Annotated in this window: 48 protein-coding genes and 2 pseudogenes (1 of these 50 cut by a window edge); 25 read left to right on the plus strand and 25 right to left on the minus strand. The window is 70.6% G+C overall.

The window, feature by feature from the left end; all coding sequences use genetic code 11:
* Nucleotides 1-92: 92 nt before the first annotated feature.
* The 6 genes from narI to ACIBAG_RS18680 form a co-directional block, all read right to left on the minus strand.
* Nucleotides 93-815 (minus strand): respiratory nitrate reductase subunit gamma, encoded by a 723-nt coding sequence (narI, locus tag ACIBAG_RS18655; protein ID WP_399106353.1) that lies wholly within the window; start codon nt 813-815, stop codon nt 93-95.
* Complete coding sequence (gene narJ, locus ACIBAG_RS18660) at nt 812-1,306, minus strand: nitrate reductase molybdenum cofactor assembly chaperone (RefSeq protein ID WP_399106355.1); 495 nt, start codon at nt 1,304-1,306, stop codon at nt 812-814. Before narJ ends, narI begins: the two co-directional genes overlap by 4 nt.
* Nucleotides 1,306-2,952 (minus strand): nitrate reductase subunit beta, encoded by a 1,647-nt coding sequence (gene narH / locus ACIBAG_RS18665; RefSeq protein ID WP_399106357.1) that lies wholly within the window; start codon nt 2,950-2,952, stop codon nt 1,306-1,308. The genes narJ and narH overlap by 1 nt, the downstream gene beginning before the upstream one ends.
* On the minus strand, nt 2,952-6,644 hold the full coding sequence (locus ACIBAG_RS18670; protein ID WP_399106359.1) for a nitrate reductase subunit alpha: 3,693 nt from the start codon (nt 6,642-6,644) through the stop codon (nt 2,952-2,954). The genes narH and ACIBAG_RS18670 overlap by 1 nt, the downstream gene beginning before the upstream one ends.
* Nucleotides 6,645-6,747: 103 nt before the next feature.
* Nucleotides 6,748-7,563, minus strand: a complete 816-nt coding sequence (locus ACIBAG_RS18675; RefSeq protein WP_399106361.1) for an SAM-dependent methyltransferase — start codon at nt 7,561-7,563, stop codon at nt 6,748-6,750.
* Between the two features lie 120 nt (nt 7,564-7,683).
* Nucleotides 7,684-8,547 carry a helix-turn-helix domain-containing protein gene (locus tag ACIBAG_RS18680; RefSeq protein WP_399106363.1) on the minus strand — a complete coding sequence of 288 codons (864 nt, stop codon included), beginning with the start codon at nt 8,545-8,547 and terminating at the stop codon, nt 7,684-7,686.
* A 224-nt stretch (nt 8,548-8,771) separates the two neighbouring features.
* Between ACIBAG_RS18680 and ACIBAG_RS18685 the strand changes: the two genes are divergently transcribed.
* Together ACIBAG_RS18685 and ACIBAG_RS18690 are read left to right on the plus strand one after the other, a co-directional pair.
* The gene (locus ACIBAG_RS18685) at nt 8,772-8,990 is read left to right on the plus strand and encodes a hypothetical protein (protein ID WP_399106365.1); all 219 of its coding nucleotides are present in this window, start codon (nt 8,772-8,774) and stop codon (nt 8,988-8,990) included.
* A 201-nt stretch (nt 8,991-9,191) separates the two neighbouring features.
* Nucleotides 9,192-9,617 (plus strand): hypothetical protein, encoded by a 426-nt coding sequence (locus ACIBAG_RS18690; RefSeq protein ID WP_399106367.1) that lies wholly within the window; start codon nt 9,192-9,194, stop codon nt 9,615-9,617.
* Here the strand turns inward: ACIBAG_RS18690 and ACIBAG_RS18695 are convergent.
* Nucleotides 9,599-10,432 carry a helix-turn-helix domain-containing protein gene (locus ACIBAG_RS18695; RefSeq protein WP_399106369.1) on the minus strand — a complete coding sequence of 278 codons (834 nt, stop codon included), beginning with the start codon at nt 10,430-10,432 and terminating at the stop codon, nt 9,599-9,601. The genes ACIBAG_RS18690 and ACIBAG_RS18695 overlap by 19 nt on opposite strands.
* A 41-nt stretch (nt 10,433-10,473) precedes the next feature.
* Here ACIBAG_RS18695 and ACIBAG_RS18700 point away from each other — a divergent pair.
* From ACIBAG_RS18700 to ACIBAG_RS18710, 3 genes and pseudogenes are all read left to right on the plus strand, one after another.
* Nucleotides 10,474-11,519, plus strand: a pseudogene (locus ACIBAG_RS18700) (ADP-ribosylglycohydrolase family protein).
* A gap of 98 nt (nt 11,520-11,617) precedes the next feature.
* Nucleotides 11,618-11,920, plus strand: a complete 303-nt coding sequence (locus ACIBAG_RS18705; protein ID WP_399106371.1) for a 4a-hydroxytetrahydrobiopterin dehydratase — start codon at nt 11,618-11,620, stop codon at nt 11,918-11,920.
* Between the two features lie 5 nt (nt 11,921-11,925).
* Nucleotides 11,926-12,669, plus strand: a complete 744-nt coding sequence (locus ACIBAG_RS18710) for a class I SAM-dependent methyltransferase (RefSeq protein WP_399106373.1) — start codon at nt 11,926-11,928, stop codon at nt 12,667-12,669.
* Here the strand turns inward: ACIBAG_RS18710 and ACIBAG_RS18715 are convergent.
* Nucleotides 12,638-13,114, minus strand: a complete 477-nt coding sequence (locus ACIBAG_RS18715; RefSeq protein WP_399106375.1) for a hypothetical protein — start codon at nt 13,112-13,114, stop codon at nt 12,638-12,640. The two genes, ACIBAG_RS18710 and ACIBAG_RS18715, sit on opposite strands and share 32 nt — an antisense overlap.
* On the minus strand, nt 13,111-13,590 hold the full coding sequence (locus ACIBAG_RS18720) for a hypothetical protein (protein WP_399106377.1): 480 nt from the start codon (nt 13,588-13,590) through the stop codon (nt 13,111-13,113). Before ACIBAG_RS18720 ends, ACIBAG_RS18715 begins: the two co-directional genes overlap by 4 nt.
* A 39-nt stretch (nt 13,591-13,629) precedes the next feature.
* Between ACIBAG_RS18720 and ACIBAG_RS18725 the strand changes: the two genes are divergently transcribed.
* From ACIBAG_RS18725 to ACIBAG_RS18740, 4 genes and pseudogenes are all read left to right on the plus strand, one after another.
* Nucleotides 13,630-14,598 (plus strand): helix-turn-helix transcriptional regulator, encoded by a 969-nt coding sequence (locus tag ACIBAG_RS18725; protein ID WP_399106379.1) that lies wholly within the window; start codon nt 13,630-13,632, stop codon nt 14,596-14,598.
* A 57-nt stretch (nt 14,599-14,655) separates the two neighbouring features.
* A pseudogene (locus ACIBAG_RS18730) lies at nt 14,656-14,889 on the plus strand (rhamnogalacturonan lyase); the annotation flags it as partial.
* 184 nt (nt 14,890-15,073) lie between these two features.
* A complete protein-coding gene (locus ACIBAG_RS18735; protein ID WP_399106381.1) occupies nt 15,074-15,745 on the plus strand; it encodes a DUF6313 family protein in 672 nt (223 codons plus the stop codon).
* 1 nt (nt 15,746) lies between these two features.
* The gene (locus ACIBAG_RS18740) at nt 15,747-16,118 is read left to right on the plus strand and encodes a hypothetical protein (RefSeq protein WP_399106383.1); all 372 of its coding nucleotides are present in this window, start codon (nt 15,747-15,749) and stop codon (nt 16,116-16,118) included.
* A 19-nt stretch (nt 16,119-16,137) separates the two neighbouring features.
* Here the strand turns inward: ACIBAG_RS18740 and ACIBAG_RS18745 are convergent, their stop codons facing one another.
* Together ACIBAG_RS18745 and ACIBAG_RS18750 are read right to left on the minus strand one after the other, a co-directional pair.
* Entirely contained in the window at nt 16,138-18,789 is a 2,652-nt protein-coding gene (locus ACIBAG_RS18745; RefSeq protein ID WP_399106385.1) for a cellulose binding domain-containing protein, read from the minus strand.
* Nucleotides 18,790-19,077: 288 nt separating this feature from the next.
* Nucleotides 19,078-21,993: a glycoside hydrolase family 48 protein gene (locus tag ACIBAG_RS18750; RefSeq protein WP_399106387.1), complete on the minus strand. Its 2,916-nt coding sequence runs from the start codon at nt 21,991-21,993 to the stop codon at nt 19,078-19,080.
* A gap of 366 nt (nt 21,994-22,359) precedes the next feature.
* On the opposite strand from ACIBAG_RS18750, the gene ACIBAG_RS18755 reads away from it, so the two are divergent.
* The gene (locus tag ACIBAG_RS18755) at nt 22,360-24,075 is read left to right on the plus strand and encodes a glycoside hydrolase family 6 protein (RefSeq protein WP_399106389.1); all 1,716 of its coding nucleotides are present in this window, start codon (nt 22,360-22,362) and stop codon (nt 24,073-24,075) included.
* A 112-nt stretch (nt 24,076-24,187) separates the two neighbouring features.
* Here the strand turns inward: ACIBAG_RS18755 and ACIBAG_RS18760 are convergent, their stop codons facing one another.
* On the minus strand, nt 24,188-24,958 hold the full coding sequence (locus ACIBAG_RS18760) for a phytanoyl-CoA dioxygenase family protein (protein WP_399106391.1): 771 nt from the start codon (nt 24,956-24,958) through the stop codon (nt 24,188-24,190).
* Nucleotides 24,959-25,152: 194 nt separating this feature from the next.
* Here ACIBAG_RS18760 and ACIBAG_RS18765 point away from each other — a divergent pair, with 194 nt between their 5' ends.
* Complete coding sequence (locus tag ACIBAG_RS18765; protein ID WP_399106393.1) at nt 25,153-26,049, plus strand: class I SAM-dependent methyltransferase; 897 nt, start codon at nt 25,153-25,155, stop codon at nt 26,047-26,049.
* 119 nt (nt 26,050-26,168) lie between these two features.
* Nucleotides 26,169-26,870: an SDR family oxidoreductase gene (locus ACIBAG_RS18770; RefSeq protein ID WP_399106395.1), complete on the plus strand. Its 702-nt coding sequence runs from the start codon at nt 26,169-26,171 to the stop codon at nt 26,868-26,870.
* Between the two features lie 13 nt (nt 26,871-26,883).
* Here ACIBAG_RS18770 and ACIBAG_RS18775 read toward each other — a convergent pair whose 3' ends face one another.
* A complete protein-coding gene (locus tag ACIBAG_RS18775) occupies nt 26,884-27,576 on the minus strand; it encodes a glycoside hydrolase family 75 protein (RefSeq protein WP_399106397.1) in 693 nt (230 codons plus the stop codon).
* Between the two features lie 137 nt (nt 27,577-27,713).
* Here ACIBAG_RS18775 and ACIBAG_RS18780 point away from each other — a divergent pair, with 137 nt between their 5' ends.
* Nucleotides 27,714-28,325: a hypothetical protein gene (locus ACIBAG_RS18780; protein ID WP_399106399.1), complete on the plus strand. Its 612-nt coding sequence runs from the start codon at nt 27,714-27,716 to the stop codon at nt 28,323-28,325.
* Nucleotides 28,326-28,445: 120 nt separating this feature from the next.
* On the opposite strand, the gene ACIBAG_RS18785 is transcribed toward ACIBAG_RS18780, so the two are convergent.
* The 3 genes from ACIBAG_RS18785 to ACIBAG_RS18795 all read right to left on the minus strand — a co-directional run bounded on the left by ACIBAG_RS18785 (nt 28,446) and on the right by ACIBAG_RS18795 (nt 32,401).
* Nucleotides 28,446-29,282: an aldo/keto reductase gene (locus ACIBAG_RS18785; protein WP_399106401.1), complete on the minus strand. Its 837-nt coding sequence runs from the start codon at nt 29,280-29,282 to the stop codon at nt 28,446-28,448.
* Between the two features lie 100 nt (nt 29,283-29,382).
* On the minus strand, nt 29,383-31,209 hold the full coding sequence (locus tag ACIBAG_RS18790) for an AMP-dependent synthetase/ligase (protein WP_399106403.1): 1,827 nt from the start codon (nt 31,207-31,209) through the stop codon (nt 29,383-29,385).
* Between the two features lie 328 nt (nt 31,210-31,537).
* Nucleotides 31,538-32,401, minus strand: a complete 864-nt coding sequence (locus ACIBAG_RS18795) for a LysR substrate-binding domain-containing protein (protein WP_399106405.1) — start codon at nt 32,399-32,401, stop codon at nt 31,538-31,540.
* A gap of 192 nt (nt 32,402-32,593) precedes the next feature.
* Here ACIBAG_RS18795 and ACIBAG_RS18800 point away from each other — a divergent pair, with 192 nt between their 5' ends.
* Nucleotides 32,594-33,670: a bile acid:sodium symporter family protein gene (locus tag ACIBAG_RS18800; RefSeq protein WP_399106407.1), complete on the plus strand. Its 1,077-nt coding sequence runs from the start codon at nt 32,594-32,596 to the stop codon at nt 33,668-33,670.
* On the opposite strand, the gene ACIBAG_RS18805 is transcribed toward ACIBAG_RS18800, so the two are convergent.
* The 3 genes from ACIBAG_RS18805 to ACIBAG_RS18815 all read right to left on the minus strand — a co-directional run bounded on the left by ACIBAG_RS18805 (nt 33,606) and on the right by ACIBAG_RS18815 (nt 37,833).
* On the minus strand, nt 33,606-34,847 hold the full coding sequence (locus ACIBAG_RS18805) for a DUF4185 domain-containing protein (protein ID WP_399106409.1): 1,242 nt from the start codon (nt 34,845-34,847) through the stop codon (nt 33,606-33,608). The two genes, ACIBAG_RS18800 and ACIBAG_RS18805, sit on opposite strands and share 65 nt — an antisense overlap.
* Nucleotides 34,848-34,857: 10 nt before the next feature.
* On the minus strand, nt 34,858-36,783 hold the full coding sequence (locus tag ACIBAG_RS18810) for an exo-alpha-sialidase (RefSeq protein WP_399106411.1): 1,926 nt from the start codon (nt 36,781-36,783) through the stop codon (nt 34,858-34,860).
* Nucleotides 36,784-36,915: 132 nt separating this feature from the next.
* Complete coding sequence (locus tag ACIBAG_RS18815) at nt 36,916-37,833, minus strand: zinc-binding alcohol dehydrogenase family protein (RefSeq protein ID WP_399106954.1); 918 nt, start codon at nt 37,831-37,833, stop codon at nt 36,916-36,918.
* A 143-nt stretch (nt 37,834-37,976) separates the two neighbouring features.
* Between ACIBAG_RS18815 and ACIBAG_RS18820 the strand changes: the two genes are divergently transcribed.
* Together ACIBAG_RS18820 and ACIBAG_RS18825 are read left to right on the plus strand one after the other, a co-directional pair.
* Nucleotides 37,977-38,414, plus strand: coding sequence for a MarR family winged helix-turn-helix transcriptional regulator (locus ACIBAG_RS18820; protein WP_399106413.1), 438 nt, complete (start codon nt 37,977-37,979; stop codon nt 38,412-38,414).
* A gap of 19 nt (nt 38,415-38,433) precedes the next feature.
* The gene (locus ACIBAG_RS18825; RefSeq protein WP_399106415.1) at nt 38,434-38,961 is read left to right on the plus strand and encodes an isochorismatase family protein; all 528 of its coding nucleotides are present in this window, start codon (nt 38,434-38,436) and stop codon (nt 38,959-38,961) included.
* Nucleotides 38,962-39,303: 342 nt separating this feature from the next.
* On the opposite strand, the gene fdhD is transcribed toward ACIBAG_RS18825, so the two are convergent.
* The 5 genes from fdhD to ACIBAG_RS18850 all read right to left on the minus strand — a co-directional run bounded on the left by fdhD (nt 39,304) and on the right by ACIBAG_RS18850 (nt 45,812).
* Nucleotides 39,304-40,158, minus strand: a complete 855-nt coding sequence (fdhD, locus tag ACIBAG_RS18830; RefSeq protein WP_399106417.1) for a formate dehydrogenase accessory sulfurtransferase FdhD — start codon at nt 40,156-40,158, stop codon at nt 39,304-39,306.
* A gap of 71 nt (nt 40,159-40,229) precedes the next feature.
* Nucleotides 40,230-41,090 carry a 2Fe-2S iron-sulfur cluster-binding protein gene (locus tag ACIBAG_RS18835; protein WP_399106419.1) on the minus strand — a complete coding sequence of 287 codons (861 nt, stop codon included), beginning with the start codon at nt 41,088-41,090 and terminating at the stop codon, nt 40,230-40,232.
* On the minus strand, nt 41,087-42,910 hold the full coding sequence (locus ACIBAG_RS18840; RefSeq protein WP_399106955.1) for an NAD(P)H-dependent oxidoreductase subunit E: 1,824 nt from the start codon (nt 42,908-42,910) through the stop codon (nt 41,087-41,089). Before ACIBAG_RS18840 ends, ACIBAG_RS18835 begins: the two co-directional genes overlap by 4 nt.
* Nucleotides 42,911-42,915: 5 nt before the next feature.
* Nucleotides 42,916-44,844: a molybdopterin oxidoreductase family protein gene (locus ACIBAG_RS18845; protein WP_399106421.1), complete on the minus strand. Its 1,929-nt coding sequence runs from the start codon at nt 44,842-44,844 to the stop codon at nt 42,916-42,918.
* Entirely contained in the window at nt 44,841-45,812 is a 972-nt protein-coding gene (locus tag ACIBAG_RS18850) for a 2-dehydropantoate 2-reductase (protein ID WP_399106423.1), read from the minus strand. The genes ACIBAG_RS18845 and ACIBAG_RS18850 overlap by 4 nt, the downstream gene beginning before the upstream one ends.
* Nucleotides 45,813-46,060: 248 nt before the next feature.
* Between ACIBAG_RS18850 and ACIBAG_RS18855 the strand changes: the two genes are divergently transcribed.
* The 4 genes from ACIBAG_RS18855 (at nt 46,061) to ACIBAG_RS18870 (ending at nt 49,456) form a co-directional block, all read left to right on the plus strand.
* A complete protein-coding gene (locus ACIBAG_RS18855) occupies nt 46,061-47,401 on the plus strand; it encodes an OFA family MFS transporter (protein ID WP_399106425.1) in 1,341 nt (446 codons plus the stop codon).
* Nucleotides 47,382-47,516, plus strand: coding sequence for a hypothetical protein (locus tag ACIBAG_RS18860; protein ID WP_399106427.1), 135 nt, complete (start codon nt 47,382-47,384; stop codon nt 47,514-47,516). Before ACIBAG_RS18855 ends, ACIBAG_RS18860 begins: the two co-directional genes overlap by 20 nt.
* Before the next feature lie 149 nt (nt 47,517-47,665).
* Complete coding sequence (locus ACIBAG_RS18865; RefSeq protein WP_399106429.1) at nt 47,666-48,604, plus strand: beta-ketoacyl-ACP synthase III; 939 nt, start codon at nt 47,666-47,668, stop codon at nt 48,602-48,604.
* 174 nt (nt 48,605-48,778) lie between these two features.
* Nucleotides 48,779-49,456 (plus strand): GntR family transcriptional regulator, encoded by a 678-nt coding sequence (locus tag ACIBAG_RS18870; protein ID WP_399106431.1) that lies wholly within the window; start codon nt 48,779-48,781, stop codon nt 49,454-49,456.
* A 14-nt stretch (nt 49,457-49,470) separates the two neighbouring features.
* Here ACIBAG_RS18870 and ACIBAG_RS18875 read toward each other — a convergent pair whose 3' ends face one another.
* The gene (locus tag ACIBAG_RS18875) at nt 49,471-50,298 is read right to left on the minus strand and encodes an NAD(P)H-binding protein (RefSeq protein WP_399106433.1); all 828 of its coding nucleotides are present in this window, start codon (nt 50,296-50,298) and stop codon (nt 49,471-49,473) included.
* A 274-nt stretch (nt 50,299-50,572) separates the two neighbouring features.
* Between ACIBAG_RS18875 and ACIBAG_RS18880 the strand changes: the two genes are divergently transcribed.
* The 5 genes from ACIBAG_RS18880 to ACIBAG_RS18900 form a co-directional block, all read left to right on the plus strand.
* The gene (locus tag ACIBAG_RS18880) at nt 50,573-51,754 is read left to right on the plus strand and encodes an ROK family protein (protein WP_399106435.1); all 1,182 of its coding nucleotides are present in this window, start codon (nt 50,573-50,575) and stop codon (nt 51,752-51,754) included.
* Nucleotides 51,755-51,889: 135 nt separating this feature from the next.
* Nucleotides 51,890-53,410, plus strand: coding sequence for a sugar ABC transporter ATP-binding protein (locus tag ACIBAG_RS18885; protein ID WP_399106437.1), 1,521 nt, complete (start codon nt 51,890-51,892; stop codon nt 53,408-53,410).
* On the plus strand, nt 53,407-54,426 hold the full coding sequence (locus tag ACIBAG_RS18890) for an ABC transporter permease (RefSeq protein WP_399106439.1): 1,020 nt from the start codon (nt 53,407-53,409) through the stop codon (nt 54,424-54,426). Before ACIBAG_RS18885 ends, ACIBAG_RS18890 begins: the two co-directional genes overlap by 4 nt.
* A 17-nt stretch (nt 54,427-54,443) precedes the next feature.
* The gene (locus ACIBAG_RS18895) at nt 54,444-55,493 is read left to right on the plus strand and encodes a substrate-binding domain-containing protein (RefSeq protein ID WP_399106441.1); all 1,050 of its coding nucleotides are present in this window, start codon (nt 54,444-54,446) and stop codon (nt 55,491-55,493) included.
* Between the two features lie 377 nt (nt 55,494-55,870).
* A protein-coding gene (locus ACIBAG_RS18900) for a Gfo/Idh/MocA family protein (protein ID WP_399106443.1) crosses the window boundary here: on the plus strand, nt 55,871-56,383 show its start. 717 nt of this gene lie beyond the right edge of the window; the window shows 513 of its 1,230 coding nt (coding positions 1-513); it begins with the start codon at nt 55,871-55,873; its stop codon lies off the right edge, out of view.

Consider the following 56,383-nt stretch of genomic DNA (forward strand, 5'->3'; position numbering starts at 1 on the left):
AGCCCTCGTACTGGTTGTACGTGGGCTTTCGCCCGGTGCGGCGAGAGTGCGTGCCAGGCGTCGCGGGGCAGGCGGGACTTTGCGGACACGACCTAGGACCCGGCCTTCTCCCAGCCCCGCCGCTCCGGCCGCGGCCCCAGCTGTTCGAGGTCGCGGCTGCGGTACACCACGTACGGCCGGAACAGATACTGCACGGGCGCGCTGAACATGTGCCCCAGCCGGGTGTACGGCACGAGCGCGATCAGCACCATGCCGATCACCGCGTGGATCCCGTACAGCACCGGCACGCCCGCCATCAGGTCGATGTCGGGTCGCAGGGTGAACAGGCTGCGGGCCCAGGGAGCGATCGACCGGCGGTAGTCGTAGCCGTCGCCGGAGGTGTGGGCCAGCTTGGCGGCCATGCCCATCACGATCGCCGCGAGCAGGACGACGTACATGATCTTGTCGTTGACGGTCGTCGCGCGGAACACCGGGGCGTTGGTGCGGCGACGGTAGACCAGCAGCGCGATTCCGGCGACCGTGAGCAGCCCCGCCGCCGTACCGCCGTAGAGGGAGAACAGGTGGTAGGTGTGCTCGCTCACGCCGACCGCGTCCGTCCACGACTCGGGCACGAAGAGGCCGACGACATGGCCGGCCAGCACGAACAGGATGCCGTAGTGGAAGGCGGGCGAGGCAATGTTGAGGAGTCTCGACTCGTGGACCTGCGACGAGCGCGTGGTCCAGCCGAACCTGTCGTAGCGGTGGCGCCAGAAGAGACCGACGACGAGCAGGGCGAACGTGACGTACGGCAGGACGCCCCAGAGCAGTGTGGTCATGAGCGCACCCCCGGGTGTGCGGTCGGCAGCGTGACGCATACGGCGTCCAGGACGGACGCGTAAGGAGTTCCGAAGTCGGTGAGCCGGGAGCGCAGTCGCTCCAGGGTGTCCCGGTGTTCCAGCAGCAGGTCGGTGTTGCCGGTGCGGGCCGCGAACTCCAGGACCGCGGGCAGGAAGTCGGGCAGCTCGTCGCCGGTGAACTCCAGGCCGTGCGCGCGGTAGAGCTCCTTGAAGCGGACCAGCGACATCCCGCGCCGCCGGGTGTCCCCGTCGTGCCACCAGCTCAGGTACAGGCTGTGGCGGTCCTCGAAGTCGAAGACCTCGACGTAGTGCGCGGCCAGCTCACGCGGGGGTGTGACCGCGGCGTGGTCGGTGAACGCCCTCAGCTGCGGGGCGGCTTCGCGCAGGAGCGGCAGGCGCGCGCGGAAGTCGTCGTCCGGGTAGGTCAGGCAGAGCGCGGCCGCCTGGTAGAGCACCTCGAAGGACGGCATCACGCCTCCTCGGCGTCGGATGTGTGGGTCACGGCGGCCGGGTCGCCGTCGTCGGCGGGCTGCCGTCCGCGCAGGATGTGGAAGTTCTCCACCGGCACCAGCGGCAGCAGCTTGCGGCCCGAGTCCTGCCCGAAGGGGCCGTCGTGGCCGAAGGGGCCGTCCCCGCCCATCCCGGGCCCGCCGTCGAAGTCGAGGCTGCACCCCTGCGGCAGCGCCGACTCCTCAAGGCGCCGGGCGTCGCCGATGGCGGCCGTCGGAATCACATACCGGTCCTCGTACTTGGCGATCGCCAGCAGCCGGTACATCTGCTCGATCTCGTAGGTGCCCATGCCGACGGCGGCCGGCACCGAGGGGTCCGGCTCCTCCCCGAGGTTGAGCGCCCGCATGTGGGAGCGCATCGCCGCGAGCTTCTCCAGCGCTGACCGGACCGGGCCGAGGTCGCCTGCCGTGAACAGCTCCGCCAGGTACTCCAGCGGAATGCGCAGGCTGTCGATGGCGCCGAACAGGTTCCCCGCGTCCTCACCGTCGTGGCCGGTCTCCGTCAGCGCGTCCACCACCGGGGAGAGCGGCGGGATGTACCAGACCATCGGCATCGTCCGGTACTCCGGATGCAGCGGCAGCGCCACCCGGTACCTGCTGATCAGCGCCTGCACGGGGGAGCGGCGGGCCGCCTCCAGCCAGTCGTACGGGATTCCCGCCTCCTCGCAGGCCACCCGCACCCGGGAGTCCTCGGGGTCCAGGAAGACGTCCAACTGCGCCTCGTACAGCGCTCGTTCGTCCCGCACGGAGGCGGCCGCCGCCACCTTGTCGGCGTCGTACAGCATCACCCCGAGGTAGCGCAGCCGCCCCACGCACGTCTCCGAGCAGACCGTCGGCAGTCCGACCTCGATCCGCGGATAGCACATCGTGCACTTCTCGGCCTTGCCGGTGTGATGGTTGAAGTACACCTTCTTGTACGGGCATCCCGTCACGCACATCCGCCAGCCCCGGCACCGGTCCTGGTCGACGAGGACGATGCCGTCCTCCGCCCGCTTGTACATCGCCCCGGACGGGCAGGAGGCCACGCAGGACGGGTTGAGGCAGTGCTCGCAGATGCGCGGCAGATAGAACATGAAGGACTGCTCGAACTCGAACCGCACCTTGTCCGAGGCCTGCTGGCGAGCACGCTCGACCATCGGGTCCGAGTCACCGTGGGCGGGGGCACCGGCGAGGTTGTCGTCCCAGTTCGCCGACCACTCGATCTTCATCGGTTTGCCGTCGAGCTGCGATATCGGCTCCGCGACCGGGAAGTCGTCACCGAGGGGTGCGTCGGTGAGGTTCTTGTAGTCGTACGTCCAGGGCTCGTAGTAGTCCTTGATCTGCGGGAGTTCGGGGTTGGAGAAGATCCCGGCGAGCTTGCGCAGCCGCCCGCCCGCCTTCAGCTTCAGCGCGCCGCGCCGGTTGAGCTCCCAGCCGCCGCGCCACCGCTCCTGGTCCTCGTAGCGGCGCGGATAGCCCTGGCCTGGGCGGGTCTCGACGTTGTTGAACCAGACGTACTCCATGCCGCGCCGGTTGGTCCACGCCTGCTTGCAGGTGACCGAGCAGGTGTGGCAGCCGATGCACTTGTCGAGGTTCATCACCATCGCGATCTGGGCCATCGGACGCATCAGTACTCGACCTCCTGGCTGCGGCGGCGGATCACCGTGACCTCGTCGCGCTGGTTGCCCGTCGGGCCCAGGTAGTTGAACGCCCAGGACAACTGGGCGTAGCCGCCGACGAGATGGGACGGCTTGAGGATCAGCCGGGTCAGCGAGTTGTGGATGCCGCCGCGCCGGCCGGTGGTCTCCGCCTTGGGGACGGCGACCGTGCGTTCCTGCGCGTGGTGCAGGTAGACCGTGCCCTGCGGCATACGGTGCGAGACGACGGCCCGGGCGACGACCACGCCGTTGCGGTTGACCGCCTCCACCCAGTCGTTGTCGACCACGCCGATCACATCCGCGTCCTGCGGGGACATCCAGATGTTCTGGCCGCCTCGGGAGAGGGCCAGCATGAACAGGTTGTCCTGGTACTCGGAGTGGATGGACCACTTGTTGTGCGGGGTGAGGCAACGGACCGTCACCTCCCGCTGCCCGTCCGGTCCGAGGCGCGGTTCGCCGAAGAGCTTGTGCATGTCCAGCGGCGGCCGGTAGACGGGGAGTGCCTCGCCCAGCTCATGGATCCAGTCGTGGTCCAGGAAGAAGTGCTGACGGCCGGTGAGGGTGTGCCAGGGCTTGAGGTGCTCGGTGTTGAGGGTGAAGGCGGTGTAGCGCCGCCCGCCCGACTCGCTGCCCGACCACTCCGGCGAGGTGATCACCGGCACGGGTGCGGCCTGCGTGTCCGCGTACGTGATCCGCTTGCCCTCGTGCTCGGCCGCCAGGTGCGCCATCTCCTGCCCGGTGCGGGCCTGAAGCGTGCGGAAGCCCTGGGTGGCGAGGCGCCCGTTGGTGGTTCCGGAGAGGGCGAGGATGGTGTTCGCCGCCTTCACGGCCGTGTCGAGGCAGGGCCGGCCGTCGGGCGTCACGCCGTTCAGATGCCGAAGATCCTCGACCTCCTCCTCGGGCCTCAGGGTGATGCCCTTGGCGGGCAGCCCGAGTTCCTCCACCAGCGGCCCGAGCGAGGCGAACCGGGCGCCGATCGCCGTGTAGTCCCGCTCCACGACGGTCAGGTTCGGCATGGTCCTGCCGGGCACCGGATCGCACTGCCCGCGCCTCCAGTCCAGTACGACGCCGCCCGGCTGGGCCGTCTCGTCCGGGGTGTCGTGCTGGAGCGGAGTCGCCACCAGGTCCTTGCGTACGCCGAGGTGGTCGACGGCGAGTTCGCTGAGCCGCTCGGCCAGCGCCTTGAACGTGTCGAAGTCGGTGCGCGCCTGCCACGGCGGATCGACGGCCGGGGTGAAGGAGTGCACGTAGGGGTGCATGTCCGTGCTGGACAGGTCGTGCTTCTCGTACCAGGTCGCGGCGGGCAGCACGACGTCCGACAGCAGCGTGGACGACGTCTGCCGGAAGTCCAGCGACAGCAGCAGGTCGAGCTTGCCCTCGGGGGCTTCCTCGCGCCAGGTCACCTCGCGTGGCCGTACGCCCTCGGGGGCTTCCTCGGCTCGCAGGGACGAGTGCGTGCCCAGCAGATGACGCGTGAAGTACTCGGCGCCCTTCGCCGAAGAGCCCAGCAGGTTGGCCCGCCACAGCGTCAGCACCCGCGGCCAGTTCTCCGGCGCGTCCGGGTCCTCGCAGGCGAACTTCAAGGTGCCCGCGCGCAGTTCGGCCACCACCCGCGCCACCGGATCGCCGAAGGTGTCGCCGAGCTCCAGCGGATTGCGGTCGAAGGTCGGGTACGACGGCATCCACCCGAGACGCGCCGACAGCGCGAGGCAGTCCGCGCCCGTCATCCCCCGGAACCGCCCCGCACCGAGCGGCGAGGCGAGCACGTCGGCCGTGAAGCGGTCGTAACGCCACTGGTCGGTGTTGAGGAACCAGTACGCCGTGCCGATCATCTGGCGCGACGGCCGCGACCAGTCCGACGCGGCCGCCAGCGTCGCCCAGCCGGTCACCGGACGGCACTTCTCCTGACCCACGTAGTGCGCCCAGCCGCCGCCGTTGCGGCCCTGGCAGCCGGTGAGCTGGAGCAGGGCGAGGAAGGCGCGGTAGATCGTCTCGGAGTGGAACCAGTGGTTGGTGCCGGCGCCCATCAGGATCATGCAGCGGCCCTTCGACCGCTCCGCCGTCCGCGCGAACTCCCGGGCGATCCGTACGCACTTGGCCGCCGGGACGGAGGTGTGCGCCTCCTGCCAGGCCGGCGTGCCGGGCGCGTCGGCGTCGTCGTACGACACCGGCCAGCGGCCCGGCAGCCCCGGACGTGCCACCCCGTACTGCGCGAGCAGCAGATCGAAGACCGTCGTCACCAGCGGCCCGCGCGCACCGCCCAGTTTCGTCGCCGGCACACCCCGCCGTACGACGTCCCCGCGCCCCTGCCCGTGCGCCCCGCCCTCGGTGTCGAAGCGCGGCAGCAGTACCTCGACACCGGCGGCGACCTCACTGCCGTACAGGCTCAACCGGGGGCGTATGTCGCCGAGTTCGAGATTCCAGCGGCCCTTGCCCGACTCGGTCCAGCGAAAGCCCAGCGAGCCGTTCGGGGCGACCGCGCGTCCCGAGGCCTCGTCCAGCACGACCGTCTTCCACCGGGCGGCCTCGCCCTGCTGCCCCAGGTCCGAGGCGCGCAGGAACTTCGCGGGGACATGGGCGCCGTCCCGCTCCTCCAGAGTGACCAGGAAGGGCAGGTCCGTGAACTGCCGTACGTAGTCGGCGAAGAACGGTGTCTCACGGTCGACGAAGAACTCCTTGAGGATGACGTGCCCCATCGCCAGGGCCAGCGCGCCGTCCGTGCCGGGGTGCGGGTGGAGCCACTCGTCGGCGAACTTGGCGTTGTCGGCGTGGTCGGGGGCGACGACCACCACCTTCTGGCCCCGGTAGCGTGCCTCCGCCATCCCGTGCGCGTCGGGCGTGCGGGTCACCGGGACGTTCGAGCCCCACATCATCAGATACGCCGCGTCCCACCAGTCGCCCGACTCCGGCACGTCGGTCTGGTCGCCGAAGACCTGCGGGGAGGCCACGGGCAGGTCGGCGTACCAGTCGTAGAACGACAGCATCGGGGCGCCGATCAGGGAGTGGAAGCGGGCGCCCGCCGCGTGCGACACCATCGACATCGCCGGGATGGGCGAGAAACCGGCGATGCGGTCGGGGCCGTACGTCTTGATGGTGTGGACATGGGCCGCCGCGACCAGCTCGACCGCCTCGTCCCAACTCGCCCGCACCAGACCGCCCTTGCCGCGCGCCCGCTGGTAGCGCCGGCGCCGCTCGGGGTCGTCCTGGATGTCCGCCCAGGCCAGGACGGGGTCGCGCAGACGGTCCTTCGCCTCCCGGTACATGTCCAGCAGGACGCCGCGGACGTACGGGTGGCGGACCCGGGTGGGGGAGTAGGTGTACCAGGAGAAGGCCGCGCCGCGCGGGCAGCCGCGGGGCTCGTACTCGGGGCGGTCGGGGCCGACCGACGGGTAGTCCGTCGCCTGCGACTCCCAGGTGATGATGCCGTCCTTGACGTACACCTTCCAGCGGCACGAGCCCGTGCAGTTCACGCCGTGGGTGGAGTTCACGACCTTGTCGTGGCTCCAGCGGTCCCGGTGGAAGACGTCCGCGTCCCGCCCGCCGGTCAGCTCGACGCTGTGCAGATCGGGCGCGGGCGTACCCGGCCGGAAGAACCTCCCGGCCTTGAGCAGCGCCGCGCCCGGCTCGGCGGGCGGGGCGGGCGGTATCTCCGTGTCGGTCACAGGCGCTCCCTAGGCTTGCCCTGACCACGAACCTAGGGCGGCGCGCGGGAGCGCACCCGTTCACGGCGCCCGTACGGGTCACCTCGGCACCGACCCGTACGGGTCAGGGCTTGCGGGCGACCCCCGCGTACACCGGCACGATGCCCTCCGCCTGGGCTGCCACGTCCACCTGCTCCGGGCGCCAGCCGTAGACGGGGATGACGCCGGGGCCGAGCAGTTCGAGGCCGTCGAAGAAGCGGGAGAACCCGGCCAGCGAGCGGGGGTGGAAGGGCGTGCCGCTGCGCCGGAACTGGTTCGCCGCGTTCTCGATGGCCTCCGGGCTGAGATCCGCGGTGACCTGGGAAAGGATCAGATAGCTGCCCGGGGCGAGCGCGGCGACGTACTTCTTCAGCAGGCCGTACACGTCGTCGCCGTCGGGGTCGTCGCCCAGGTAGTGGGTCAGCGCGACCAGCGACAGCGCGACGGGTTCGGAGAGGTCCAGGGACTCGGCGGCCCGGCCCAGCAGGGTGTCGATGTCACGGACGTCGGCGTGCACGTAGGTGGTGCTGCCCTCGGCGGATCCGTGCAGCAGCGCCTCGGCGTGCCGCAGCACGATCGGGTCGTTGTCCGCGTACACGACCTTGGACTCGGGGGCGACGCCCTGCGCGACCTGGTGCAGGTTGGGCTCGGTGGGGATGCCCGTGCCGATGTCGAGGAACTGGCGGATCCCGGCCTCGGCGACCGTGCGGACGGCCCGGTGCATGAACCGGCGGTTGGCGCGCGCCCCGCGCAGGACCGTGCCGTCCACGGCGAGGATCCGCCGGGCCAGCTCCTCGTCCACCGGGTAGTTGTCCTTGCCGCCCAGCCACCAGTCGTAGACGCGGGCCGGGTGCGGCCGGCTGGTGTCGACGCGGGTGGGCGCGGCCTCGGATCCGGTCATGCGGTGCGTTCTCCTCGGGGCTCGTGGGGCTTGGTCGGGGCTCGACACGGTCGGGCCGGGGCTCGTCCGCCGTCGTGGACAGGTCGTCCCCGGTGGCCGGGAAGGTTGCCGCACACCGGATCAGAAACCGTCGCGGTGCTCCCGCAGGATCTTCTTGGTGCGCTCGGCCGAAGCGGCGGCCGTCGACATGTGGTCCAGCACCTCCAGGTGCGCGGCGACCTCCTTGCGGGAGTCCAGATACAGGGCGCCGGTGAGGTACTCGGTGTAGACCATGTCGGGCAGCTCCGGCTCGGCGAAGCGGAACAGGGAGAAGGGGGCGTACGTGCCCGGGTGCGGTCCGGAGGCGAACTCGGCGATCTGGAGGGTGACCCGGTCGCGCTCGGCGAGTTCCAGCAGTTTGTCCAACTGGTCGCGCATCACCTGGCCGTGGCCGCTCACCGGGCGCCGCAGTACCGTTTCGTCCATGATCACCCACAGGTGGGGCGGGTCGGGGCGTTCCAGCAGGCGCTGCCGTTCCATGCGCAGGGACACATGCCGCTCGATGGTCTCCGGCCCCGTCTGCCCGATCGTCCCGGCCTCCATCACGGCACGCGCGTAGTCCTCGGTCTGCAGCAGACCGGGCACGAAGTGCGGCTCGTAGGAGCGGATGATGCGGGCGGCGCCCTCCAGGCTCACATACAGGCTGAACCAGTCCGGCAGCACGTCGTGGAACCGCTGCCACCAACCCGGCTGGTTGGCCTCCTCGGCGAGGGCGACGAAGGCGGCCGCCTCGTTCTCCGGGACGCCGTACGTCTCCAGCAGCACCTGCACATACGGGATCTTCAGCGCGACTTCGGCCGTCTCCATACGGCGCACGGTCGCCGCAGCGACCCGCAGCACGCGTGCGGCCTCGTCGCGCCCCAGTCCGGCCGCTTCCCGCAGCTCCTGCAGACGCTTTCCGAGCACCACCTGGCCCACGGTGGGAGCGGGCCGCCGCTCACTCACGCCACGCCTCCCCTACGCGCCGAAAGTACGGGGTGCAGTGTGCCATGTGCCGGGAGTGGGCACACGGGGGCGGCGTTAAGGACCTGTTACGCGGTTCCGTGGGGGTGGTCGCCGCGCAGCCGCTCAGGCTCTGTCGCCCGGGCCGGGGTGGCTGCCAGGCTGGCGAGAAGTCTGAGGCGCTCTTCGCAGGTGCTGCCCGGTTCGGCCGTGTAGAGGGTCAGGTCGTGAACGGCCCGGTGGGACAGGGGCAGGTCCAGAACATCCGCCTCGCCGGAGGCCCCGCCGCCGTGCGCGCCTGCATCGAGGAACTGATGCCCGACATCCTCGACGGCAGGATCGAACCCGGGAAGGTCTTCGACGCCACCACCGACCTCGACGGCGTCCCGGCCGGCTACCAGGACATGGCCGACCGCAAGACCCTCAAGGTCCTCGTCAACCCCTGACGCCACTACGCGGGTCCGTCACCCTCAGTGATCACGCCGGGTGTGGCAGGTCGGGGTTCAGAGCCTGGCCATTACCCGGCAGGTAATCGACTGCCCCTCCCGTCCACGAGACCGTGGAGGCACCGGATCCCGGGCCGGCGCACTCCGTCCCGGGAGCCGGGTCCGCCATCGCAACCCGACCTCGACGGAGGGTGATTCACCATGTCCGCCACCGCTCTCGGCGCGCTCGCCCGGACCTCCGACCCGCACACCGTGCTGCGCCGCTTCCTGGCCCTGGACGCGGTGGTGACCGGTGCCAACGGGCTCGCCTATCTCGTCGTGTCCGGCCCGCTGGGCCGCCTCCTCGGCGTCGACTCGGGCCTGCTGCTCGTGCTCGGCGCGTTCCTCACGGCGTACGCGGCCGGCGTCGGTCTGCTCGCCTCCCGGGCCCGCCCCGCCGCGCTGCCGGTGCGTGCCGTCATCGAGGCCAACCTCGCCTGGGCCATGCTGAGTCTGGTCGCCCTCGCGGTGTGGCTGTCGCCGACCGCGGCCGGCGCCGTGTGGACCGTGCTGCAGGCGCTCACCGTCGCCGGGTTCGCCGGGCTGCAGTACGCCGCGCTGAAGTCCCGTCAGGGCATCAGGGACTGAAGGTACTTGACCGTCGCGGGGTCGGCCGGCAGGAGCGTCTCGATGGCCAGCTCGGCGACGGTCACGTCCATGGGCGTGTTGAACGTGGAGATGGAGGAGATGAAGGACAGCACGCGGCCCCCGTGCTCGATCCGCATCGGCAGCGCGAAGTAGGGGACGGGTTCGGCAGGTTCCCCGGCGCCGGGCGGCTCCTCCGGTACCGGATACGCGGCCACCTCCTCGTACAGCGCGCGCAGCGGTTCGGAGCGGCGCAGCGCGATCTGGCGGTCCATCTGGGCGAGCAGATGCCCGCGCCACTCGCGCAGGTTGCGGATGCGCGGCGCGAGGCCCTCCGGGTGCAGGGTCAGGCGCATCGCGTTGAGCGGGGGTTCGAGGAGGTGCTCGGGGAGGTCGTCCAGGAGCATCAGGACGCCCCGGTTGGCCGCGTGCACGTTGTACAGGGCGTCCACCACGAGCGCCGGATACGGCTCGTAGCCCTGGATGAGCTGCTCCATGCCCGCGCGCAGCGCGTCCAGCGCCGGATCGTCCAGCGGGGTCTCCGGGTAGCGGGGGGCGTAGCCGGCGGCCAGCAGCAGCGCGTTGCGCTCCCGCACCGGCACGTCCAGGTGCTCGGCCAGCCGCAGCACCATCTCCTCGCTGGGGCGGGAACGGCCCGTCTCGATGAAGCTGATGTGCCGCGCCGAGGAGTCCGCCCGCAGCGCCAACTCCAGCTGGCTGACCCGCCGTTGCTCGCGCCAGGCCCGCAGCAGGGGGCCGATGCCCTGGTCGGCGGGGGTGGCGGCAGGCAGGGCGGCGCCCGGCGGGACAATGGTCATGATGACGACCGTAGTCGAGGAGCGCGTGAAGTGAACGAGCCGTGGATGTCGTCCTTCGCGGCCGAGGCCGTGTACCGCGCCCGGGTGCGCGGCGCGGCATCACGGGGCTCCTCTTCGCCGGCGACAGCGAGGTGGCCCGGATCAGTGACGACACGCAGATGACGCTCTTCACCGCCGAGGCGCTCATCCAGGCCCACCGCCGGGAGCGGCTCAAGGGCATCGGCGGTGGCTGGGCCCTCCTGGTGCGCTGGGCATACGAGCGCTGGCTGGAGACACAGCGCCACCCGGGCCCGGAGCACGCCGCACCGCCCAACAGCGGCGCTCCCGCGGGCGGACTCATCACGCAGCCCTGGCTGTACTCCCCCAGAGGGGGGCACCCCCAGCCGCGCCCCCGGCAACGCCTGCGTGTCCGGGATCGCGCAGATGTACGCCCCCGATCCGCAGCTCGCCCTCGACGGCAGACCCGGCGAGGTCAACCCCGACTCCAAGGGCTGCGGAGCGGTGATGCGCTCGGCGCCCTTCGGCCTGGTGAACTCCGCCGACGCCGCGTTCGCCATGGCCGCCCGCGCCGCCCAGATCACCCACGGTCACCCGACCGGTTACTACGCGGCGGGCGCGATGGCCGCGATCGTGGCGCACCTCGTCGCCGGTGACTCCCTGCAGGGCGCGGTCCTGCGCACACTGCGGCTGCTGCGACGCCACCCCGGGCACGAAGAGACCTCGGCCGCGCTCACCGAGGCCGTCGACCTCGCCGAACCGGGCTCGCCCACCGCGGAGAAGGTCGAGTCCCTGGGGGAGGGCTGGGTCGCCGAGCAGGCGCTCGCCATCGGCGTGTACTGCGCGCTCGTCACCCCCGGTGTGCGCGACGCCCTGCTGCTGGCCGTCAACCACTCGGGTGACAGCGACTCCACCGGCTCCGTCTGCGGCAACCTGCTGGGCGCCCTCCCCCACTCTCGGCTTCGCTCGAGCGGGAGGTGCCCCCATCGGCGACCACGGCCTTCCGCACGAGTGGCTGGAACGCGTCGAGGGCCGGGCTCCGATCGCCGCGCTCGCCGACGACCTGGCGGCCGAAGGCGTGCGGCGCTGAGCATCGGGGAACCCGTCTGACCAGGGCCGCCGCACTCCGGCTGTGGCAGGCTGAGGACGAAACCTCCCGTAACCCTCCGTGCAGGAAGGAGCGAGGCCATGCCCCTCGAACCGCTGTCGCAGAAGGAGATCGAGGACCGGCTCGCGGAGCTGCCGGGCTGGTCGCTGGAGGGCGACCGCATCGCCCGCTCCTACCGGCTGCCCTCGCACTTCGCGGCCACGGCGATGGTCGTGCACATCGCGCAGGTCCAGGAGGAGCTCGACCACCACTCCGACCTCACCCTCGGCTACAACACGGTCTCCCTCACCGTGAACACCCACACCGTGGGCGCCGTGACCGAGCGGGACTTCGCGCTCGCGACCAGGATCGAGGAACTCGCCCCTGGTCACGGGGCACACTGACGCGCGTGCTGGACTACGACAAGGAAGCGGAGCGGTACGACGCCTCGCGCGGCGGCGAGCCCAGGGCGGCGGCCGCCGCGGAGGCGTTGCTGGGCCTCCTGCCCGACGGGACCCGGCGCCTGCTCGACGTCGCCTGCGGCACCGGCATCGTGACGCGACGGCTCGCGGCAGGACGGGACGGCCTGTGCGTGACCGGCGTCGACCTCGCCCTCGCCATGGCCCGCCAGGCCGCCGCCCGCCTGCCCGGCGCCGTCGTGCTCGCCGACAGCCGCCGGCTGCCGTTCCCGGCCGGCCGGTTCGACGCCGTCAGCACCGTGTGGCTGCTGCACCTGGCCCGCACGGACGACGACGTGCGGACCACCGTCGGCGAGTGCGCGCGCGTGCTGCGGCCCGGCGGGGTCTACGTCACCACCGTCGACAAGGCCGCCGCCCACAACGTGGGCAGTGACATCGACGCCGTCATGGCCTCCCGCCCGCGCCGCCCGGCCCTGGACCAGGCGGCGTGCGTCGAGTCGTACGCCCTGGAACACGGCCTGGTCCCGGCGGGGCAGACCAGTTTCACGGGCCGCGGTCAGGGCCGCAGCCCCCGGCGCACGATCGCGGACCTGCGCCGGGGCTGGTTCGTCACCCTGCCGCCCGGTGACCCGCGCGCCGACGGGTTCGCCGCCCGGCTGGCGCGGCTCCCGGACCAGGACCGCCCCCGCCCGGACCCGGTGTTCACGCTCCGGGCGTTCCGGAAGCCCGGGTGAACTCCATGACCCAGTTGGGCACCCAGGTCTCCCCGCCGTCCACGGAGAACGCCTGCTCCCAGCGGGCGGAGCCGGCCGTGATGCCCGACCAGACGAACCGCACGCGTACGTCCTTGCCGTCGTGGGTGTCCTCGCCGTAGAACTCCCCGCGGTCCCCGTCGAAGTGCCCGGTCACCGGCGGGAACAGCTTGCCGCTGCGGCTGGAGGACCAGTTCAGCGACCACTGCTCGGTCTCGCGGTCGAACAACCGCAGCGTCAGCCCCTTCGAGCCCAGGTGCGGCATGTCGATCTCGTCGATGTTGGCGGCCCCGTCGAACAGGGGCCGGCAGCGGCTGGTCGACGGGAACTCCTCCCAGGCGCTGTCCGGGTCGAGGAAGTCGGTGCTGCGGCGGTGGACGACGTCCCACTCGCCGTGGAAGAAGTCGAAGTCGTGCGGGCTGCTCATGTGCGGTCTCCGGTGGTTCCTGCGGACAGGGAATCGGCCAAGTAGGCATCGAGGTCCGGGACTTCGGGCGTGAGCAGGTGCCGCACCCATGCGTCCCGTTCGTGCTGGATCGGCGGGAGTTCCCAGACGCAGCCGATCCACGGCAGGTCGGGCGTGACGAAATGCGTCGGGTCGTTGTCCGGGCAGCCCAGCACCGGCTGGCCCGCCGCCGCGCCCTTGAAATGCAGGACGTTGTCCCACACCCAGCTGTAGGCGTTCAGATAGGCGCCGTCGTCCCCGCCCCGGTGCAGCACGACGAACGTCGCCGGGGGCGTGCCGTCCGGCTCCGGCAGCAGTTCCGGCAGGATCGCGTACGCAGCCTTCTCGACCTCGGGCGCGATGCCCGCCGGGTCGGCGGTGACGTGGTAGCGCTTGATGTGCCGCCCGGACACCTCGATCGGCGGCGGAACGGTCAGCAGTTTCTCGGTGAAGCTCATGGCAGGACGCTAGGACCGCTTCCCTGACATCCTGTGTCAGTGAAGTCCAGTCGACTCGTCTCGATCCTGCTCCTCCTCCAGACCCGGGGCCGGATGACCGCCGCCCAGCTCGCCGAGGAGCTGGAGGTCTCCGTGCGCACCGTCTACCGGGACGTGGAGGCGCTGAGCTCGGCCGGGGTGCCGTTGTACGGCGACGCCGGTCACGCCGGGGGCTATCGCCTGCTGGACGGCTACCGCACCCGCCTCACGGGGCTGACCGCCGACGAGGCCGAGGCGCTGTTCCTCGCGGGAGTCCCGGGCCCCGCCGCCGAACTGGGCCTCGGGTCGGTGCTCGCCGCCGCCCAGCTCAAGGTCCGCGCCGCCCTCCCTGCGGAGCTGCGCGCCCACGCCGACCGGATCAGCGGCCGGTTCCACCTGGACGCCCCCGGCTGGTACGCGGACGGCGAGCAGGCCCCGCATCTTGCGGCGGTCGCCGACGCGGTGTGGAACTGCCGTGTGCTGCACGTCGTCTACCGGCGCTGGCGCGAACCCACCGACGTGGAGCGCCGCCTGGAACCGTACGGTCTGGTCCTCAAGGCGGGCCGCTGGTACGTCGTCGCCGGCCCCGGGCCGCGCACCTTCCGCGTCGACCAGATCCTCGAACTCGTCACGGCGCGCGAGGAGTTCACCCGCCCGGAGGCCTTCGACCTGGCGGCCTACTGGACGGCGTACCAGCGGGACTTCCACGACCGCCTGTACCGCGGGGAGGCGGTGGTGCGGCTGGCGCCGGGAGCCGCGCTCTCCGGGCCGCTCGCCCGTGCCGTCGCCGCGAACGGCCGCACCGGCGACGACGGCTGGATCCGGGCCACGGTCCCCATCGAATCCGTCGACCACGCGCACGGCGATTTCCTGCGGCTGGGCACGGACATCGAGGTGCTTCAGCCCTCGGAACTGCGCGAGCGGATCGCCCGTACGGCCGCCGAACTGGCCGAAAGATACGGCAACTTCGCGGCGCGCGGCGACCACTGAGGATTCGGAATCCGTCCGTCCTCCCAGGAGGTTGAACGGCGCCGCCACATCCCCCACGTCCTCGGCGACTGGCGCGAGGAGGTCATCTGGCCGACGTCGAACAACACGGCGCTACGGATCTACTCCACGCCGCACGAAACGACCACGAAGACCACGACCCTTCTGCACGACACCATGTACCGCACGGCCCTGGCCTGGCAAAACACGGCGTGCAACCAGCCCCCGCACCCGAGCTTCTTCATCGGCAACGGGATGGCCACGGCGCCGCGGCCGACGGTCTCCACGTCGTGAGTGACCGAGGGTGGCTGCATGGCCGGGCACCCACCCACCGCTGACCATAACCACGTATCCCAGGCAATGGTCGGGAATCGGTGGCCTTCTCCCCGTGGTCTGTTGCACAATCGGCCTCCGCATGGTCACCAGGGGGGCCTGGGTAGCCATGCGTGTCAACAGTGCATGACTACGGGGGAGTTCATTGCTCACCGGGCCCATCCCGATTCCGCCCGACCTGAAGCTGGCGCCGGTGAAGTTCGGTACCCGCCGACGGCTGCGGCGCGTCTGGCGTTCCAGGAAGGCGCTGAAAGGTATCACCCAGTGGATGATCGACTGGGGCGCTCCCATGGCCGTCGGCGCGGTACTGCTCTACATCTACGCCGCTCGCTCCACCTCACCAAGTGAGGTCTACAAGGCGTTCACTCTGATCGACCCGCCCGACGTGGGCATCCTGTGGGGCCCGTCCCTGATCGGCTGGCTCCTCGTCCCCGCCATCATCGGTGGAGTGGCCGGACACGTGATCGCCACCCGCATCAGCAGAGCCAAATCGATCTCCACCGAGACGCTTTTCCGGCAACGGACGTGGGGACAACGGCTGAAGCCGCCCGGACTGATCCACGATCTGCGCAGATACTTCCACGGTTCGATCGCCGAGCAGGACTTCGTCGACGCCTGGGTACGGGTCGCCCATCGCAATGATTGGGACCGGGCCCAGGACCACTGGGAGGTCTTCGTCCGGGACATGGTCTCGACGCAGCAGTACGCTGACCTCGACCGTCATGAGTGCCTTCGGCAGGCACAGGGCACCGCCCGCCTCACCCTGCTGGTGACCGCTCAGGTGGGGCTGTGCATCGTGTGCGAAAGGCGGAGGTAACATGCGCTCCGAGGATGCGATCGAGATCGTGCGGGCCTCACTGGCGCTGGCCTTTCCCGGTGCGTCGGCCGAGGGGCTGGCCAGGGCCGCCGAGCATGTCGTCCGCTGGGGCGCGGAGGGCGTGGCGGAAGAGCTGAACCCGGAGCTGTCCCAGCGCATGCTGGTGGACCTCATGGGGCTGAGCGGCTTCGACAGTGCCGACTTCGAGCCGGCCGACATCAGGCGGCTCGAGATGGTCCGGCCGGCTCCGTACCGGATCTGGTCCAGGCCCGACCACGCCGGGGACCAGCTTCCCTTCCTGCGGCGGCCACCGGATCCTGACGACGAGAACGCACGGCGGCGGCGCCCGCCCCGACCGGGTGCCGCCGGCTGACGGCACCCGCGGGCGGACTTCACGACACTGTGCAGTTCTGACCCCCCAGCCTGAACGCCGTCGGTTTCGTGTTCGACCCCGACCAACTCCCCGTGAAGCCGAAGCTCACGGACGAGCCCGCCGCCACGTTGGCGTTCCAGTCGACGTTCCTCGCGGTCACCGCCGTACCCGACTGCGAGGCCTCGGTGTTCCACGCCTGCGTCACCTTCTGGCCATCCGCGAAGGCCCAGCCGAGTGACCAGCCGTTCCAGGCGGTCGAGCCCGTGTTGGCGAGCTGGACGTCCGCCTGGAAGCCGCCCGACCACTGGTTGGTGATCTTGTAGGTCACCGTGCAGGCCCCGGTCGGGGTGGGGGTGGGATCCGTGCCGCCGCCGGTGTCGGAGGTGTCGCCGTAGATCACACCTCGGCCGTTCGTCGAGACGTAGACGCGGCCGTACACCCGCGGATCCCCCGTGATCGCCGCACCCGTCCAACCCCACTGGTGCGCCTCGTCATTGATGCGGGTCCAGGTCGCGCCCTTGTCGGTGGAGCGGAAGATGCCGCGCACGCCGCCGATCTTCGCGCTGGTGTAGAGGGTCTGGTACGACGCCCCCGTCGCCGCCTTGCCGAAGCCGATCGTGTCGGCCTGCTCGACGGCGGACAGCTTGGTGAAGGAGGCACCCCCGTCGGTGGAGTGCCACAACCCGTACGCCCCGTCCGCCGCACCGCCCGCCAGCCACACCTCGCCCTTCACCCCGGGCAGCGCCTTGAAGCGGACGCTGTCCCCGCTCGGCAGCCCGGTCGCCGAGGATGCGGTGAACGTTGCGCCGCCGTCCCTACTGACGTAGAACTTGCCGGACTTGAAGCCGTAGAAGGTCTTCGGGTCGACCCGGTCGGACTCCACGATCGCCCCGGCCGGTATCCCGCTCGACGCCGACCAGGAGTTGCCGAAGCCCGTCGCGTACTGCACGCCCGTACCGGCCGGGCTCCACACGAACCGGCTGCCGTCCGCCGCCGCCGCGACCGTACCGCCACCGCTCACACCCGAAGGGTCGGTCCCCGCGAACCAGTTGGCGCCGTTGTCCGTCGAGAACGCGATGTGCGGACCGGAGTCGAGATCGCCGACCCGCACGAGCGTGTCGGGGTTGGACTCGGCGTAGTCCAGGCTCGTCGTCGTGGTGAAGTTCGGCTGGGTGAACATCATCGACGGCACCTTGGTGAGGTCCGTGTGCCGGAAACCGCCGATGTCGCCGAGGGCGCTCAGGAGCGGGGCGCCCGACGGGGGAGAGGCGAGGTCGTTGACGGCCGTCTCCTCCAGGCCCTGCACCATCGGCCTGATGGTGAACCGGCTTCCGCTGTCCCAGTTCGTGAGGTTCTCGGTGCCGTAGATCGTCGCGCCCGTCCCGTACATCATCCGGTTCGAGTCGAACGGGTCGATCTCCAGCGCCTCGGTCATCCAGCCGAGTTTGGGCGTCTGCTCGGGCGGCGACGGGTTCGCGCCCCAGGTCAGCCACGGCGAGGACGAGACGTCCATCGTGTAGCGGTTGGCCCGGTCGGGATACGCCGTGTAGTCCCACGCCTTCGTCCAGGTGCCGCCGCTGTCCGTCGAGCGGAAGATCTGCGTGTCCGGCCACCAGGAGCTGTACGCCGTCGCCATCACCGTGCCGGGCTTCTGCCGGTCGACGGTCAGACCGGCGAATCCGTAGTAGGCGTCGGCCTCCGCCACCGGGCTGATGTCCGTCCAGGTGCCGGTCGCCGTCGCGTACCGCCACAACTGGCCCTTGCCGCCGTCGTACGGCCCGCCCTTGTCGCTGTAGGCGAGATAGAGGTACCCGTTCGCTGCGTCCAGGACCCCCTTGTGCGCCAGGTACCCCGTCGGCTGCCCGGCGACCCGCGACCAGGTCGCGCCCGCGTCCGTCGACCGGTACACCGCGTTGTCCTTGTCGGCCACCCCGACGTAGATCGTCCTCGTCGCGTTCCCGGACGTCCCCGTGGACTCGTCGAAGGTGACCCAGACGATGCCCTGGTTGTCACTGGCGTACCCGCTCGTGTCGTTCGGATCCTGCGCGTAGTTGCCGACGTTGGGGAAGTTCGTCACCTGAGACCAGGTCACCCCGGAGTCCGTCGACCGCCACAGCCCCTTGCCGCTGGGCGCGCCCAGATACAACACGCTGTTCCGGTTCGGGTCCACGGCCAGCCGCTCACCCATGCCGCGGCCGGGCATGTTGCCGCCCAGCTTGAACGGCAGGTCGGCCTTCTGCCAGCTCGCGCCCCGGTCGGCGGAGCGCATCACGGCGCCGTTCTTCGGATCCCAGCCGTTGGTGTACGTCCCTACCGCCGCGTACACCCTGTCCGGGTCCACGGAGTCGGACGCCAGGCTCACCACGCCCGTGTGCCCCCAGTCGTCCCAGCCGACCGAGTCCAGCAGCGGCGTCCAGGTCTTCGTCGACTGCTGCCAGCGGTAGGCGCCGCCGATGTCGGTGCGCGCGTAGGCGAGGTTCTTCTCGCTGCGGTTGAAGACGATGCCGGGGACGAAGCCGCCGCCGTCGATGCGGGCGTTCTTCCAGGTGTAGGTGTCGGCGGTGATCGACACGTCCTTCGACGCACTGCCGGCGGCCAGCGCGGGCGGACTGCCGGCGAGCAGCCCGGCGGCGAGCGCGAGCACCGCCGTGAGGATGCGGGTTCTTCGCACGGAGGTTCCTTTCCGGGATGTGGGGGGAGGGAGGAGGGGACCACGGGCGGCAAGCGCTTTCTGCGGTTCGTGAGAGTGGCCGGGCGACCCCCAGTGCGGGAGGGGGCCGCCCGGCGTTTCGGTCCCGCCGTCAGGTGACGGGACCTCGTACGCGGAGCCTTTCAGGCGGTTCCGGTCGAGAGCGGTGCCTGCAACGCCCTGTGTTCGGGGCGCGGGGAACTGCGCGACCAGCCACATCGGACCCGCAGACAAAGCACCGCCTCTTCGCGGAGCGCCTCGCGGGGCTGTCTATTCGAGAAGCTCCGCGTACGAACCCATGGCCAGGGCGATGTCCGCCTGAGCCCAGAACCGGTGATACGTGAACGACGGCGCCGCACCGCCCGCGAGATACGCCTCGATCTTCGACCAGGCCGGATCGTCCTCGTAGAACGAACGGATCGAGTCGAAGGTCGACGACGAGTTGATCGCGTCACCGTTCGGCATGGTGCCGGTCCAGCCACTCGGGATGTAGACCGGGTCGTCGAAGCGGTTGTAGTCGGCGCGGGTCTCCGGGACGGCGATACCCAGGGCATCCTGGTGGTTGTCCCACATGCCGTCGAGGAGTGCCTTGGCGGTGGACGCGGCCTGCGTGTCACCGGAGCGGTCGGCGTAGTACGTCAGGGTCTTGGCGTACGCGGCCGCCACACCGACGTCGTTGGTGTAGTCGGCGACGGTGACGTGAAGTCCGTTGTTGGCGCCCGGACTCGAGGCGTTCCAGGTGTCGGGCTGCCCCGACCACTGGAGCGTCGACGGGATCCGGAAGGTGCCGTCCGGGTTGACGGTCGTCTCGGACAGCGCCCAGTCGACCCACTTGTCCAGGACCGCCTTCGCCGCCGCGTTCCCCGTCTGCTGGTAGTACTCGGCGACCCGCTCCATCGACCACGCCTGGAAGCCGAACCACTGGTTGGACGGCGGGTCGTGGTAGACGGGCTGCTGGTCGTAGTACATGCCGTAGAAGGTCGACTTGCCGGCCGGCGGCGTCGCGTACCGGCCCGCCCAGCTGTTGGTCGCACCGCCCGCGATCGCGCCCTCGCTGGACTGCAGCCAGCGGTAGAACTCGATCTGCCGCTCCAGGGACTTGGCCCAGTCCGCCTGCCCCGTCGCCGACTTGGGCTTCAGATCGGCATACGCGCTGAGCGCATACGCGGCCATCGGGTTCTGGTAGCCGCCGTGCGCGTGGCTGGAGCCGATGCGCCAGGCCCAGCCCGCCGAGGTGTCGGTGGCACCGCCCCAGGCGTAGTACCAGGACAGCAGGTACATCGAGGCGTCCTTGCCGGTACCGGCCGGGCAGGAGGAGGCCCCGACACAGTTGCCGATCTTCTTGAAGTACTTGTCGTACATCGCGTACCGCAGGTAGTCGCCCATCTTCGCGGCCTTGGCCACGGTCGCGGAGATGTCGCCGCCCTTGCCCTGCTCGTCGGCCCACTTGTCGGCCCAGTACGCGGCCTGCACCGCACGGGCGTCGGCGTCCGGGGCGTTGGTGAACTTCCACTGCTTGGCGTAGGAGGCGTCACCGGTGAACAGGTCCAGGTAGCCGTTCCTGCCGCCGTACTTGAACTGGTCACAGGTCGGCTGCGGCACCGTCTCCCACACCGACTCCTGCGCGCCGCGCTGGAAGGTGTTGATGTACGACGGTCCGGTGTCCGTCGGCCCGGCCTCGCACTTGCCCGGCGAGTTGCCGTAGCCGTAGACGTTGTCGACGTCCTGCAGCCAGTGCATACCGTAGACATCGTCCGTACCGTATGCAGTCTTCAGTTCACCGGCGATCGGATCCGAGCCGACCGAGACCCCGGTGTCCAGCTTCGCCGGGTACTCGTTGGGCGTGTCCAGCTCGGGCGCATAGGTCGCCGGCTTCGAGGCGTTGTAGAAGGAGTTGGTCGGCTGGTCGGCGCGGGTCGGGATCATGTACTTCTCCATGATTTCCCAGGCCCCGTTGAACTTGGACCAGTCGCCCGTGACCTTGCCGTACATCGCCTGCAGCCAGAGAAGGTAGCTGTAGGCCTCCGAGGTGGTCTCGTGGCCGTGGTCCGGTGCCTCGACGATCAGTGTCTCGACCGAGTGGTAGGGGATGCCCTCGGGCGAGAAGTAGCCGTTCGCCGGGTTGGTGATCTTGCCGTACAGCTCCAGGAAGCGGGCGTCGTACGCCTTTGTCGCCGCGATCTGGGTCGCCGTGACGGTGGCCTTCGCGTGCCCGCCGGCCGTCGACTCGAACGTCGCCGAGCCGGTGCCGGAGGAGGCGGCGGTGATGGTCACCTTCTGGGCGGTGTTCCAGTTCGAGGGCGTGAAGGTGAGCGAGGCGCCGCCGGTCACCGACAGCCCCGAGTTGCCGCTGGTGCGGGCGGTGGTGACGGTGACGTTCGCCGACGGCTGGGTCGACAGCTTCACGTCGTACGTCGCCGTCTTGCCCTGCTGGACCGGGAGTTGGGCCGGCGAGGCCACCACGGCGGGACCCGAGGCGACCGTGATGCCGACCGGCGTGGACTCCGCGGACGCGCCCATGCTGTCGTACGCCTTCGCGAGGAGCGAATGACTGCCCACGGTCAAACTTGAGACGGAGAGCGAGTACGGCGCCGTCGTGTCCGTGCCGAGCAGCGTGGCGTCGTCGTAGAACTCGACCTTGCTGATGGTGGCGTTGTCCGCGGCAGCGGCCGTGGCCGCGAGCGGGACCGCGTCGCCCTGCGAGTAGACGGCGCCCGCCGCCGGGCTGGTCAGCACGGTGATGGGGGGTTGATGGGCGCCGGTGCAGCTGGTGCCGTTGATCGCGAAGTTGGTGGGGGCGGCGTTGCTGCCGCTGTAGGTGAACTGCGCGCCGGTCGTGACCGCGGCCCCGGCGGCGATCCGCCCGTTGTAGCCGGCGTCCTTCACGGTGACCGTCTGGCCGGACTGGGACCAGGTGCCGTTCCAGCCGTTGCTGAGCTTCTGGTTGCCCGCGTAGCCGTACGTCAGGGTCCAGCCGTCGATGACGTCCGTGCCCCGGTTGGTGATCGTCAGGTCCGCGGTGAAGCCGGAGCCCCAGTCATTGGTCTTGTAGTCGACACTGCACTGAAGGGCCGCTGCCCGAGCGGGCGTTGATCCCGTGCTCAGCATCGTCAAGGGGAGCGCCATGGCCGCGACGACGGCCGTCCACAGCCGTCGCACGGCTCCGCGTCTGCGTGGGGGATGCATGTGCTGGTTCCTCCTTGCGGCTCGGAGAAGTCAAGGCTTGAACCAGTGGGAGCGCTCCCATAGTGGGGACGGGGGTGCAAGGGGTCAAGGCGCTTGAAGAGTCGAAAAGATTCGATGAGTCCAGTTGAGCAAAACTCCGTAACTCCCCTGTCCTTCACCGTCACTTGGCGCTAGCTTCATTGACACCAGTGGGAGCGATTCCATCAGTCGACGCGTCCGTCACGACGGGCTCGGGCCGCGAGGAGTCGCTCATGCGACACCCCCCGCGTTCAGTACTTTTAGCCGTCGTCGGCATCTCCTCCTTGCCTCTTGCGCGCCCTGCACGGATGGACCGTCAGCACCCGCAACCAAGAAGGAACCGCACTCATGAGTCGTACGAGAACAGCGATGCTCGCCGCCCTGGCGCTGGTCGCCGGAGCCTCGGGGACCGCGCTCGCCGCGGATCCGGGCGGAATCGGCACGGCCGCCGTGCCCTGCACCGTGGACTACAAGGTGCAGAACCAGTGGGACACCGGGTTCACCGCCGCCGTGACGGTCACCAACCAGGGGGCCGCGAAGTCGAACTGGTCGGTGAAGTGGTCGTACGCCGGAAACCAGAAGGTCACGGGCGGCTGGAACGCCAAGGTCAGCCAGAGCGGTGCCGACGTCACCGCGGCCAACGAGTCGTACAACGGCACGCTGGCGACCGGCGGTTCGGTCAGCTTCGGCTTCCAGGCGTCCTACAGCGGTACCAACGCGATCCCGGCGACCTTCACCCTCGACGGTGTGACCTGCAACGTCGACGACGGCGGTGGCGGCGGCACGGACCCCGACCCCGACCCGACCGGCCCGAAGGTCGACAACCCCTACTCCGGCGCCAAGGTGTACGTGAACCCGGAGTGGTCCGCGAAGGCCGCCGCCGAACCGGGCGGCAGCCGCATCGCCGACCAGCCGACCGGTGTCTGGCTGGACCGGATCGCCGCGATCAACGGCGTCAACGGCGGCATGGGTCTGCGCGACCACCTCGACGAGGCCCTGACCCAGAAGGGCTCCGGCGAACTCGTCGTCCAGCTGGTCATCTACAACCTGCCGGGACGCGACTGCTCCGCCCTCGCCTCCAACGGCGAACTCGGCCCGACGGAGATCGGCCGCTACAAGACCGAGTACATCGATCCGATCGCCGCGATCCTCGCCGACCCGAAGTACGCCTCACTGCGGATCGTGACCACCATCGAGATCGACTCGCTGCCGAACCTCGTCACCAACACCGGCAGCCGGCCCACGGCCACCCCGCAGTGCGACGTGATGAAGGCCAACGGCAACTACCAGAAGGGCGTCGGCTACGCCCTCAACAAGCTCGGTGACGTCGCCAACGTCTACAACTACATCGACGCCGGGCACCACGGCTGGATCGGCTGGGACGACAACTTCGCCCCCAGTGCCGCCATGATGAAGGAGGCCGCCACCTCCGAGGGCGCCACCGTGAACGACGTGCACGGCTTCATCACCAACACGGCCAACTACAGCGCCCTGAAGGAGAACAACTTCACCATCGACGACTCCGTGGCCGGCAAGTCGGTCCGCGAGTCCAAGTGGGTCGACTGGAACCGGTACGTCGACGAGCTGTCCTTCGCGCAGGCCTTCCGCCGGCAGCTGGTCACGACCGGCTTCAACTCCGGTATCGGCATGCTGATCGACACGTCGAGGAACGGCTGGGGCGGCTCGGCGCGGCCCGCCGGTCCCGGCCCGATGACCGACGTCGACGCGTACGTCAACGGCGGCCGCTACGACCGCCGCCTCAACACCGGCAACTGGTGCAACCAGTCCGGCGCCGGCCTCGGTGAGCGGCCGCAGGCCAGTCCGGCGGCCGGGATCGACGCGTACGTCTGGATGAAGCCGCCGGGGGAGTCCGACGGTGCCAGCCAGGAGATCCCGAACGACGAGGGCAAGGGGTTCGACCGGATGTGCGACCCGACGTACACGGGGAACCCGCGCAACGGCAACAACATGTCCGGTGCGCTGCCGAACGCTCCGCTGTCTGGGCACTGGTTCTCTGCGCAGTTCCAGCAGTTGATGCAGAACGCGTATCCGCCGTTGTCGTGACGCGGGGACTGCGACTGCGGGCCGTGTGTGGCTGGTCGCGCCCGCGCGGCGGTAGCCGCAAATCGACTACAGCCCCACGCCCCTGAAGGGCGTCGTAGTTCGCCGGGGTCGGTCAGAGCTCTTGGGCCAGGCCCCGGCGGATTGCGAACTCCACTGCCGAGTAGTTGCCGTCGGGGCGCTCGAGTTGCAGTGGCTCCGTCGGGTGCAGCGGCGGCTGGGCCATGAAGCGGGGGCGGGTGCCGTGGTGGGGCTGGGCCGCGTGGACCAGGAAGGGGTGGCAGATGTAGACGTCGCCGGGGCGGCCGGTGGCGTGGGCGAGCGGGCGGTGTGCGGAGGCCTCGGCGACCTTGGGGCCGAGTTCCAGGAAGGAGGCGCCGTACTCGCCGTACGGCTCGAGGACCGGCGGTACGTCGAGATGCGAGCCGACCCGGATGCGGGTGGGGGCGTCGTCCTCGGTGACCTCGCTGAACAGGAAGAGCATGAGCAGCGCGCGGTCCTTGGAGCGCACGTTCGTGTGCGGGTGCTCGGCGCCCTCGGGGACATAGCTGCCCTCGATGTGCCAGCCGGCGTCGTCCGGTTCCTCCTCGTGCGGGAACCGCAGCGGGAAGCTGCCCAGCGAGTAGCGGGACTGCCAGCGGTCCTCGCCCACCAGTACGTCGAAGGCCTCGTGCAGGACGGGCGTGTTCACGGCGGCCGCGAACGGGCCCTGCGCCATGTCGTACACCCAGTGCACGGGGGCCTTCCAGGTGCCCGGGTCCTGCGGGTCGTACCCCGTCTCCCGCCACAGCAGCCGGGCGCAGTGCTCGGCGACACGTGGCGGAAAGGCGCCCTCGATCCTCACGAACCCGTCCTCGAGGAAGCGTTCCACCATCTCGTCGTCCATCGGGCCATCGTGGGGGACCGGCCGTCCGGCCCGCACCCCATTTTCTCGCTACCGCTTTCCGCGCAGTCGTGTTCGGGCAGTCGTGTTCGGGCAGTCGTTCTCGCGCAGTCGTTTTTGCCGTTACGGCAATGACAGTGGCCCCTCGACGGTGCGTCGGCGCACGCTGGCCCCATCCCGAGGAGAGGCTGACTGGCATGGCGCACAACCACCACGCGGACCGGCACGGCGGTCACCGTCACCACGACCACACCGACATCGACTGGAGCGAGATGGCCCCGCTCCTGGAGGCGCAGGCGGAGCTGTTCACGCCCCTGTGCGAGCACGCCCTGGCCTGGCTGGCCAAGCGGCAGACCGAACCGGGGCTGATCGTCGACGCGGGCAGCGGGCCCGGCGTCGTCGCCTGCCTGCTCGCCGACACCTTCCCCGGCGCCCGGATCGTCGCCGTGGACGGTTCCGGGCCGCTTCTGGAGCGCGCCCGGGCCCGGGCCGAGCGGCTCGGGGTCGCCGACCGTTTCGGCACGCTCACCGGTGAACTCCCGGGTGTCCTGGACGACTTGGACTACCCGGCCGACCTGTTGTGGGCCAGCCGCAGCCTGCACCACCTGGGCGACCAGCGAGCCGCCCTCGCCGCGTTCGCCGCACGCCTCACGCACGGCGGCACACTGGCCCTCCAGGAGGGCGGCCTCCCGGCCCGTTTCCTCCCGCGTGACCTGGGCTTCGGCCGGCCCGGGCTGCAGGCGCGCCTCGACGTCCTGGAGGAGGAGTGGTTCGCCGCGATGCGCGCGGACCTGCCCGGCTCCGTCGCCGAGGCCGAGGACTGGCCCGCCCTGCTCACCGCCGCCGGCCTGCGGCCCACCGGCACCCGCACCTTCCTCCTCGACCTGCCCGCCCCGACCACGGACCGCGCCCGCGCCTACGTCGTCGCCTCCCTGACCCGCACCCGTGACGCCCTCGCCGACCACCTCGACGCCGACGACCGCGCGACCCTCGACCGGCTCCTCGACCCGGACGACAAGGCGAGCGTGCATCACCGGCCGGACGTGTTCGTCCTGGCGGCGCAGACGGTGTACACGGCGGTGCGGACGAGGTGACGCCGGTCGGCAACCGTTCGGCCGCCGGCCGGTGACGCGCAGGCCGTTGCGGAGCCCCTTGACTTCGAGAGTTCTCCAACTGGTCTACTCCCCCTGTTCGACACACACAGGGGGTAACCATGACCGACTCTCCGGTCGCACTCATCACCGGCGGCGGCAGTGGAATCGGCGCCGCGGTCGCGCGGCAGCTCCTCGACGCCGGCCACCGGGTCGCCGTGACCGGGCGCGGCGAGGCACGGCTGCGTGGCTTCGCTAAGGAACTCGGGGAACCCGAGGGCCTGTTGACGATCGCCGGAAACACGGCGGACCACGGTGACGTCCAGGCGGCCGTCGACACTACGCTCAAGGCCTTCGGCCGACTGGACACCGTCGTCGCCAACGCCGGTGTCGCCACCCACGACACGGTCGCCGAGGGAGACCCGAGCGGCTGGGCCGACATGGTGCTCACCAACGTCCTCGGCCCGGCCCTGCTCATCCGCGCCTCCATCGACGCCCTCAGGGAGACCCGCGGCCGGATCGTCCTCGTCGGCAGCGTCGCCGGGTTCGTGCACGGGCCGGGCAATCTCTACGGGGCGACGAAGTGGGCCGTGACCGGGCTCGCCGAGAACACCCGGCGGCAGGTCACCGAGTGGGGCGTCGGCGTGACCCTGGTCGCGCCCGGCAGGGTGGAGACACCGTTCTGGGACGGCTACGGCAGCCTGCCGCCGGGCCGTCTGCTCACCGCCGAACAGATCGCCGACTCGGTCGTGTGGGCTGTCCGGCAGCCCGACGGCGTCGACGTCAACACCGTCGTCGTACGGCCGCTCGGACAGCCCAACTGACCTCGCTCCGCGCTCAGTTGTCCTGAATGAACTCCCTCGCCAGTCTCTCGCCCAGCGACGCCGCCGCCTCATGGTCCTCGATGGGCGAGACCTGGGAGTTCCTGAAGAGGATGTACGTCACTCCGGAGCCGGTGCCGCCGGTCGCCGGGTCGGGGTCGATGCCGAGGGCTTCGGCGGCGGCGTAGGAGGCCTCGCCGATGACGTTCTTGGGGCCGGTGTCGCCCACGACGGCGTACAGGACCTGGTCGTCGTGGATGACGGCGGCCACGCTGCCGCCCCTGATTCCGGCCGTCTTGTAGTCCCACGTGTCGCTGACACCGGGGACGACGACGAACGGCAGGGTCTCGGACCGCAGCGGCCTGCCGTCGGACTGGTGGAACGCCGTCTGTGCCTGGAACCAGGGGTCGGTGTTCTCGTTGCACATCTCGGTGCGCTGGCCGTCGCAGTCGATGTCCATGTCGGCCTTCCAGAAGACGGCGCCGTGCTTGCCGCACACCGCAACGGTGGCCGGGGCCCCTGCGTCGGTGCGGTACCTGCCGTTCGAGATCTGCGCGCAGGTCGCCACCTTCGCGAGCAGGTCGGCCGCGCCGACCGGTGCCTCCAGAGGCGGCGGTTGCGGCGTGCCGGACGCGGTCGCGGGAAGCAGTCCGGCGGCGAGCAGCGCGGCGCCGGAGGCCGCGGTGAGGGTTCGTTGTCGGATGTGCACGTGCGAGGGGCCCTTCTGTGGCAGGTCTGTCAGGAAGGTTTCCTTATCCGAGCCGGCGCTGATTGCGGCGTCAGGACCCCAGTAGAAGACTGGTCGTGTCAAAGATTTCGGACATTCGCCCGGTTTCTGGAGGTGTCATGTTCGTACGCGCCATTTACGCGACCGGCGATCCCACGAAGATCGACACGGCCATCAGGGCTATGAACACGGAAGGGCGGGACCTGCTGGAGGACCGCCCGGGATACCGCGGAGCGAGTGTCTTCGTGGACCGGACGCTGGGAAAGCTGCTCGCGGCGAGCTGGTGGGAGACGGAGGAGGCCCGGCGCAACAGTGACGAGGTGCTGCGGGAGCGGCGGGCGGCGATGCTGGAGCCGTTCGCGGGGACCCTCGCCGTCGAGAACTACGAGGCGCTGGTCTTCCACCAGATCCAGCAGCCGCAGCCGGGCGGCGGACTGCGCCTGACCAGGCTGGAGTTCGACCCCATGGACACCGACCTGCTGGCGGACACGTTCCGTACCACGGTGATTCCCAAGATCGAGACTCTCCCGGGACTGGCCAGGGCGGTCCTTCTGGTCGACCGGGAGCGGGGGCGCGGGCTGGTCGGGAACACCTTCGTCGACCAGGCCTCCCTGGCGGCGTCCCGCGCGGGCCAGGCGGCGGCCCGGCACGAGGGAGCGGCCAAGGCACATGTGACCGTGACCGGACTGGAGGAGTTCGAGGTGGTCCACACCGACGTGCGCGGCGACTGAGACGGCACCCGCACGTCCGCCCGCCGCTCGGGCAGCCGAGCGGCGGGCGGAGTCGTACCGCAACGGTGACGGTCGTCGTACCGGATCGGCGTCAGACCATGTCGAAATACCGGAACGCCGTCACACCACGTCGAACGCGGCAGGGTCCGGGCCGATCCGCCGGTCCTCGTTCAGCGCGCTGATCGCGGCGAGGTCCTCGTCGTCCAGACTGAAGTCGAAGACCTCGATGTTCTCCTTGATCCGCGACGGCGTCACGGACTTCGGGATCACGACGTTGCCCAGCTGCAGATGCCAGCGCAGCACGATCTGGGCCGGGGTGCGGCCGTGCTTCTGCGCGATGGCCACGATCGCCGGAACCTCGAGCAGCCCCTTGCCCTGGCCGAGCGGCGACCAGGCCTCGGTGGCGATGCCCTGCCCGGCGTGGAACTCGCGGGAGGCGTGCTGCTGCAGACGCGGGTGCAGCTCGATCTGGTTGACCGCCGGGATGACCGACGTCTCGCCGATCAGCCGCTCGAGGTGCTCCGGAAGGAAGTTGGAGACACCGATCGCGCGGATCCGGCCGTCCGCGTGGAGCTTCTCGAAGGCCCTGTACGTGTCGACGTAGGCGCCGCGGGACGGCAGCGGCCAGTGGATGAGGTACAGGTCGAGGTAGTCCAGGCCCAGCTTCTCCATCGACACGTCGAAGGCACGCAGTGTGGAGTCGTACCCCTGCTCGCTGTTCCAGAGCTTGGTGGTGACGAAGATGTCCTCGCGCGGGAGGCCGGAGGCGGCGATGGCCTTGCCGGTGCCCTCTTCGTTGCCGTAGATCGCCGCTGTGTCGATGCTGCGGTACCCGGCCTCCAGCGCCGTGCCGACCGCCTGCTCCGCCTCGTCGTCCGGCACCTGCCAGACGCCGAAGCCCAGCTGGGGCATCTCGACGCCGTTGTTGAGGATGATCGGGGGGACCTTGCTGCTCACGAGCTCTTGATCCTTACGGTTGTCGTCAGGTGGTACTCCTCATCGTCAACGATCACGGGCCGCGATGCATTCCTGACCGGAGAATCCGCCGGAATCGGCCTCACGCGCGGTACAGCGCCTCCACCTCGTTGGAGTACGCGTTCTCGATCGCCTTGCGCTTCAGCTTCAGCGACGGCGTGAGCAGTCCGTGCTCCTCGGTGAACGGCTGGGCGAGGATGCGGAACGTGCGGATCGACTCGGCCTGCGAGACAAGGGTGTTGGCGGCGACCACCGCACGCCGCACCTCGGTCTCCAGGTCGGCGTCGCGGACCAGCTCGGCCGGTGTCATCGGAGGCTTGTCGCGCATCATCAGCCAGTGCTCGACGGCCTCCTGGTCGAGGGTGACCAGGGCCGCGATGTACGGGCGGTCGTTGCCCACGACGATGCACTGGGCGACCAGGGGGTGGTCGCGGACGCGTTCCTCCAGCACTCCCGGCGAGACGCTCTTGCCGCCGGAGGTGACCAGGATCTCCTTCTTGCGGCCGGTGATGGTGAGGTAGCCGTCCTCGTCGAGCGAGCCCAGGTCGCCGGTGGCCAGCCAGCCGTCGTGCAGGGCCTCGTCGGTGGCCTTCTGGTTGTTGAGGTAGCCCTGGAAGATGTTGGCGCCGTGCAGCCAGATCTCGCCGTCGTCGGCGATGTGCACGGTCATGCCCGGGATGGGCTGGCCGACGGTGCCGTAGCGGGTGCGATAGGGCGGGTTGGCCGTCGCGGCCGCCGTGGACTCGGTGAGCCCGTATCCCTCGTAGACATGGATGCCGGCGCCCGCGAAGAACAGTCCGAGACGCCGGTCCATCGCCGAACCGCCGGTCATCGCCTGCTTGATACGGCCGCCCATCGCGGCCCGCATCTTCGCGTACACGAGCTTGTCGAAGAGCTGGTGCTGCACCCGCAGCCCCGCCGACGGGCCGGGGCCGACACCCCACGCCTTGGCCTCCACGGCGTCCGCGTACTTCACGGCGACCTCGACGGCCTTCTCGAAGGCGCCGGCCCTGCCCTCCTTCTCGGCCTTGCGGCGGGCCGCGTTGAAGACCTTCTCGAAGATGTACGGCACGGCGAGGAAGAACGTCGGCTTGAACGCGGCGAGGTCGGGCAGCAGGGCGGCGGCGTTCATCTGCGGCTGGTGGCCGAAGCGGACCTTGCCGCGGATCGCGGCGACCTGCACCATCCGCCCGAAGACGTGCGCGAGCGGCAGGAACAGCAGGGTCGCCGCCTCGTCGCCCTTCTTGGAGTGGAACACCGGCTCCCAGCGCTCGATGACCGTGTCCGCCTCGTACATGAAGTTGCCGTGCGAGATGACACAGCCCTTGGGACGCCCCGTCGTCCCCGACGTATAGATGATCGTCGCGACGGAGTCGGGGGTGACCGCCTGCCGGTGGCGGTGGACCACGTCGTCGTCGAGGTGGGCGCCCGCGTCGTAGAGCTCCTGCACGGCGCCCGAGTCCAGCTGCCACAGCTGGTGCAGCCGGGGCAGCCGGTCGATGACGGTGGCGATCGTCATCGCGTGGTCCTCGTGCTCGACGATCGCCGCCGAGCACTCGGCGTCGTACAGCGTCCAGAAGCACTGCTCGGCGGAAGAGGTGGGGTAGATCGGCACGACCTGGGCCCCGATGGTCCACAGCGCGTAGTCGAACAGCGTCCACTCGTACCGGGTGCGGGACATGATCGCGACCCGGTCGCCGAACCGGATGCCACGGGCGAGCAGGCCCTTGGCCAGGGCGAGCACCTCGTCCCGGAACTCGGCGGCGGTGACATCCCGCCAGTTCCCGCCGTCGTCCTTGCGGCCGAGGGCGACATACAACGGGTCGTCCTGGGCATGCTCGAAAACGACGTCGGCCAGGCCGCCCACGGGCGGCGCCAACGCCAACGGAGGGTTGGTGAACTCGCGCAAACCCCGCTCCCCGCTCCGAATGCCTCGCTGACGCTCCGCTCAGCGCCGTGAAAGCTACCCCACCCGTCGTCGGGGCGGGAGGGGGCGGGAAATCGACGGGTGCTCAGGTACGCACCGGTCAGCGCCGGAAAATGCGCTCACATGGGGAAGGGTCGGACAGAAAACTGACGGTCGAGTAAGTTTCGGACCCGTAATCTCCACGGAATCTGTACGACCCGATTACCCGGTCCGGGCCCTGTGGATCATGCTATCCGCCGCATGCCGTCGCCTCTTCTGTCAGCGCACGGATGGCTGAATCCGTCACTCCGGTCTCCGGCGGGCGCGGACCCTACCGTCGGTGCAGGCGATCCCCGCCCGCCAGAATCGCCGCCGCCAGCGCGTCCGCCGCGCCCTGGGCCGCCGTCCGGCGCGGGCCGTGGACCAGGACGAAGTCGACGCGGCCCAGTTCCGGCAGTCCCGAGCGCTCGGCGACCCGGACCAGACCCGGCGGGATCAGGCCCCGTGAGTGCGCCATCACGCCGAGCCCGGCGCGGGCCGCCGCGATCAAGCCGTTCAGGCTGCCGCTCGTGCACACGATCCGCCAGTCGCGCCCCTGCCGCTCCAGCGCCTCCAACGCGAGCGCCCGGGTGATCCCCGGCGGCGGATAGACGATCAGCGGCACCGGACGGTCCGGCTCCAGGCGCAGCCGCTCGGCGCCGATCCACACCAGCCGGTCGTGCCAGACCAACTCCCCGCGCGGATCCTCCGGGCGCCGCTTGGCCAGCACCAGATCCAGCTTCCCGGCGGCGAGCTGCTCGTGCAGCGTGCCGGACAGCTCGACCGTCAGTTCCAGGTCGACCTCGGGATGGTCGTAACGGAAGCCCTCCAGGATCTCCGGCAGCCGGGTCAGGACGAAGTCCTCGGACGCGCCGAAGCGGAGCCGGCCGCGCAGCCGGGTGCCGGTGAAGAACGCCGTCGCCTGCTCGTGCACCTCCAGGATCCGGCGGGCGAAGCCGAGCATCGCCTCACCGTCCTCGGTCAGCTCCACGGAGTGGGTGTCCCGGCTGAACAGCGGCCGCCCGGTCGCGTCCTCCAGGCGCCGTACGTGCTGGCTGACGGTCGACTGGCGCAGACCGAGCCGCCGCGCGGCCTGGGTGAAGCTCAGCGTCTGCGCCACCGCCAGGAACGTCCGCAGATGGGAAGGGTCGTACACGCCTCCAGGCTAGCTCCGTTATCGCGAAACGTGATGACAGTCAGAGTGGTATGCCGGATTCCCGATCGCTGGGGCGCGGAGGACGATGGAGAGGGCACGTCCGTGCCCGGAACCGGAAGTTCAGCCGAAGCGACACCCCGTACGACAGCGAAGTAGTGGAGCACAGTGAAACGCCTGCAATGGCCGCGTCGGATGCCGATCGACCCGTACGTCCTGCTGCTGCTCGGGACTGTGGGCCTCGCGGCCCTGCTCCCGGCGCGCGGGACGGCCTCCGACGTGGCGTCCGGGGCCTCCACGGCCGCCATCGCCTTCCTGTTCTTCCTCTACGGCGCCCGGTTGTCCACCCGTGAGGCGCTGGACGGGCTGAAGCACTGGCGGCTCCACGTCACCGTTCTGGCCTGCACCTTCGTCGTCTTCCCGCTGCTGGGCCTGGCCGCCCGCGGCCTCGTCCCGGTCTTCCTGACGCACCCGCTCTACCAGGGCCTGCTCTTCCTCACCCTCGTCCCGTCGACCATCCAGTCGTCCATCGCCTTCACCTCGATGGCCCGCGGCAACGTGCCCGCGGCGATCTGCGCGGGCTCCTTCTCCTCGCTCGTCGGCATCGTCGTCACCCCGCTCCTTGCGGCGGCCGTGCTCGGCGCCGGCGCGGGCGGCTTCTCCGCCGACTCGGTGGTCAAGATCGTGCTCCAGCTGCTGGTGCCGTTCGTCGCCGGGCAGCTGCTGCGGCGCTGGATCGGCGACTTCGTCACCCGGCACAAGAAGGTGCTGGGGCTCGTCGACCGCGGCTCGATCCTGCTGGTCGTCTACACCGCGTTCAGCGAGGGCATGGTCCAGGGCATCTGGCACCGGGTGAGCCCCGTCCGGCTGGCCGGCCTGCTCGCCGTGGAGGCGGTGCTGCTCGCCGTCATGCTGCTGCTGACCTGGTACGGCGCCAAGGCGCTGCGCTTCAGCCGCGAGGACCGCATCGCGATCCAGTTCGCCGGCTCCAAGAAGTCCCTCGCCTCCGGCCTGCCCATGGCGAGTGTCCTGTTCGGCGCGCACGCCTCGCTGGCCGTGCTGCCGCTGATGCTCTTCCACCAGATGCAGCTGATGGTGTGCGCGGTCATCGCCAAGCGGCGCGCCCAGGACACCGAGGCCCACGACACCGAGGCCCACGACACCGAGGCCGGCAGCCACGGCACCGACGCCGACGTCCCCGGGCCGGTCACCGGGTCGGCGCCACCTTCAGCGTCACGAACCGCGGTCGGTACAGGGACACGTTCCGGTTGAGCTGCGCGGCGGCCCCCGCCGTCTCCAGCCAGTTGACGTCGTAGCTCAGCACGAGACGCCCCCCGTCGCTCAGCTCGGGGTGCGTCTGCGGGTTGTAGGCGGCGACCTGGGCGCCGTGTGGCAGCGACGGGCTGAAGTCCCTGGTCGGCCCGTGCCACGGGCCGGTGGGGGAGCAGGCCCAGTACGACGTGACGGTCGTCAGCCCCGCGGTACCGGCGGCCATCGTGAACAGCACATACGTCCCCCGCACCCGCGCCACCGAGAACGCGCTGCCCACCCCCGTGCGCCGCCCGTCCCCGAGCACCGCGCCCGGCCGGGCACCCGCCCCCGCCTCCGCCCACGCGGAGCCGTTCCAGTACTGCCAGGCACCCGGCTCGGCGAGCCTGCCCTCGGGCACGCGCGCGACGTACGCCCGAGAGGCGGGCCGGGACGCCGCCTGGCCGTCGTCACCGCCGAAGACGTACGTCCAGCCGCCCTCCTCGACCAGCGTCGTCCCGAACAGCACCCGGCGGGACGGGTCGGGCACCAGTTGCTGGTCGAGGACCTTCACCACCGACTCGACCCGCAGGTCGGGCAGCGACAGCGTGGCGACCTCGGTGGCGGTCGGCACACCGTAGATCCACGGGGACTGGCCGGCCGTGCGCACCCACAGCAGCACCCGCAGCACCTGCGCCGACGAGCCGGGGGAGCGGGGCTCGACGCGGGCCGCGACCGGCCAGCGCCACTGGTTCGGGGCGGGGTCGGGGAAGAGCGGGGCGGGCAGGGTGCGCTCCAGGCGGTCGCCGCGCATGACGACCGCCGAGTTGCGCACCAGGGGAGCGGTGGTGTCCCGCCAGGCGACGGACTCGCCGAACGGATTGGGCGGCCCGTACACCTGGCCCAGATAGGTGTCCGAGAACAGCCACAGCAGCCGCCCGTCCGGCAGCCGCACGGAGTGCGTGCCGTCGCCGCCGGTCCAGTCGTCGGCTCGCGAGGGATCGTCGCCGTAGCGGGCGAACTCGGCGTTGAGACCGTCGTCGGCCGACCAGGACGCCACCGAGTGCGGTGCGCACGCGCCACCGCCCTCCCGTTCGCCGTCGTCCGGGAGGGCGGTGAGCAGCACGGCCGCGAGAACCAGGGCCAGCAGGACTCCGAGGCCGGTTCCCGTGCGCTGCCGTGCTCGTGCGTCGTCGGGCACGCCCGTGACGTTAGTGGCCTCGGCGCACCTGGTCCATGGGCAGCCACAGAACGCTGTCGCTCTTGGTCGCGGCCCCGCGGGTGCCGGCCAGTGCGGCGGCCTGGATCTCGGCGTCGCCGAGTGCCCGGTTCCACACATGGACGTCGTCGATCGCGCCGGTGAGGAAGGCCCGGCTGTCCATGCGCTGGCCGACGTGCACCCCGAACGGCGAGTTCCGGCTGACCGAGCCGGCCACGTCCGCGGTGCTGATCGCCTCGCCGTCGAGGAACAGCGTCAACTGCCCTCCCCCACTCTCGGCTTCGCCCGAGCGGGAGGTACCCCCATCCCGCCGCAGCGCGAGATGGTGCCACTGTCCGTCGTTGCGGGCGCCGTTGAACCACACCGACGCCGTGCGCACGGTCCGGAACCCTTCCCGGGTGGTGATCAGGGCGCGCACCCGGTCGTTGTCGGGCTCGCCACGCATCCACACCTGGGGCTGGGTGGTGCCGATCCCGCCCATCCACAGGAACGGCTGCTCGCCACTGGTGGCCGAGTACCGGAAGAACAGCGAAGCCGTGAAGTCCCCGGTACCGAGCGGAAGTCGGGACCGGTACGGCAACCGCACCGCGTCGTTGACGCCGTCGAATTCCAGGGCGTCGCCGAACACGCCGCTCGTCGTGCGCGCGCCGCCGAGCACGGTCGCGCGGGGAGCGCCCGGGACGAGGTCGGGGGTGGTGGGGTCGGGGGCCCGGCGCGGGCCGAGCCAGTCCTGGTCGAACCGGGCGAAGCGGATCTCGTCGCGCGCGTCGACGGCGCCGCCCTCGTACATCAGGCCCACCGTGGAGGCGTCGATGCCCACCATGTCCGAGTAGCCCGACCAGTCCGTGGTGACGACCTTGCCGCGGTCCACGCTCTCCCAGGTGGCGCCGCCGTCGTAGGAGGACCGCACCATCATGGTCCGCCGGCGGTCGGGGTCGGCGGGCGCGGACAGCAGCATGCGGTTGCCCATGCGCAGTGTGGCGCCCTGGACCTGCGGCGTGTACAGGTCCGGGAGTCCGCGGAAGGGCCCGGTGAAGCTGTCGCCGCCGTCGCGGCTGAACGTCTGGGAGCGGTGGCCGAGGTCGGAGCCGTCCTGTTCCCGGCCGCTGATGAGGATCGTGCCGTCCGTGCGCTCGCTGAGGGTCACCTCGGACGGCTTCTGCCGGAAGGTGCCGTCCTCGGCGGCGATGGGCCAGGAGTCGACGGCGCCGGCCCGCCAGGTGTCGCCGCCGTCGTCGCTGACGATGAGCGCGGCGTGGTTGGCGGTGACCCGACTGCCGTTCCACGTCTCGGTGTTGACGCCGAAGACGAGCCGCCCCGCGTGCTTGCCCTTGGTGAGCTGGATGCCGTGCACGGGACCGGTGGCGTACCAGGAGTTCCAGTCCGCCGGCAGTATCTGGTCGCTCAGATCGCGCGGCGCGGACCAGGTCCGGCCGTCGTCGTCGCTGTACTGGAGATGAGGGGTGCGGTCACACGGCACCGAGCAACTGCCCGCGTCCGTACGGCCCGTGTTGTACGTCTCCGCCAGCAGGATGCGGCCGGTGCGACGGTCGACGATCGGCGCCGGGTTGCCGTGCGTGTCGCCGCCGCCGTCGTTGACGACCTGGAGCGGGCCCCAGGTGCTTCCGCCGTCGGTCGACCGCTTGAGCACGATGTCGATGTCGGCGGCGTCACCGCAGTTGAGCACCCGCCCCTCGGCGAAGGCCAGCAGCGTGCCGTCCTTGGTCTTCACGATCGCCGGGATACGGAAGCAGGCGTAGCCGGGGTCCTGATCGGCCCTGAAGAGGACCTGCTGCTCGAACAGGGGTGTCCGGCCGGTGGGTTGGGGCTGTGCCGGAACCGATGTCGCGGCCGTCGCCGTGGTGGCGACGGCCGCGACGAGGGCAGCTCTGAGACGTGCGCGAACTCTTGACGGCATGGTGCGGCCCGCCCTTCATCGTCTGGTCATGCGTCCAGGCATCTGAACATTCGGACATCCCACGTCCAAAGTGCGCATCACAGACGTTAGTTGGGCTATCCCACACATCACAAGAACCGTGCACGTGTCACGTCACGGATGGAGTACTGCTTTCCCTCGGTTGCCCCGCGCCTCGACCGCCGCGTGCGCTTCGGCCGCCTCCTCCAGCGCGAACTCCCCGTGCACAGCGGGCTTCACGGCCCCTTCGGCGAACAGCCGCCACAGCTCCTGCCGCCACCGTTCGTACAACTCGGGCTCCTCGCGGGCGATCCGCGCCATCTGGAACCCGACGACGGACTTGGCCCCCACGAGAAGGTCGTACGCCCGTATGGTCCCGCCACCGGAGCTGTACGCCACGAGCCGACCGCCCGCGCCGAGTGCGGCAAGGGCAGGCCCGAGGAGGTCGCCACCGACGCCGTCCAGAACATAGTCGACGGCGTCCCCCCAGCTCTCCTCCCCGTACGTGACCACGTCGTCGGCGCCGAGGGAGCGCACGAAGTCCGCCTTGGCCGGATCGGACACGGCGCCCACGACCCGCCCCGCGCCCCGCACCCGCGCGAGCTGCACGGCGAGATGCCCGACCCCGCTGGCCGCCGCGGTGATCAGCGCCGCCTCCCCGCGTTCCGGCCGGGCGGCCGCCAGCGCGCCGAGCGCGACCAGACCGCTGCGGACGAGGGCGACCGCGTCGACAGCGGTGGCGGTGTCGGGGACCGGGGAGGCCATGGCCTCGTGCAGGAGCGCGTACTCGGCGTATCCGTGCCCGAAGCACAGTCCGGTCACACGGTGGCCGACACGGAAGCGACCGACTCCGGCCCCGGCGCCCACGACCTCACCCGCGATCTCGCCGCCCAGCGGGACGGGCTCGGCGGCCTCGGCGACCTTGCGGACGACGGGAAGCGTGACGCCGATCGCCTCGCAACGGACGAGCAGTTCACCGGGGCCCGGCTCCGGGACGGGGGCCTCCTCCAGGAACAGGGGGCCGCCGGTGGATTCATAGCGGACGCGGCGCATCGCACCTCCAGAAGTCATGGGGACAGAAGTGATCGGGACGGAAGTCGCCGGGGGGGAGTCATTGGGAACACCAACGGTTTGAGCGATCCTGACGCTATCGACTGGTCGTTGGGAAGTCCAATGAATTCCGATAGGGTTCAGCCATGTCCGAGGCCCCCCTCCCCGCGATCCGTTCCCTCCCCAGCTGGCTGCTCGGCCGTGCGGCCGCCCGCGGCCGGGCACTGGTCGCAGAGGCGCTGGCCGCGGAGGGCATGAAGATGTGGCACCACGTCGTGCTCTCCGCCGTCCGCGACCTCGCACCCGTCGCGCAGGCCGATCTCGGCCGTGGCGTCCAGCTCGACCCCAAGGACCTGGTCGGGATCCTCAACGACCTGCAGTCCGCCGGCCTCGTCGTCCGCGAACCCGACCCGAACGACCGTCGCAAGAACGCGGTCTCCCTCACCGGCGAAGGCCGGCGTCTGCTGAAGCGCTGCGAGAAGGCGGCGCGCGAGGCCAACGACGCGCTCCTCGCCCCGCTCTCGACGGCCGAACGCGACCGGTTCATGGAGCTGTTGATCCGGATTTCCGGTACGCAGAGCTGACGACGGATAACGTTCCGTCATGACCGCACCACTCGCGCTGGAACCCGCCCGCACCGCCCTCGTGCTCGTCGACCTGATGGACCGGATCGTCGCGCTGCCCCTGGAGCCCCGCAAGGGCACCGAAGTCCTGGTGACCTGCGAGGAGTTGGCCGGCTCCTTCCGCTCCGCGGGAGCGAGCGTCGTCGTCGTCCGCGTCGAACGCCCCGGCGTCGCCGAGCAGCCGCCCGGCAGCGGCCTCGTGACAGGACTGCTCCAGGAAGGCGACATCGAGATCGTGAAGCACACGATCGGCGGCTTCCAGGGCACGGGCCTGGACGACCGCCTGCGCGAACGAGGCGTCGCCACCCTGGTGTTCGGCGGCATCGCCACCAACCTGGGCGTGGAGTCCACGGCGCGCGCGGCCGCCGACCTCGGCTACGACCTGGTGTTCGTCGAGGACGCGATGACGGCGTTCACAGCGGCCGAGCACGAGGCATCGGTACGACTGGACTTCCCGAGGCTGGGCTCAGTGGTCAAGGCGGCCCAACTGACCCTCACAGACGGCTGACGAGCCAACCAGCCCACATCAACACCGGGCAAGTGCCCACCGACTTCACTGGTCCGACGACACCGGCCGCGAGGGAGCCGTAGGGGCGCGTCGGTGTCGACAGGCCATGGGGGCACCTCCCGCTCGAGCGAAGTCGAGAGTGGGGGAGCGCACAGGCCCGAAGGGCTGAGCACGCTCGGCCTCTCGACACCGACATGCGGCGCCCCGGAGGCGACCGAGCCATCAAAGGGGTGAGGCCCGCGTGAGAGACGCAGGCCCGGCACATGCACAGCGGGGCCCCGAAACGGCGCAGGGGGCGCTCCCCGCCGATCGGGGCCCCGCCGCCGTGTCGCGGGGAGCCTGTCAGGCCTGGGCGGCCGCGGTCCGCAGAGCCAGCCGGTGTTCGCCCGCGTACACGTTCATGGAGCTGCCCCGCAGGAATCCCACCAGCGTCAGCCCCGTCTCCGCGGCCAGATCCACCGCCAGCGAGGAGGGCGCCGAGACCGCCGCGAGCACCGGGATCCCCGCCATCACGGCCTTCTGGGCGAGCTCGAAGCTGGCCCGCCCCGACACCAGCAGGATCGTCCGGGACAGCGGCAGGCCGCCCTGCTGCAGGGCGCGGCCGACCAGCTTGTCGACCGCGTTGTGCCGGCCCACGTCCTCCCGTATGTCGAGCAGCTCTCCGTCCTCGGTGAACAGGGCCGCCGCGTGCAGACCCCCGGTCCGGTCGAAGACCCGCTGGGCCGCGCGCAACCGGTCGGGGAGGCCCGCGAGCAGGTCGGGGTCGAGCCGGACCGGGGTGCCATCACCGTCGTCGATGGGCCAGCGGGCCGTCGTACGGACGGCGTCCAGGGACGCCTTGCCGCACAGCCCGCAGGACGACGTCGTGTAGACGTTCCGTTCCAGGGTGATGTCGGGGACGGCCACGCCCGGCGCCGTCTTTACGTCCACCACGTTGTACGTGTTGGACCCGTCGACCGTGGCGCCCGCGCAGTAGACGATGTTCTGCAGGTCGTCCTGTTCGCCCAGCACCCCCTCGCTCACCAGGAACCCCGCGGCCAGCGCGAAGTCGTCGCCCGGCGTGCGCATGGTGATCGCCAGCGGTCTGCCGTTGAGCCGGATCTCCAGCGGTTCCTCGGCGACGAGCGTGTCCGGGCGCGCGGAGACGGCTCCGTCCCGGATCCGGATCACCTTGCGTCGTTCCGTGACTCGTCCCATGTCCCCTGTCCGTCCCGTGTCCGTCCCGTGTCCCGCGTCCGTCCCGTGCCCCAGTGCGTCCCCTGTCCCGGTCAGTCCCGGTTCTGTACGTGCTGGTAGCCGAAGCGGCCCTTGATGCAGAGGTTGCCGTGGGTCACCGGGTTGTCGTGCGGCGAGGTGACCTTGACAATCTCATTGTCCTGCACGTGCAGCGTGAGGTTGCAGCCCACTCCGCAGTACGCGCACACGGTCGTCGTCTCGCTCTGCTCGGTCTCGTCCCACGTACCCGCCGCCCGCATGTCGAACTCGGACTTGAACGACAGGGCCCCCGTCGGACACACCTCGATGCAGTTCCCGCAGTACACGCACGCCGAATCGGTCAGCGGAGCGTCGTGCTCCACCGCGATCCGGGCGTCGAACCCCCGCCCGGCCACGGAGATCGCGAAGGTGTTCTGCCACTGGTCGCCACACGCGTCCACGCACTTGTAGCAGAGGATGCACTTGTCGTAGTCCCGCACATACAGTTCGTTGTCGACCCTCGGCTCCTCGCCGAGCCGCGCCGCGTCCGGGCCGAACCGGTCCGGCTTCGCCTCGTACTCCTTGATCCAGCCGGCGACCTGCGCAGTCGTGGACAGATCCACCGACGAGGCGAGCAGTTCGAGGACGATCTTGCGGCTGTGCCGGGCCCGCTCGGTGCCCGTGCGGACCTCCATGCCGGGCTCGGCCTTCCGCGAGCAGGCCGGCACCAGCGTCCGGGCCCCCTCCACCTCCACGACACACACGCGGCAGGCGTTCTTCGGCCTGAGCGTGTCGCCCTCGCACAGGGTCGGTACGTCCTTCCCGGCCGCCCTGCAGGCGTCCAGAATCGTCGAACCCTCGGGAACCCTGGCCTCCTGCCCGTCGATCGTGAACTCCACCAGCCGGCGCGGCACACCCAGCGGTATCGCGGTCATTCGTACGCCCCCAGACGGTCGATGGCGGATTCCACGGCGTTCCAGGCGGTCTGCCCGAGACCGCAGATCGAGGCGTCCCGCATCGCGCGGCCGACCTCCCTGAGCAGGGCGATGTCATCGGCGGCCGCCGCACCCGTGCGCTCCACGATCCGGTGCAGCGCCTCCTCCTGCCGTACGGTCCCGACCCGGCAGGGCACACACTGCCCGCACGACTCGTCGCGGAAGAACTCGGCGATCCGCAGCAGCAGCCTCGGCAGCGGAACCGTGTCGTCGAAGGCCATGACCACGCCCGAACCGAGAGTCGTGCCCGCCTCCCGCGTGCCCTCGAAGGTGAGCGGGATGTCCGTCTCGTCCGGCCGTACGAAGCCGCCCGCCGCACCGCCCAGCAGCACCGCCCGCAGCCCCTCCCGCACCCCGGCCAGCTCCAGCAGTTCGCCGAGCGTCGCGCCGAACGGCAGCTCGTAGATCCCGGGCCGCGCGACACTCCCGGAGACGCAGAACAGTTTCGGACCCGTGGACTTCGCCGTGCCGATCGCCGCATACGCGGGCGCACCCATGGTCAGGATCGGCAGCACGTTGACCAGCGTCTCGACGTTGTTCTCCACCGTCGGTTTCCCGAACAGTCCCTTCTCCACCGGGAACGGCGGCTTCGAGCGCGGCTCGCCGCGATACCCCTCGATGGAGTTGAACAGCGCCGTCTCCTCACCGCAGATGTACGCGCCCGCCCCTCGCCGGATCTCGATGTCGAAGGCGTATCCCTGCCCGAGGACATCGTCCCCGAGCAGGCCACGCGCGCGTGCCTGCGCGATGGCGTGCTCCAGGCGCCGCAGCGCGCGCGGGTACTCGCCGCGAAGATAGAGGTGGCCTTTGTGGGCGCCGGTCGCGTACGCCGCGATCGTCATCGCCTCGACCAGCGCGAACGGGTCACCCTCCATGATCACGCGGTCCTTGAAGGTGCCCGGCTCCGATTCGTCGGCGTTGCACACGAGATAGTGCGGATGGTCGGGCTGCGACGCCGTGGCCTGCCATTTGCGGCCGGTGGGGAAGGCGGCGCCGCCACGCCCGACCAGGCCGGAGTCGGTGACCTCACGGATGACTCCGGCGGGACCGAGCTCGAAGGCCCGGCGCAACGCCGTGTAGCCGCCGTGGGCCCGGTAGTCGTCCAGCGACGCGGGGTCGACGACCCCGACCCGCCGCAGGAGGGTCAATGAGGGATCTCCGGCCTGAGGAACCGCCATCGCCGCCGCCGGCTCCTGAGCCGCCGAGTCCGGCGCGCTCGCGGCGAGGACCGCGTCGTGCACGGTCGCCGGCGCCGAGACGGCCGTACGCACCGGATCGCCGGCCTTGATCGCGAGCGCCGCCGGAGCCCGTTCGCACAGCCCCAGACACGGACTGCGCTCCACGCTCACCCCACTCCCCGGTCCGAGCCGCGCCTCGATCCCGGCGCACAGCTCGCTCGCCCCGGCCGCCGCGCACGCGAGGTCCGTGCACACATGGAGCACGGTGGCGGGCCGGGGCTTGACCGAGAACATGGCGTAGAAGGTGGCGACGCCGTACGCCTCCGCGGGCGGCACCGTCAGCCGCCGGCACAGGTAGTCGAGGGCGCCCTCGCTGATCCAGCCGATCCGGTCGTTGATGGCGTGCAGCCCCGGCAACAGCAGGTCGCGGCGGTCCCGGGCCGCGCGGCCGCCACGCGCCCACCTGAGGTCGGCGTCGCTGCGGTCCGCGCCCTCCCACGAGGACTGAGGAGGGCCCAACAGGGCGTCCACGGCCGCCCGTTCGTCGTCCGTCGGCTTGCTGTCGCCGAAGTGCAGGTCCACTGAACTCACCTCACGTTCGTCACTACGGTCGCGACGGGCAGCTTCTCGATCCGGATCGCCGACGCCTTGAACTCCGCCGTCCCCGCGATCGGGCAGTTCGCCTCGATCGTCAGCTGGTTGGTGTCCACCTCGTCGGGAAAGTGCATGGTCATGAAGGCCAGCCCGGGCCGCAGCGCGGTGTCGATCCACACGGGTGCGACGACCGATCCGCGCCGCGAGGTCACCTGGACCTCCTCGCCGACCACGACCCCGTAGCGCTCGGCGTCCTCCGGGCACAGCTCGACGTACTCGCCGCGCCGCAGCGGTGAGGCGAAACTCCCGCTCTGCACACCGGTGTTGTAGGAGTCGAGCCGCCGCCCGGTGGTGAGCCGGATCGGGTACTCCTCGTCGGTGAGGTCGACCGGCGGATCGTGCTGGACGATCCCGAACGGCGCCGGCGTCCCGCGCCGGGCCGGATCGTTCTCCCACAACCTGCCGTGGAGGTAGGTCGGTTCGAGTTGCTCCGTGCTCGGACAGGGCCACTGGATGCCCTGGTGCCGCTCCAGGCGTTCGTACGTCATCCCGTAGTGGTCCGGCGAGACCGACCGGAGCTCGTTCCAGACGGCCTCGGCGTCGGCGTACTTCCACTCGTGGCCGAGCCGTGCGGCCAGCTCGCAGATGATGTCGATGTCCTCGCGTGCCTCGCCGGGCGGCGTGACGGCCCGCCGCACCCGCTGAACGCGCCGTTCACTGTTGGTGGTCGTGCCGTCGGTCTCGGCCCACCCGGCCGTCGCCGGCAGGACCACGTCCGCCAGCTCGGCCGTCTTGGTCAGGAAGATGTCCTGGACGACGAGGAAGTCCAGCCGCCGCATACGCCGTACGGCCTGCTCGCTGTCCGCCTCCGACTGAGCCGGGTTCTCGCCGATGCAGTAGACGGCCTTGAGCTCGCCCTCCTCCATCGCCTCGAACATCTGGGTGAGGTTGAGGCCGTAGTGGGGCTGGATGACGGTGTCCCAGGCCGACTCGAACCTCAGCCGGGTGGCCGGATCGAGGATGTCCTGGAACCCGGGCAGACGGTTGGGGATCGCGCCCATGTCGCCGCCGCCCTGCACGTTGTTCTGTCCGCGCAGGGGCTGGAGCCCGGAGCCGTAGCGGCCGACGTGCCCCGTCAGCAGCGACAGGTTGATCAGCGCGCGGACGTTGTCCGTGCCGTTGTGGTGCTCGGTGATGCCGAGGGTCCAGCACAGCTGGGCGCGCTCGGCACGGGCGTAGGCGTGCGCCAACTCCCTTGTCGCGGCGGCCGGTACACCCGTCACCTTCTCGGCGAGCGACAGCGTCCACGGCTCGACCAGCGCCCTGTACTCCTCGAAACCGCTGGTCGCCCGCTCGATGAACGCCTCGTTGGCGAGGCCCGCGTGGATGATCTCGCGGCCGATCGCGTGCGCCATCGGGATGTCGGTGCCGACGTTCAGGCCCATCCAGCTCTCCGCCCACTCGGCGGTGGAGGTACGGCGCGGGTCGACCGCGTACATACGGGCGCCGTTCCTGATCCCCTTCAGCACGTGCTGGAAGAAGATCGGATGCGCGAAGCGGGCGTTGGAGCCCCACATCACGATGACGTCGGTGTGCTCGATCTCCTCGTACGAGGAGGTGCCGCCGCCCGATCCGAAGGCCGCCGACAGCCCGGCGACGCTCGGCGCGTGGCACGTCCGGTTGCAGGAGTCGACGTTGTTCGTGCCCATCACGACACGCGCGAACTTCTGCGCCACGTAGTTCATCTCGTTGGTGGCCCGGGCGCAGGAGAACATGCCGAAGGCGCCTCGGTTGCGCGCCAGGCCTCGAGCGGCCCGGTCCAGGGCCTCCTCCCAACTCGCCTGCCGGAAGGGCTCGTCACGCGAGTCCCTGATCAGCGGATGCGTGAGCCGGGTGTACGTCTTCGGCCGGCGTTTCCTCATGCGGCGCTCCTCAGTGCGAGCAGGTCCGAGATGGCGTGCACGGTGCGCAGGGTGGGCACCTCCACGCCGGTGATCTCCGCCAACTCGACGACCGCGGCGAGAAGTACGTCGAGTTCGAGCGGTTTGCCGCGCTCCAGGTCCTGGAGCGTGGAGGTGCGGTGGTCGCCGACCCGCTCGGCGCCCGCGAGCCGGCGCTCGATGGAGACGCCGACCTCGCAGCCGAGGGCCTCGGCGACCGCGAGCGTCTCGGTCATCATGATCTCGATGACCTTGCGGGTGCCGCCGTGCAGGCACATCTGCCGCATGGTGGCGCGGGCCAGCGCGCTGATCGGGTTGAAGGAGATGTTGCCGAGCAGCTTGAGCCAGATGTCGTTGCGCAGGTCGGGTTCGACCGGGCACTTCAGGCCACCAGCGACCATGGCCTCGCTGAGGTCCGTGCAGCGCTTGGACACGCTGCGGTCGGGTTCGCCGATGGAGAACCGGGTGCCCTCCAAGTGCCGTACGACACCGGGGCCTTCGAGCTCGGTGGCGGCGTAGACGACACAGCCGACGGCCCGTTCGGGCGCGAGCACCGCACTGACCGCGCCGCCCGGGTCCACGCTCTCGACGCGGTGGCCGTCGTGGGGGCCGCCGTGCCGGTGGAAGTACCACCAGGGGATGCCGTTCTGGGCGGCCACGACCGCCGTGGTGTCGTGCAGAAGGGGCTCGATCAGCGGCCCGCACGCCGCGTACGAGTTGGCCTTCAGGCCCAGGAAGACGTAGTCGACCGGGCCGACCTCGGCCGGGTCGTCGGTGGCATGGGCACGGGCGGTGAAGTCGCCGCGCGCACTGAGCACCCGTACTCCGTGCTGCCTCATGGCCGCGAGATGCGGTCCACGGGCGATCAGGTGCACGTCGGCGCCCGCACGATGGAGCGCGGCTCCGACGTAGGCGCCGATGGCACCGGCGCCGAGGACTGCAACTTTCACTTCGGAACGCTCCGTTCGGTCGAGGGAGTACCGCGGAGGTGGCTGGGAAGCAGTGTCCAATCAGTCGAGTATCGTCGACTGAATATTGTCTACAGTATGGATATGGGGTCAGCAAGGGTTCGCGCAGAGCCTTCGGTGGGGATTTCCGGACGGCGTTCGACCGTTCGTCGCGCCCGGCATACCGCTCACCGCATACGGTCGACGCGCCGCCTTCTCAACTGCCCGGCGCCTCCTTACCGTTCGGGATCATGAGTCCCCCTGTCGCACCCCCGGGATGGAGCCGCTGGCTGGTTCCGCCCGCCGCTCTCTCGGTTCATCTGTCCATCGGCCAGGCCTACGCCTGGAGCGTGTTCAAGCCGCCGCTGGAATCAGCCCTCGGCCTAAGCGGCACGCAGAGCGCGCTGCCGTTCCAGCTCGGCATCGTCATGCTCGGCCTGTCCGCCGCGTTCGGCGGCACGCTGGTGGAGCGCAACGGTCCGCGCTGGGCGATGACCGTCGCCCTGATCTGCTTCTCGTCCGGCTTCCTGCTGTCCGCCCTCGGCGCGGCGACCGAGCAGTACTGGCTGATCGTCCTCGGGTACGGCTTCGTCGGCGGCATCGGCCTCGGCATCGGCTACATCTCGCCGGTCTCCACACTGATCAAGTGGTTCCCCGACCGGCCGGGCATGGCCACCGGCATCGCCATCATGGGCTTCGGCGGCGGCGCGCTCATCGCCTCGCCCTGGTCGGCGCAGATGCTGGAGTCGTTCGGCAGCGACAGCTCCGGGATCGCGATGGCGTTCCTGGTGCACGGACTGTCGTACGCCGTCTTCATGCTGCTCGGCGTACTGCTGGTCCGGGTGCCGCGCACCGAGAAGCCGGTCGGCGACGGGCCCGGCGCCTTCGACGGGCCGCAGGTGTCCGCCCGCAACGCCGTGCGCACGCCCCAGTTCTGGTGTCTGTGGGTCGTGCTCTGTATGAACGTGACCGCGGGCATCGGCATCCTGGAGAAGGCCGCCCCGATGATCACGGACTTCTTCGCGAACACCTCCACCCCCGTGTCGGTGTCGGCCGCCGCCGGCTTCGTCGCCCTGCTCTCCGCCGCCAACATGGCGGGCCGCATCGGCTGGTCGTCCACCTCCGACCTGATCGGGCGGAAGAACATCTACCGCGTCTACCTGGGCGCGGGCGCGCTGATGTACGGCCTGATCGCGCTGGCCGGCGACTCATCGAAGCCGCTGTTCATCCTGTGCGCGCTGGTGATCCTGTCCTTCTACGGCGGCGGTTTCGCCACGATCCCCGCCTATCTGAAGGACCTCTTCGGCACCTATCAGGTGGGCGCCATCCACGGTCGGCTGCTCACCGCCTGGTCCACGGCCGGCGTGCTCGGGCCGCTGATCGTGAACTGGATCGCCGACCGGCAGGAGGAGGCGGGCAAGGACGGCTCGTCGCTGTACACGCTGTCCCTGTTCATCATGATCGGGCTGCTGGCCGTCGGCTTCGTCGCCAACGAACTCGTCCGGCCCGTCCACCCCCGCCATCACGTTCCCGCCCCGGCGTCGAACGAGCAGAAGGACAAGGAGGCCGCGGATGTCCAGCGACAGCAGTAGCACGCCGCCCGACCGGCGGGGACTGATCGCCTTCGCCTGGGTGTGGGTCGGGGTGCCGCTCGCGTACGGGGTCTACGAACTCGTACAAAAGGCGACGCAGCTGTTCACCGGGTAGGTGTTCGGAAGTTGTTCGGGCGTCCGACGGTCTGAGGGAAGCCGACAATGCGGGCGCCCGATTCCTGTGGCATCACGTGCCGCTGTACCCGTGAGTCACTGATCAGACTGGTGAATCCCGCTACCCGAGGTTCGAGGGGATCACCAACGATGAACGGCTCGCGCATCGCCGCCGTCGGTCACTACCAGCCCGCCAAGGTGCTCACCAACGAGGACCTGGCGGGCATGGTCGACACCAGTGACGAGTGGATCATGAGCCGGGTGGGCATCCGCACGCGTCACATCGCCGGACCCGACGAGCCGGTCGACGAACTGGCCGCCCACGCCGCCGCCAAGGCGCTCGCGGCGGCCGGGCTCGCCCCCGGTGACATCGACCTGGTGCTGGTCGCGACCTCCACCGCCATCGACCGCTCCCCGAACATGGCCGCCCGTGTCGCGGCCCGCCTCGGCATCCCCTCGCCCGCCGCGATGGACGTCAACGTCGTCTGCGCGGGCTTCACCCACGCCCTCGCCACCGCCGACCACGCCGTGCGCGCGGGCGCCGCGGCCCGGGCGCTGGTCATCGGCGCCGACAAGATGTCCGACGTGACCGACTGGGGTGACCGCACGACCTGTGTGCTGGTCGGCGACGGGGCGGGCGCGGCCGTCGTGGAGGCGTCCGAGGAGGCCGGGATCGGGCCGGTGCTGTGGGGCTCGGTGCCCGAGATGGGGCACGCCGTGCGCATCGAGGGACAGCCCGCGCGGTTCGCGCAGGAGGGGCAGAGCGTCTACCGCTGGGCCACGACACAGCTGCCGGCCATCGCCCGCGGGGCCTGCGAGCGGGCGGGCCTCGCGCCCGAGGACCTCGCCGGAGTCGTGCTGCACCAGGCCAACCTGCGCATCATCGAGCCCCTCGCCGAGAAGCTGGGCGCGGTCAACGCGGTGGTCGCGCGCGATGTCGCGGAGTCCGGGAACACCTCGGCGGCGAGCATTCCGCTGGCGTTCTCCAAGCTCGTGGAGCAGGGCAGGATCTCCGGCGGGGATCCGGTGCTGCTGTTCGGGTTCGGGGGGAACCTGTCGTACGCCGGGCAGGTCGTCCGCTGTCCCTGACGGTCCCTGGCGCCTGCGTTCCGTGGCCCGACCGCCCTGGTGTGATGTGGCCAACTCCCCGGTTCTCTGGCCTTTGTGCGCCGTAGACTGTAGACGAAAGACAATTGATACTGGCTTTCCGTGACGGTCGGCTACGGCATGCAGTCGCCCGGTGTTCGCCCAGGAGGGGGACGGATGTTGTCGGCAGGACTACCGCAGGGTGCGGTGCCCAAGCTCGAACGGCCGGGCCCGCTGCGCGACCGCGTCTACGAGGCGCTGCTCGAACTCATCACCACCCGCGCCCTCCAGCCCGGCCAGCACCTGGTCGAGAGCGAACTGGCAGGCCACCTCGGCGTGTCACGGCAGCCGGTGCGCGAGGCGCTGCAGCGGCTGAACACCGAGGGCTGGGTCGATCTGCGGCCCGCGCAGGGCGCGTTCGTGCACGAGCCGACGGAGGAGGAGGCCGACCAGCTCCTCAGCGTACGTATGCTGCTGGAGGCCGAGGCCGCGCGGCTCGCCGCGGCGAACGCGGACAGCGAGGGCATCGCGGCCCTGGATGAACTGGTGGCGCAAGGCCTCAAGGCCGTCGCCTCCGACGACGTGGACGCCGCGGTCGCCCTGAACGCCGCGTTCCACGCCAAGATCATGGAGCTGGCGGGCAACTCGGTGCTGGCCGAGCTCGCCGCTCAGGTCGACCGCCGGGTGCGCTGGTACTACACACCGGTCGCCCGCCTGCGCGGAGGGCAGTCCTGGAGCGAGCACCGCGAGTTGATCGGCGCCATCGCCGACCACGACGAGGAGCGCGCCACCCAGCTCATGCGTGAACACACCGAGCACACCCGCCGCTCGTACCACGCACGCCAGCGGCCGTAGTTCAAGAGGTCCTCTCAGAACGCGTCCGCGTGCCCCCGAGCCCACTGCGCGAACGTACGCGGCTCCCGGCCCGTGACCTCCCGCACCGTCGGCAGCACGGTCGACTCGTCCAGGGTGCCGTCGACGAAGAAGCCGAAGAAGGCATCGACGTACGGCTTCGGCATACGGGCCTCCATCTCCACGCGCGCCTCCTCGTGCGCGAGCCCGACGGGGCGCAGATCCCGGCCCAGCACCTCGCCGAGGACGCGGACCCGGTCGGCCGGCAACAGCGCCTCGGGACCGGTCAGTTCGAGGGCCTGGCCCGCGTACTCGTCCGACAGCAGGGCACGCAGGGCGACCCGCGCGATGTCGTACGGGTCGATGTCGGCCGTGCGCACATCCGGGAACGGCACCCGCACCTCGTCGCCGTTGCGGATCTGGTCCGCGAGCTGCAGCGCGTTCGACATGAAACTCGTCGGGCGCAGGAAGGTCCAGGCCAGGCCCGACTCGCGTACGGCGGCCTCGGCGTCGATCAGGTAACCGGCGACCGCGTTTCCCGTGTCGCCGGTCCCGGCCGACTTCCCGGACAGCATCACGACCCGCTCCACGCCCGCCGCTCGGGCGTCGGCCAGGATCTGCCGCTGCCCGGCGTAACCGGGCATCAGGAACATGGCCCGTGCGCCGTCGAGCGCGTCCCGCACCGTACCGGGCCGGTTCAGGTCGCCCGCCACGGCCGCCACGCCGGGCGGCAGCCCGTCCGCCCGGCCGGCGCGGCTCATCGCACGCACCGGTTCCCCGGCCTCCGCCAGCGCCCGCACCAGCTCGGCACCCACGTTCCCCGTGGCACCCGTCACCAGAAACATCCGGTCCCCCTCTCCCCGTGCCGGACCGCGGCAGACCCGGCGCCGTGCCCATCCTGGGGGTCGGCGCGCGATGGCGCCAGGGCGCTGTACGGCCTTCTCCAGCCCATGGTCATCCAGCTTTGTCCTGTGAGTGGAGAAAGTTGACGGCAATCTCTGCGCAACTTCTTCCCACTCCCGGCCGCCGCTGCTACGTTCCCCTCGAAAGCAGGCCACAGAGGTGGCCGAAACCCGGCGCGCACAGGCCGATCGAGGCGGGGAGGGGCTCGTGAGACGTATGACGGCTCGACCCGCGAACGCCCATCAGGCCAAGCTGCTCAGGCTGTTGCGCGACGGGGGGCCCAACTCCCGGGCCCAGCTGGGCGATCAGATCGACCTCTCGCGGTCCAAGCTGGCCGTGGAGGTGGACCGCCTGCTGGAGACCGGTCTGGTCGTGGCCGACGGACTCGCCGCCTCGCGCGGCGGCCGCCGCTCCCACAACATCCGGCTCAACCCGGGGCTGCGTTTCCTCGGTGTCGACATCGGCGCGACCTCGGTCGACGTCGCCGTCACCAACGCCGAACTGGAGATCCTCGGCCACCTCAACCAGCCCATGGACGTCCGTGAGGGCCCGGTCGCGGTCTTCGAGCAAGTCCTGTCCATGGCGGCGAAGTTGAGGGCCTCCGGGCTCGCGGAAGGATTCGACGGCGCCGGCATCGGCGTCCCCGGACCGGTCCGCTTCCCCGAGGGCGTCCCGGTCGCTCCGCCGATCATGCCGGGCTGGGACGGCTTCCCCGTGCGGGAGGCGCTCAGCCAGGAACTCGGCTGCCCGGTCATGGTCGACAACGACGTGAACCTCATGGCGATGGGGGAGCAGCACGCGGGCGTCGCACGCTCCGTGGGCGACTTCCTCTGCGTCAAGATCGGCACCGGCATCGGCTGCGGCATCGTCGCGGGCGGTGACGTGCACCGCGGTGTCACCGGCAGCGCGGGCGACATCGGGCACATCCAGGCCGTGCCCGACGGCCGCCCGTGCGCCTGCGGCAACCGGGGTTGTCTGGAAGCCCACTTCAGCGGGGCGGCCCTCGCCCGGGACGCCGTGGAGGCGGCCCAGCAGGGACGGTCCGAGGAACTTGCCTCGCGGCTGGCGGCGAACGGCACCCTGACCGCCGTCGACGTCGCCGCCGCGGCCGCAGCCGGCGACGCCACCGCGCTCGACCTGATCCGCGAGGGCGGCAACCGCGTCGGCCAGGTCATCGCAGGCCTCGTCAGCTTCTTCAACCCCGGCCTGGTGGTGATCGGCGGCGGGGTGACCGGCCTCGGCCACAACCTGCTCGCCGCGATCCGCACCCAGGTCTACCGCCAGTCGCTGCCCCTCGCGACCGGCAACCTGCCCATCGTCCTGGGGGAGTTGGGCCCCACCGCCGGAGTCATCGGCGCGGCCCGGCTCATCAGCGACCACCTGTTCTCGCCGGCGTGACACCTTTCCGGAACCCGTAACACCGTTCGGAGTGGCACCACACCAGCACAGCGCCCTGCTCTGCCCTGCCTGAAAACGCCCGCCCCGCAAGGGAACCGCCCTGAAACCGGCCCGCACGCCCGCCAAGGGGACCTCATGGCACCAGAACCACCGCTGCTCAGCATGTCCGGCATCACCAAGTCGTTCCCCGGAGTCCGCGCCCTCGACGGGGTCGACCTCGACGTCCAGGCCGGTGAAGTGCACTGCCTGCTCGGCCAGAACGGCGCCGGAAAATCCACTCTCATCAAGGTCCTCGCCGGCGCCCACCAGCCCGACACCGGCACCATCCGCTGGCGCGGCGAGGAGGTCACCCTCCGCTCGCCCATCGCCGCGATGCGTCTCGGTATCGCGACCATCTACCAGGAACTCGACCTCGTCGAGCACCTGTCGGTCGCCGAGAACGTCCACCTCGGCCATGAGCCCACGGCCGCCGGTTTCGTCGTCCGCGGAAAGGCCGCGCGGGTGTCGACAGCCCAGCTCCTCAAGCGACTCGGGCACCCGGAGATCGACCCGGCCCGGCTGGTCGGGGAATTGTCGGCGGCGCAGCAGCAGATCGTGTCCATGGCGCGGGCGCTCTCCCACGACGTACGGCTGATCGTGATGGACGAGCCGTCCGCCGCCCTCGACCCGGACGAGGTCGACAACCTCTTCCGCATCGTCGGCGACCTCACCGCGAGCGGCGTCGCCGTCGTGTACATCTCGCACCGGCTGGAGGAGATCCGCCGCATCGGCGACCGGGTGACCGTGCTGAAGGACGGGCGGGCCGTGGCGGGCGGGCTTCCGGCGAAGTCGACGCCGACGCGCGACGTCGTGGCGATGATGACGGGACGCAATGTCGAGTACGTCTTCCCCGAGCGGCCGACCGGCGACGCGGCGGCCGGGCAGCCGCTGCTGGAGGTGCGGGGGCTGGCCCGCGATGGTGAGTTCGAGCCTCTCGACCTGAGCGTGCGGCCCGGTGAGATCGTCGGGCTCGCCGGGCTGGTGGGCTCGGGGCGGTCGGAGATCCTGGAGACGGTATACGGGGCGCGGAAGCCGACATCCGGTCAGGTGCTGGTCGAGGGACGGCCGTTGAAACCCGGCAGTGTCCGCGCCGCCGTCCGCGCCGGCCTCGGGCTCGCACCCGAGGAACGCAAGGCGCAGGCGCTGCTGATGCTGGAAACCGTCACCCGCAATGTGTCGGTGTCGTCCATGTCCCGCTTCTCGCGCGGCGGCTGGATCGACCGGGCCGCCGAACTGCGGGCCGCGCGCGCCGCGACGCGTGAGCTGTCGCTACGGCCCGACAACCCGTCCGTGCCGGTGCGCACCCTGTCCGGCGGCAACCAGCAGAAGGCCGTCCTGGCCCGCTGGCTGCTGCGCGGCTGCCGCGTCCTGCTGCTCGACGAACCCACCCGCGGCGTCGACGTCGGCGCCCGCGCCGAACTGTATGCAGTCGTCCGTCGACTGGCCGACGAAGGCCTCGCCGTACTGCTCGTCTCCAGCGAAGTGCCCGAAGTCCTCGGCCTCGCCGACCGCGTACTGGTCCTGCGCGAAGGCCGCGTCGTTCACACCGCGCCCGCGCGCGAACTCGACGAACACCGCGTACTCGACCTCGTCATGGAAGGAAGCCCGGCGTCATGACGCAGCACGCCTCCCCGCCCCGGGACAGCACCGGCAAGGTGCCCCCGGCCGGCGCGGCGCCCGCCTGGCGCGGCCTGATGGCCCGCGCCGACGTGCGCACCCTCTCCCTGCTCGGCGTCCTCGCCGCGCTGATCGTCATCGGCGGCATCACCAAGCCGGACCAGTTCCTGGACACCCGCAACCTCCAACTCGTCCTCACCCAGGCCTCCGTGATCGGCGTCGTCACCGTCGGCATGACCTTCGTCATCGTCTCCGGCGGCATCGACCTGTCCGTCGGCGCGATCGTCGCGCTGGCCTCGGTGTGGGCGACGACGGTCGCGACACAGGAGTACGGCTTCGGCGGCATCCTGTTCACGGCGGTGATCGTCGGCGTGGGGTGCGGCCTGGTCAACGGGGTGCTGATCGCGTACGGCGCGATGGTCCCCTTCATCGCCACGCTCGCCATGCTGGCCTCCGCGCGCGGACTCGCCCTGCAGATCACCGACGGCAAGACGCAGATCGTCACCGTGCCCTCCGTGCTGGACCTCGGTGAGCGTGACGCGTATGTGCTCGGCATTCCGCCGCTCGTCATGGTGTTCGCGGTCGTGACGATCATCGGCTGGCTGATCCTGAACCGCACCACCTTCGGGCGGCGCACGGTCGCCGTCGGCGGCAACGCGGAGGCGGCCCGGCTCGCCGGCATCGACGTCCGCCGCCAGCGGCTCTACCTCTACCTGCTGTCCGGGCTGTGCTGCGGCATCGCCGCCTTCCTGCTGATCGTCCTGTCCGGCTCCGGCCAGAACACCAACGGCAACCTCTACGAACTCGACGCCATCGCGGCCGCGATCATCGGCGGCACACTGCTCAGCGGGGGGCGCGGCACCATCGTCGGCTCCGTGCTGGGCGTCCTGATCTTCACCACGATCACCAACATCTTCGCCCTGAACAACCTGCAGAGCGACGTCCAGCAGATCGCCAAGGGCGCGATCATCGTCGCCGCCGTGCTGGTCCAGCGCCGTACCGCGAGCACGACCTGAGGAAAGGGTTCACCGCCATGCCAGAGACCATGGGCCGCTTCACCAGTCGCAGAGGGCTGCTCTTCGGGACCGCCGCCGTAGGGGCCGGTGCCCTCCTCACGGGTTGCACGAGCAACGAGTCCAAGGACGAACCGGCCGCGAACGACCAGCCGGCCGCCGACGACAAGCCCGGCAAGCAGGTCACCATCGGCTTCGCCGGACCCCAGGCCGACCACGGCTGGCTCAACGCCATCAACGACAACGCCAAGAGCCGCGCCGAGAAGTACTCCGACGTCACCCTGGAGATCACCGAGGGCTCCAACGACACCGCAGCCCAGATCGGCCAGATCGAGACGCTGATCAACAAGAAGGTCGACGTGCTGGTCGTGCTGCCCGCCGACGGCAAGGCGCTCACCCAGGTCGGCCTGAAGGCGATGCGGGCGGGCATCCCCGTCATCAACCTCGACCGGATCTTCAACACCCCGCAGGCGTACCGCTGCTGGATCGGCGGCGACAACTACGGCATGGGCCTGAACGCCGGTCACTACATCGGCGAGAAGCTCAAGGACAAGCCGGACGCCAGGGTCATCGAACTGGCCGGTCTGGACAACCTGGAGCTCACCAAGCAGCGCACCGAGGGCTTCGACGACGCCCTGAAGAACTACCCCAACATCAAGAAGGTGGCCCGCCAGGCGGCCGAGTTCACGGTCGAGTCCGGGCAGGCCAAGATGGCCCAGCTCCTGCAGGCCCAGTCGAAGTTCGACGCGCTGTGGAACCACGACGACGACCAGGGTGTCGGCGCGCTGCGGGCCATCGAGCAGGCCGGGCGCGACGACTTCCTGATGGTCGGCGGCGCGGGCGCCCTGTCCGCGTTCCAGGCGATCAAGCAGGACGAGGGCGTCCTCAAGGCCACCGTCCTGTATCCGCCGACCATGGCCGCGTCCGCCATCGACCTGGCCCGTGCGCTGGGCCAGGGCAAGGGCGTCGGCGGCATGGCCGAGTTCGAGATCCCCGCCTCGATCACCCTCTACTCGGCGGTCGTCGACAAGACCAACGTCGACCGGTACATGTCCACCGGCTTCAAGTGAGGCGCACCCTGCCCGGCGGGGACGAGGGGTCCGCCGGGCAGGGCGGGGAGCGTTCTGCGGATCGAGCCGACCGGGGCAGCGGCGACTTCGGATGCGGACCGACCTGGCGGAGTCCGGGACTCCGGTGGGTGCGGGCCGTGGGGCGGCCGGGAGCCCGGGGAGATGGCGGCCGACTGCGGCCGTGGTCGCGTGCGGGCCGAGTCCGCGGTCGCGGTACGGACCGTGGTCGTGGTCGTGGTACGGACCGTGGTCGTGGTCGTGGTCGCGGTACGGGCCGAGGCCGCGGTACCGCCGGTCAGCTCCGCTCCACGGCCGGCGAACTCCGCAGGACGTCCCCCAACCCCCCACCGCGGCACGACGACGAGGAGGACTTTCGCATGGGACAGCCGCAGCAGCCCGACCAGGCCGAGGCGGAGGCAGGGGCCACCGGGCCCGGGAATCCGCCACTGCGCGTCGGCATGATCGGCTACGCCTTCATGGGCGCCGCCCACTCCCAGGGCTGGCGCACCGTGGGCCGTGTCTTCGACCTGCCCCGCAGGCCGGTCCTGGCCGCGATCTGCGGGCGGGACGAGGCGGCCGTGCGCGCGGCGGCCGACCGGCACGGCTGGGCGGCGGCGGAGACCGACTGGCGTGCGCTGATCGCACGGGACGACATCGACCTCGTCGACATCTGCACCCCCGGCGACAGCCACGCCGAGATCGCGCTGGCCGCGCTGGCCGCCGGCAAGCACGTCCTGTGCGAGAAGCCCCTCGCGAACAGCGTCGAGGAGGCCGAGACGATGGCGGCCGCGGCTCAAGAGGCGCACGGACGCGGCCAGTTGGCGATGGTCGGCTTCAACTACCGCCGGGTGCCCGCCACCGCGCTGGCCCGCAGCATGGTCGCCGAGGGG

Source organism: Streptomyces sp. NPDC051243, assembly GCF_044455405.1.
In the GTDB taxonomy this organism is placed as follows: domain Bacteria; phylum Actinomycetota; class Actinomycetes; order Streptomycetales; family Streptomycetaceae; genus Streptomyces.

Excerpts from the sequence above, each read along its gene's own strand:
- narI (WP_399106353.1), bottom strand. The coding sequence starts at position 815 with ATGACCACACTGCTCTGGGGCGTCCTGCCGTACGTCACGTTCGCCCTG.
- narJ (WP_399106355.1), bottom strand. The coding sequence starts at position 1,306 with ATGCCGTCCTTCGAGGTGCTCTACCAGGCGGCCGCGCTCTGCCTGACC.
- narH (WP_399106357.1), bottom strand. The coding sequence starts at position 2,952 with ATGCGTCCGATGGCCCAGATCGCGATGGTGATGAACCTCGACAAGTGC.
- ACIBAG_RS18675 (WP_399106361.1), bottom strand. The coding sequence starts at position 7,563 with ATGACCGGATCCGAGGCCGCGCCCACCCGCGTCGACACCAGCCGGCCG.
- ACIBAG_RS18690 (WP_399106367.1), top strand. The coding sequence starts at position 9,192 with ATGTCCGCCACCGCTCTCGGCGCGCTCGCCCGGACCTCCGACCCGCAC.
- ACIBAG_RS18695 (WP_399106369.1), bottom strand. The coding sequence starts at position 10,432 with ATGACCATTGTCCCGCCGGGCGCCGCCCTGCCTGCCGCCACCCCCGCC.
- ACIBAG_RS18705 (WP_399106371.1), top strand. The coding sequence starts at position 11,618 with ATGCCCCTCGAACCGCTGTCGCAGAAGGAGATCGAGGACCGGCTCGCG.
- ACIBAG_RS18715 (WP_399106375.1), bottom strand. The coding sequence starts at position 13,114 with ATGAGCAGCCCGCACGACTTCGACTTCTTCCACGGCGAGTGGGACGTC.
- ACIBAG_RS18720 (WP_399106377.1), bottom strand. The coding sequence starts at position 13,590 with ATGAGCTTCACCGAGAAACTGCTGACCGTTCCGCCGCCGATCGAGGTG.
- ACIBAG_RS18740 (WP_399106383.1), top strand. The coding sequence starts at position 15,747 with ATGCGCTCCGAGGATGCGATCGAGATCGTGCGGGCCTCACTGGCGCTG.
- ACIBAG_RS18750 (WP_399106387.1), bottom strand. The coding sequence starts at position 21,993 with ATGCATCCCCCACGCAGACGCGGAGCCGTGCGACGGCTGTGGACGGCC.
- ACIBAG_RS18755 (WP_399106389.1), top strand. The coding sequence starts at position 22,360 with ATGAGTCGTACGAGAACAGCGATGCTCGCCGCCCTGGCGCTGGTCGCC.
- ACIBAG_RS18760 (WP_399106391.1), bottom strand. The coding sequence starts at position 24,958 with ATGGACGACGAGATGGTGGAACGCTTCCTCGAGGACGGGTTCGTGAGG.
- ACIBAG_RS18765 (WP_399106393.1), top strand. The coding sequence starts at position 25,153 with ATGGCGCACAACCACCACGCGGACCGGCACGGCGGTCACCGTCACCAC.
- ACIBAG_RS18770 (WP_399106395.1), top strand. The coding sequence starts at position 26,169 with ATGACCGACTCTCCGGTCGCACTCATCACCGGCGGCGGCAGTGGAATC.
- ACIBAG_RS18780 (WP_399106399.1), top strand. The coding sequence starts at position 27,714 with ATGTTCGTACGCGCCATTTACGCGACCGGCGATCCCACGAAGATCGAC.
- ACIBAG_RS18800 (WP_399106407.1), top strand. The coding sequence starts at position 32,594 with ATGCCGATCGACCCGTACGTCCTGCTGCTGCTCGGGACTGTGGGCCTC.
- ACIBAG_RS18810 (WP_399106411.1), bottom strand. The coding sequence starts at position 36,783 with ATGCCGTCAAGAGTTCGCGCACGTCTCAGAGCTGCCCTCGTCGCGGCC.
- ACIBAG_RS18815 (WP_399106954.1), bottom strand. The coding sequence starts at position 37,833 with ATGCGCCGCGTCCGCTATGAATCCACCGGCGGCCCCCTGTTCCTGGAG.
- ACIBAG_RS18820 (WP_399106413.1), top strand. The coding sequence starts at position 37,977 with ATGTCCGAGGCCCCCCTCCCCGCGATCCGTTCCCTCCCCAGCTGGCTG.
- ACIBAG_RS18825 (WP_399106415.1), top strand. The coding sequence starts at position 38,434 with ATGACCGCACCACTCGCGCTGGAACCCGCCCGCACCGCCCTCGTGCTC.
- fdhD (WP_399106417.1), bottom strand. The coding sequence starts at position 40,158 with ATGGGACGAGTCACGGAACGACGCAAGGTGATCCGGATCCGGGACGGA.
- ACIBAG_RS18835 (WP_399106419.1), bottom strand. The coding sequence starts at position 41,090 with ATGACCGCGATACCGCTGGGTGTGCCGCGCCGGCTGGTGGAGTTCACG.
- ACIBAG_RS18845 (WP_399106421.1), bottom strand. The coding sequence starts at position 44,844 with ATGAGGAAACGCCGGCCGAAGACGTACACCCGGCTCACGCATCCGCTG.
- ACIBAG_RS18855 (WP_399106425.1), top strand. The coding sequence starts at position 46,061 with ATGAGTCCCCCTGTCGCACCCCCGGGATGGAGCCGCTGGCTGGTTCCG.
- ACIBAG_RS18860 (WP_399106427.1), top strand. The coding sequence starts at position 47,382 with ATGTCCAGCGACAGCAGTAGCACGCCGCCCGACCGGCGGGGACTGATC.
- ACIBAG_RS18865 (WP_399106429.1), top strand. The coding sequence starts at position 47,666 with ATGAACGGCTCGCGCATCGCCGCCGTCGGTCACTACCAGCCCGCCAAG.
- ACIBAG_RS18870 (WP_399106431.1), top strand. The coding sequence starts at position 48,779 with ATGTTGTCGGCAGGACTACCGCAGGGTGCGGTGCCCAAGCTCGAACGG.
- ACIBAG_RS18875 (WP_399106433.1), bottom strand. The coding sequence starts at position 50,298 with ATGTTTCTGGTGACGGGTGCCACGGGGAACGTGGGTGCCGAGCTGGTG.
- ACIBAG_RS18880 (WP_399106435.1), top strand. The coding sequence starts at position 50,573 with ATGACGGCTCGACCCGCGAACGCCCATCAGGCCAAGCTGCTCAGGCTG.
- ACIBAG_RS18885 (WP_399106437.1), top strand. The coding sequence starts at position 51,890 with ATGGCACCAGAACCACCGCTGCTCAGCATGTCCGGCATCACCAAGTCG.
- ACIBAG_RS18890 (WP_399106439.1), top strand. The coding sequence starts at position 53,407 with ATGACGCAGCACGCCTCCCCGCCCCGGGACAGCACCGGCAAGGTGCCC.
- ACIBAG_RS18895 (WP_399106441.1), top strand. The coding sequence starts at position 54,444 with ATGCCAGAGACCATGGGCCGCTTCACCAGTCGCAGAGGGCTGCTCTTC.